Origin of the sequence: Bradyrhizobium agreste (genome assembly GCF_016031625.1) — a bacterium.
Lineage (GTDB): Bacteria > Pseudomonadota > Alphaproteobacteria > Rhizobiales > Xanthobacteraceae > Bradyrhizobium > Bradyrhizobium agreste.
The window spans coordinates 1-56,824 of the sequence record NZ_JACCHP010000030.1 but is presented as its reverse complement, the minus strand read 5'-3'; the positions used below and the strand labels follow the sequence as shown (position 1 = coordinate 56,824).

The window sequence follows — 56,824 nt, the reverse complement described above, 5'->3', positions numbered from 1 at the left end:
CGGAAATTGGCTTACTCCTGCAGCACTGGGCGCAGGCCAAGGCTGGCGAGGGCCAAGTGGTTCTTCTCTCAGGCGAGCCGGGCATCGGCAAATCTCGCCTTTCGAAGGCCTTGCAAGACCGCATCGACAACGAGCCACACGTCCGCCTGCGCTATTTCTGTTCGCCCAATTATCAGGCCAGCGCGCTGCACCCGCACGTCGCCCAGCTGGAACGCGCGGCCGGCTTTGAGCGTGAGGATTCACCTGAGGCGAAGCTCGACAAAATTGAGGCCCTGCTCGCCCCGACGGCAACGCCGAACAATGACGTGGCACTGTTCGCCGAACTGCTGTCCGTGCCTACCGCTGATCGCTACCCTTCGCTGAACTTCAGCCCACAGCGAAAGAGGGAAGAAACTTTGGGGGCGTTGCTCCGGCAGCTCGAATTGCTGTCGCGGCACCAGCCGATACTGATGGTATACGAGGACGTGCATTGGATTGATCCGACCTCCCGCGAACTGCTCGACGCTGCAGTAGAGCGGGTGAAACGCCTACCGGTGCTGCTTCTCGTTACGTGCCGTCCCGAACTTACGCCGTCATGGGTTCAAGAAGTTACTGTGATTTCCCTCAGTCGCCTCAATCGAGAGGAGGGCGCCGCACTAGTGACCGGAATCGCCGGTAACAATCCGCTGCCGAGCGACATTCTGGCAGAGATCGTCGACCGCACGGATGGTGTGCCGCTCTTTGTAGAGGAACTGACGAAGGCGGTGCTGGAGGCAGGTGTTGGCGAAGGTGACCCTCGCTCGTTGCTCGCGAGAACCCAATCAAGCGCTATCGCTGTTCCTTCGACGCTTCATGCCTCTTTGATGGCACGTCTCGACCATGTCGGCACCGCGGCCAAGGAGATCGCACAGTTCGGCGCCGTTATCGGCCGAGAGTTTTCCCACAGGGTCCTGAGCGCGGCGGCGCGGTGGAATGCAACCGAGCTGCACCGAGCGTTGAGCGGGCTTTTGGAAGCGGGGTTGATACTTCGGCGGGGTACATCGCTAGATACCATTTACGCTTTCAAACACGCGCTGGTCCAGGACACGGCCTACGGCACGCTGTTGCGGGCAAAGCGCCGGGAGCTCCACGCGCGCATCGCCACCGTGCTCGAGGCGGAGTTCGCGGAGATTGCACAGACCCAGCCCGAGCTGCTGGCGCACCATTCCACGGAAGCGGGGCTCGTGGAGCAGGCGGTCAAATATTGGCTAGGGGCGGGGCAGCTCGCCCTAATGCGCTCGGCAACCGCGGAGGCCGTCACGCATGTGACGAGGGGATTGGAACTGGTACCCTCGCTGTCGGACCCGGTTCAACGAAACGTCCAGGAATTGGGACTTCAAGCAGTCCTCGGTCAGGCCCTGATGGCGGCCAGGGGTTTCTCCGACCCTGACACCGGACGCGCTTATGCCCGAGCGCACGAGCTGTGCCGAGAGATCGGTGAGGCCCCGCAGCTGTTTCCGGTGATGTTTGGGCTTTTCCTTTTTTATTACGTCACCGCCGAATTGAGCGCGGCGCTTGAGATCGCCACGGAAATGCTTGAGGTTGCCGAACGGCAAGACGATGCCACTCTCCGGCTCATCGGGCACCACGTGGTCGCGATTGTTCTGCAGCACCAAGGTCACCTGTCGTTAGCTTCTGAGCATTGGAGCCGAGCGCTCGGCCTTTATGATCCCGAGCGACACCAGGAGCTGGCCTTTACCTACGGGATTGATTTCCACGCCTCAATTCTGACTTACCTGTCATGGGTCTGGCTCGCCCTCGGGTTCCCCGATAGAGCGGCAACTTCGCACAGGGAAATGCTGGCGCGGGTTAAGCAATTGCCTCATGTGTTCGCGGCAGCAAGCAACCTTGGAATGGGTTGCGGATACTTGCTCCTGCGTCGCGACGTCGAGGAACTGAGGCCACAGGCGGAAGCCACCTTCAATGTGTGCACTGAACAACGCTTTCCATTCTGGTTGGCGGCGGCGATCGTATGTCGGGGATGGATCATGACCCAAGAGGGTCGGCTGCCCGATGGGATCGCCATGGTCCGCCAAGGTGTACACCTGTATCAATCTACGGGAGCGGAGATCGAACTTCCTCTGATTCGTGGTGCGTTGCTTGAGCCCCTTGTCGCGACCGGCCAGACGACGGAAGCATTGAATATCGTGGATGACACTCTGGCCGTTCTGGGGCGCAACGGAGATTGCTGGCTCGAAGCCGAAATGCTGCGGATCAAAAGCGCGGCGCTGTTGTCGATCCATGACGTTCAACAAGCGGAGGCCTGTTTGCAACACGCAATCACGGTCGCCCGAAATCAGGGCGCCAAATTATGGGAGCTTCGCGCCGCCGTAGCTTTGGGCCGGCTCTGGCGCGACCAGAACAAGTGTGTCCAGGCCCACGACCTACTGGCGCCGGTCTACGGCTGGTTCACCGAGGGCTTCGAGACGCCGGACCTGCAAAAAGCAAAGGATCTGCTCGACGAACTTGCCCGGACCGCGCCTTCGAGCCCAGGGGCCTGCTAACCGCGCGTTTGATATTTGCTTCCATCACTTCCGCAACGGGTCAAAACAGACAATACTCTGATTGAGCAGAAAATATCTGCTTAGACTCCAAAAGCAGACGTCTGCGCCTTTATGAGTACACGCCCTGGATCCATCAGAGTCTTCGCCTTCTAGGTCAGGTCTTGCGCCGGAAATGACGCGCTTCCATTCGCCCGTGCCACGACCGGCGCCGGAGGTCGCGCCGCAATCTACTTCAGCTCATTCAGAAGCTTCCAAGCGTCCTCCAGCAAAGTCTTCACCTGGTGTCGCTCGGCGCGACCATCCGGTGTGCACATTCCATGTCGATATGCATTCCGGTTGCCCCTCGGGGCGCCCGATCTCGGCGCGCCGCCATGCATGCGGCAGCGGCGCTTGCCGTGGATCGCCGGCGCGCGGCAGGCGGTGCTGTCGCGGGTCCGCGCCCCGCAGCGCGGGCTCGCCGCCATCGCGTGGGTGTTTCGGACGTGACCGCCGCTCATGCGCTGGCGCCTTGCGTTGCGCCGGCCCATTCGCGTTCGCCGGCTGCGCCGGAAGTGGCATCCAGATCGGCACCGATCAGATGCGCATGCTGCGTGACGTTGCCCACGATCGCCCGGCCGCCGTCCTGCACCGACAAATTCTGCACCGTGATCGCGCGCGCGTCGCTGTTGCGGTGGCGATTGAGCGTCTCGACCTGGGCGGCGAAGGTGCGGGAGAGGCGGGTCAACGCGCGGGCGATGCCCTCCTGCTGCGCGAGATCGTCGGTGCAGGCGAGCCGACAGGCACAGCGCATCGCCGCCATGTGCACCGACACCATCTGCGATACCAGCATGGCCTCGACGGAATCCTTCGGCGCGATGCTCCTGATCGTTGAGATCATGAAAGCGAGGTTGGCTTCGTCGGGCTTCTGCCCGACCACACTGGCCTTGACCAATTGCCTCAATATGCCGTGCATCGCGTCACGGTCGGCGGCGCCGAGCGCCTCGACCAGCAGCTGCTCGCCGGCGTGCGGGTCGGGATGACGGATCGCAATCCGCCGTTTGTAGAGTTTGACGCGCGGGTTCGCGGCGGGGGCGCTGCGATCGGATGCCGCGAGCGGCGAAGTGATCGGATGTGAGAGAGCTGTCGTCATGTGCTGTGTCCTTTTCGGCGGCGCAGGCGCGAACGGCCGTTCGCTGCTGCGCGCGAATGCGAATTTAGAAATGTCGATGAAGGGTTTAGGCGCAACCGCCGGGACGGCTTCGGCCTGGCAGACCGTGACGCTCGCGGCTGTTGCGATGATGCCAGTATGCCACTGTTTTGCCCGACGCCTCAGAATTTATTTGTGAATCCGAAAAAATCGTCCGCCGCCCGCAAGTCCTTGTTCTGACAGGGGCGGTCTACTGTGCATGGGGTTGTTTTCGTACTTTTGCGTTGGAAGCGGCGCGCACGTGCCGTGCGGCGGAATGCCGGCAGCCAAACGCGATTGCGAAATCCGGCACGGCCGCTCATCATGATCGTCGAAGGCGTCGCACCAACAAGCATGCACAAGCGGCGCCAAGAGGTCTGGGAGAGAACGAATGCAACGAACGGCGCGCCTGCTGGCAGTCATCGCGGGACTATGCGCCTCGGCGCTGGCGACAGAGGCCCTCGCGCAGAAATACCCGACGCGGCCGGTCAAGATCATGGTCGGCTTCAGCGCGGGCGGCCCGGTCGATGTTGTCGCGCGCATCGTCGGCGACCGGCTCGGCAACAAGCTCGGCCAGCCCTTCGTGGTCGAGAACCGCGCCGGCGCCAACGGCATGATCGCCGCCGAAGGCGTCGCGCGCGCGGATGCGGACGGCTACACCATGCTCGCCTGCAACTCGTCGACGATCACGCTGAACAGGACGCTGTTCAAGGAGATCCGCTACGATCCCGAGAAGGATTTTGCGCCGCTCACCACGGTCGTGGCGGCGCCGCTCGTCCTCGTCGTCAACCCCGAGAATCCCAAGACGGCGAACATCAAGTCGGTGGCCGATCTCGTCGCTGCGGCCAAGGCCGCGCCCGGCGCGCTCGCCTACGGCTCCGGCGGCAACGGCAATCTCGCCCATCTCGCCATGGAGCTGCTCAGCCAGAAAGCCGGCATCAAGCTGATCCACGTGCCCTATCGCGGCGGTTCGGCCGCGGAGGTCGGCATTCTCGCGCAGGAGGTGCTGGCGGTGTTCGATCCGCTCTCCGCCGTGCCGCTGGTGAAGGCCGGCAAGCTGCGCGCGCTTGCGGTGTCCTCGGCCGAGCGGCTGCCGGCGCTGCCCGACGTGCCGACCGTCGCGGAAGCCGGCTATCCCGGCTTCGACATCTCATTCTGGGTCGGCTTCTTCATGCCCAAGGCAACGCCGGCACCGATCCTTCAAGCCCTGCACCGGGAGATCGTCGCCGCCGCCAAGGATCCCTCGGCCGAGGAGAAGCTCGGCTCGCAAGGCGTCGTCAGCGTGCTCAGCCCGGCCGACTACGCTGCGAAGATCGCCAAGGAGACCAAGGAGCTCGCCGAGGTGGTCGCGGCCGCGAACATCAAGGCGGAGTGAGGCGGCGCGCTATCTGCCGATCAGCTGTTCGAGCCGGTCAAGCAGCGGACGCTGTCCTGCGTTGATCTTTTCCCGCGCCGCGTCGAGCGTGAACCATTCGGCGCGGTCGACTTCCGGAAAGGCCTGCCGCTTGCCGCTGCGCGGCGGCCATTCCATCTCGAAGGTGTTGCTGCGAATGTTGCGCACGTCGAAATCGAGCTCGACCGCGAACGCGGTGACGAGCTTGCCGCCGCGCTGCCTGACCTCGCCAAGCGGCGTCAGCGGCACGGACAGCTCGAGTCCCAGCTCCTCGGCGAACTCCCGCCGCGCGGCGATCTCTGCGTCGTCTCCATCCGCGTATTCGCCCTTCGGAATCGACCATGCGCCGAGATCCTTGTTGCGCCAGAACGGCCCCCCGGGATGGACGAGGAGCACCTCGATGCTGCGTCGCTTTCGGTAGGCGATGATCCCGGCACTTTTCGATGGCATTGCGGGTTCCGGCGCGGGAAAAACTGGAACTGAGCGTCTTAGCGCAGGTTGGTAGCCAACATTCATTTTGATCAGAAGGGAGTGAACCATGATCCGCCTGTTGGCAACCACCGCCTTGGGGCTGGTGCTGGCGAATGCCGCCCTTGCGCAGTCGCCGAACCCGAGCACGAAGCCCGAGCAGACGCCGCAATCCCAGTCGAACGCCACTGCGCCACCCACCACCTCGCCGTCTGCGGCGGACAAGCAGCAGACCACATCGCAACCGCAGCAATCCCCGACGTCGGGAACGTCGGCCCAGACCACGCAGGCCAACCCACCCTCGTCCGGCTCCGGCACCGCCAATACGGGGTCGACGGCACAGTCGCAGAGCGGAACGGCAAATCCCAATGCAGCCGGCAACCAGCCCGCAACGCAGCAGAGCGCCAACCCGCCTCCTGCGAACACCAACCAGGCGCAGGATCGGTCCAATCCGCCGCCGGCCAGCAATCAGGCCCAGCAGGCGCCCGCTGCATCCGGAACCAACCAGGCCCAGCAGGCACCGGCAAGCAATCAGGCACAGGGTGAGCGTTCCGGCACCGGCTCGCAGGCGGCCGCCCAGACCAATGTCAACCTCAACAAGCAGCAGGAGGCCAGGATCAGCGCGTCAATCTCGCACCTGAACGTGCGGCCGCTGACCAACGTCAATTTCTCGCTGAACGTCGGCACGGTGGTGCCGCGCGACGTGCACCTTTCGACGCTGCCGCCCGACGTCGTCGAGATCGTGCCGCAATATCGCGGCTACAGCTTTGCGCTGGTGAAAGATCAGATCGTCGTGGTCGATCCGGCGACCTACAAGATCGTGACGGTGCTGCCGTACTCAGGCCAGTCCACGGCGACAACGACGACGACCACGCGCGAGCGCAGCGCCAGCAAGTTCTCGGACCGGGATCGCGAGGTGATCCGCAAGCATGCGAAGACCCGCACCGAAGGACGCAGCGAGGCGCGGACCACCGGCAGCACGGCACGCACGGAGATTCGCGTCGGTGATCGCGTCCCTGATACCGTCGAGGTCGAGGAGTTCCCGACGACGGTCTATCGCGATGCGCCGGGCTTGCGCGAATATCGCTATATTCACCGCGACAACCGGACCTACGTCATCGAGCCGCGCGAGCGGCTGGTGATCGAGGAAATCGACTAGCTCGATCGAGATCGGAGCCGCGCAAGCGAGCGGCTCCGTTTCCTAACCGGACGTCCGTTCACGCGATGCGAGGCGGACGGCGCGCGCCTTCGCGCTCTTACCGGCCGCGCGTGCCGCGATCATGCGGCTTGCCTTGCCGGGGCCCGTGGCATTCTTCCGCAGCAGGGTTGCGAACCGCTTGCGCGCGCGGTTCGTCGTCAGGCGCGCCGCGAGTTGCTCGGCCTTGCGAATGATGCCCGCGACCGAAGGCGTCAGGTTCACCGGAACCCAGGCGACGTCCTTGGCCTTCGAAAGACTGCCGATGCCTTCGCATGGCGCTTCGCGCGGCAGATCGATGCGGATCGCGAGCGCCTCCGACCGTTCAATCCAGTCTTCGGCTTTGGTGCCGGTGATGATCCGGACATAGTCGCGCGTTTCGCGCGGCAGCTCGCTCTCCCTGGCAAGCCATTTCTGGATGCGGCCGGGACCGGCATTGTAGGCGGCGGCAGCAAGGCCGAGATTGCCGAAATCGTCGCGCAGCTTGCGCAGGAATTTCGCCGATGCCGGCAGTGCCTTCATCGGATCGAAGGGATCGTCGAGCCCGACCTCGGCGGCCGTCTCCGGCATGAACTGCGCAACGCCCTGCGCGCCAGCATGGCTGACCTCGTTGGATTTGAAGCGGCTCTCCTGCCAGATCAGGCGTGCGAAGAACGGCACCGGAATGCCGCTGGATTCGGCGGCCTGGCGCAGCGCGTGACAGAACCGTTCGGTCGGCGAGGGCTCCGCCTGCACCCCCGGCTCGACTGCGCGCGGTGGCTCGATCACCTGCTCGTAAGCCGCGTGCGCGTTGGCAAGCTCGATCGCCTGCACGCTGGCGACGAACAGCTCGACCACCGGAACAAGTGGCGAGGCATGATTGTTCTTGAGAACGGTGGTGTCGAAACGTGATGCTTGCCGGGACGCCGACGGATCGAAGTCGCACATCAGAAGCAGAAACGCGGCGCAAGCCGCGACGACAAATCGCATTTGCTGGGACAACCTCGAACTGTGGGATGAACGGCCAGCGATGCGCCGGCGCTAGGAAGTTCTTAACCGTCTGATTGCGGCAAAGCTGCGATCCCGTCGGTTCCTTCGGTGTTACTACGGTGTTCCCGAACAGAAACCTTCCGCGGTCTTGCGGGCCGTTTGCGAGTGGGATGCGCGATGACGATGCGATGGATGCTTGGCGCGGTGATTTCGCTGTGGCTCGCCGGCCCGGCGCTCGCAGGCAATCTCGATCCGGCTGCGGTCAACGAGGCTGCGCGTCCTGCAAAGCCGCCGACCACCGACAAGCTGAATGCAGCCGTGGTGAAGCTTCAGGTGCTGCTCGATCGTGCGCAATTCTCGCCCGGCGAGATCGACGGCAAGTTCGGCGAGAACGCACAGAAGGCGCTCAAGGCCTTCGCGGAGCAGAATGGCATCGCATCCGACAAGGTTCTGGCGCCGGAGCTCTGGGACAAGCTGAGCGCAGCGAGCGAGGGCCCGATTCTCGTCGACTACAAGATCACGGACGCCGATGTGAAAGGGCCTTTCCTGAAGCGATTGCCGAGCAAGCTCGACGACATGAAATCGCTGAAGGCGCTGAGCTACACCAGCCCTCTCGAAGGACTTGCCGAGAAATTCCACATGAGCGCGGACCTGCTCAGGGCGCTCAATCCGGGCAAGGCGTTCGACAAGGCCGGAGAGACGATCGTCGTCAGCAACGTTCCGGCACGGCGCGAGCTGCCGCGTATCGCCAGGCTCGAAATCGACAAGACGAACGGGACCTTGAAAGCCTTCGACGCCAGCGGCGCTCTGCTGGCGTTCTATCCGGCGACAGTCGGCAGTCCGGATCGCCCGACGCCGACCGGAACGCTGAAGGTGACCGGCACCAACGAGCAGCCGACCTACCATTACAATCCCGAGTACAAGTTCAGAAGCGTCAAATCGAACAGGCCGTTCGACATCCAGCCGGGGCCCAACAATCCGGTGGGAGCATACTGGATCGGCCTGTCGGCGCAGGGCTATGGCATCCACGGAACGGCAGAGCCCGACAAGGTCAGCAAGTCAGCGTCGCACGGCTGCATACGCCTCACCAATTGGGACGCGCGTGTGCTCGGCGAAAACGTGAAGCGCGGCACGCCGGTCGTCTTCCTCGATGCGCCGACGGAATCCTCCTCGAGACGCCAGGGTACACCTGCTGCGAAGCGTGCCGCGAACTAGTCCTTGGGAAAATCCTTGCGCATCGCGATCTCCGCCGCGTCGCCCGGCGACAGCACGGTCTGGTCGAAGGCGGCCTGCGGCTTCGTCATGATGTCGTAGAGCGAGATACCCTTGATCGGCTTGCCCATGAGCTCGCGAACGCATTCGGCGAGCGTGCCGTTGTAGACCAGATAGGGCGGACCGCGATCCTTCTGCCGCTCGCCCTTCAGCGACGGCCACTTCTTCAGCTCGGCCGGCGCGTCATAGGCGATCGGCGATCCCTCTTTGAACATGCGTTTGGCCCCGGTGGCTTGGATGGCCGGGAAGCCTACAGCCACCGGGTAAACACCCGTTAAAGAATTGGTTCAAATCAGCCGGCAACGAAGGCGAGCAGGGTGCCGTTGGCCTTGGCCGGCGGCACGCAGATCCCAGCTCCGCTCCGTACGGCGGCCGACCCCAGCGCCCTTTCGGTGGCCGCGAGATCGCCGCTGATCAGCACCAGGGCGGCGCCGCCGCGCTCTGAGAGGCCATTCAGCGGCACGCCCGGATAGCGCTTGGCGAGCTGGTCCAGCGTCAGATAGACGAAGTCGGCGCGATCGCCGCCGGAGGGCACGGTCGCGGCGCCGTCGGCGTCGGTCTTCGCCTCGCGGTCGATCAGGCGGGCGAGATGCGCGGCCTCCTTGGCGGGCTCCGGCGTTGCGATCAGCGTCTGTTTGATCCGCCTGGCTGCGTTGGCGTGCCTCATCAATTCCGGAATCCACACGGTCTCGCGGGTCTTGTGCTGGCAGGCGAAGATGCGCACGCCGCCCGGAGCTTCCGCCGTCGGCCACATGAAGGTGCGGAATTTCGCCGCCGAGATCGTGCCGTCCGGCAGCGTGACGGGGCGTTCGAAATCAGTGGGGCCGATCGGCGTCAGGCCTCGCGCGCGGATCTCCTCGGCGCCGGCGGCGCTATCGATCGCGGTGAAAGCGATGCGCTCGATGCCCTCTCCATGGCGCTCGACGAAGGCGCGGGCCGGCGCGTTGTGCTCGGTCGCCACCAGCACGCCGAGCAGCTCCATGTAATCGGGGTCGAACATGATTGTGTAATTGCCGGTGCCCATATGCGCGCTGTGGGTGCCGCGCGGCGAGACCGTGAAGCCGAGCTGCCTGTAGTTCTCGGCTGCCTTGTCGAGGTCCTTCACCATGACGACGGCGTGGTCGATACCGATGACGTTCTTGAGGGCCACTGTTCTTATCCCCGATTGCAAGCTGACTTTGCGGCGGCCGGCGGCCGCCGGCCATGTCTACGCCGGATAGGCGACGGAGTCATTTTCAATTCGACGGAATTTCATTCCGCGCAATGCATTCTCGTCCGACCCGCCTCAGCGCGCCTGATCAATATAGGCTGCGAGGACGGCGCGCTCCTCGCCGGTCATTTCCGTGACGTTGCCCGGCGGCATCGCATTCGACCAGGCCGCGACCCGCCCGATCAGGCGGATGTTGCGATGGATGTGCTCGGGCGTGTCGAGCAAAATGCCCTTCGGCGCGGCGACGATGCCGGCCCAGACCGGCTCGGCTGCATGGCACATGCTGCAGCGGGACATCACGATCTCCTCGACACTGGCGGCCGTGACCGGCGCCGACAAGGCGCCCGTCTTCACCTCGCGCGGGCCGGCGGCGGAGAGGAGGAGGATCGCAATCACGCCGGCTGCGGCCACGCCCCACACCCACCACGGCGATTGGCGCCCGGCATGACGCTCGTTGAAGAAGTGGCGGATCACCGGCCCCAGCGCCAGGACGATCGCGACGATGACCCAGTTGAAGCGCGTGGCGTAGAGCAGGGGATAGTGGTTGCTGATCATCAGCACGACCACGGGAAGCGTCAGGTAATTGTTGTGGACCGAGCGCTCCTTGCTGGCCTTTCCAAGCTTGGGGTCGGGCGCCTGTCCGGCGATCAGGCTGGCCACGATCTTCTTCTGGTTCGGGATGATCAGCGTGAAGACATTGGCCACCATGATGGTGCCGATGATCGCGCCGATCTGGTTGAAGGCGCCGCGTCCGCTCAGCACATGGGTGAAGGCGTAAGTGAGTGCGACCAGGAACAGATAGCCGCCAATGGCGAAGGGCAGCTCGCGCTGGGCGAGCCCGGTCCGACAGACGGCCTCATAGAGCAGCCACGCCAGCGCGAGGCTGCAGAAGCTGAACAGTCCGGCCTGGAATGGCGTGAGGTCGAGGATCGACTTGTCGACCAGGAACAGGTCGGCCTCGAGATAATACACCACCACCATCAGCGCGAAGCCGGACAGCCAGGTGGTGTAGGCTTCCCATTTGAACCAGGTCAGCTCGTCCGGCATCTGGCTGGGCGCGACCAGGTATTTCATGATCCGGTAGAAGCCGCCGCCATGGACCTGCCAGGCCTCGCCCTGCACGCCGTCCGGCAGGCCGGCTTTCGGTTTCAGGCTGAGGTCGAGGGCGATGAAATAGAAGGAACTGCCGATCCAGGCGATCGCAGCCACCACGTGCAGCCAGCGCAGCAGCAGGCTCGCCCATTCCGATATGACGGATCCCCACATGATCTCCCCATCCGGCGCGACCTGGATGCCGCAGCCTCCATCACCGTAGCCGGCGGTCGCTGCCCTCACAATGTGTCGCACCGTTCAACCGCATTTTCCAGTATGATGGGCTGCGGCTGATGCACATCGTGCGGGCATGAACTGACGTGGGATTCGGCACGTCGCAAACTCGCCGCAGACCTTTTGCGGGTGATCGGCGTTGACACGCGACCCGAGCAAGGCGGAGGGTGACGAATTGAGCGACAGGATAATCTTCGTGGCCATGCTCGCAGCGCTTCTGGCTGCGGCCGGCGCACACGCCGAGCCGATGTTGCAAGGCAAGGACGCCTATGGCGATTGGCGCGCCGACAAGCCCGGCACGGTCAGGCTGATCCGCCCGCAGGATCTGGTCAGGCCCGGCGCCACGCGATCGGTTGCGAGCTCGTCGCGCGTGGTGCCGCGTCCGCCGGAAGCCGAGCTGCAGGTGCCGGCCGGCTTCAAGATCGAGCTGTTCGCCGAAGGCCTGCGCGCGCCGCGCATCATCCGCGTGGCGCCGAATGGCGATGTGTTCGTCGCGGAAACACGCGCCGGCACCGTCCGCGTGTTGCGCGCGGGCGAGGGCGGCAAAGTCGCGGCCAACGAGGTGTTCGCCAGCGGCTTGCGGCAGCCATTCGGCATCGCCTTCTTTCCGAATGGCGACAATCCGCAATGGGTCTACATTGCCAACACCGACAGCGTCGTCCGCTTTCCCTACCAGGGCGGCGATCTCAAGGCACGCGGCAAGGCGGAGACGATTGTCGCGAGCCTGCCGCATGACGGCGGCCATTCCACCCGCGATATCGTCTTCACGCCAGACAACAAGCGTATGCTGGTGTCGGTGGGTTCGCTCAGCAACGTCGCCGAAGGCATGGGCACGCCGCCGGGCGGGATGGAGACGTGGTCGAAGACGCAGCCGCTCGGCGCCACATGGGCCAGCGAGCTCGAGCGCGCCGCGGTGCTGGCCTTCAATCCCGATGGCAAGGAGCGAAAGATCTATGCCACCGGTCTCCGCAACTGCGTCGGCCTCGCGATCCAGCCGCAGACCGGTCTGCCCTGGTGCTCGACCAACGAGCGCGACGGCCTCGGCGACGATCTCGTGCCCGATTACGTCACCAGCGTGAAGGAGGGCGCGTTCTACGGCTGGCCGTGGTTCTATATCGGTGGCAATCAAGACCCGCGCCATGCCGGCGCGCGGCCCGACCTCAAGGACAAGGTGTCGGTGCCTGATGTGCTGATCCAGCCGCACTCGGCCTCCCTCGGCATGACCTTCTACCAGGGCGCGCAGTTTCCGCCCGAATACCAGGGCGACGCCTTCGCCGCCGAGCACGGCTCCTGGAACAGGTCGAAGCGCACCGGCTACAAGGTGATCCGCATCCGGATGAAGGACGGCAAGCCGACGGGCGAGTACGAGGATTTCGTCACGGGGTTCGTCGTGAACGACACGGAGGTGTGGGGACGCCCCGTGGGCGTCGCCGTCGCGAAGGACGGATCGCTGCTGATCTCGGAAGATGGCAACGGCACGATCTGGCGGGTGACGCACTGACTTCATCCTCCCCCTCCAGGGGAGGGGCAGAGCAGCACGCTCGCCGCGACTTACCCCCGTCGCACGCTGGCACCACCATCCACCGGCAGTGTCACACCCGTAATGAAATTCGCTTCATCGCTTGCCAGGAACAGCGCGGCGTTGGCGACGTCCCAGCCGGTGCCCATCTTCCTGCGCAGCGGCACCTTGCTGTCGCGTTCGGCTTCGACCTCGGCGCGGGTCTTGTGCCATTCGCGGGCGCGGGTGTCGACGGCCATCGGCGTGTTCATCAGGCCGGGCAGGATGACGTTGGCGCGGATGCCGTATTCGGCGTTCTGGTAGGCGAGCTGTTCGGTGAAGGCGATCATCGCCGACTTCGTCGCCTTGTACGCGACGTAAGGATAGGTGGTAATCGCCGCCATCGACGAGATGTTGATGATGGCACCGCTTCTCTGCGCGCGCATGATCGGGATCACCTCTTTCGCCGCCAGGATGCAGCTCTTCAGGTTGATGGCGACGACGCGATCGAACGCCTCCTCGGTCAATTGCAGCAGCTCGGCATCGCCACCGGCGAGGCTGACGCCGACATTGTTGTGCAGCACGTCGATACGTCCCCAGCGCGATTGTGCATCCTTAACCATCGCCTTGATGTCGGCCGACTTCGTCACGTCGGCCTTGAAGGCCGCGGCGGTGCCCTGCGCCGCCGTGATCATGGTGACGGTTTCCTGCGCCGACTCCAGATGATGGTCGACGCACAAGACCTTCGCACCTTCGCGCGCAAAGGTCAGCGCGGTGGCGCGGCCGTTGCCCATGCCTTCGCCGGGGCTTTGCCCGGCCCCGACGACGATCGCGACCTTGTCCTTCAAGCGCATCTCAGTTTCACTCCCTGGATCGGATGCTTCTCATTATTTTCGTGCAGATTAGCAATCGGCCCGGCCGGAGAGAAGGCGCGCCTTCTGCGTTCATGTCATTGACATCACATGGAATTGCATGTCGCGCCCGACGCCTTGCCGACGGCTGAGCCTGCGGTTCAGGAACCGATGTCACGCGATCGCGTTTGTTGCGGAGCCTTTCCCGCGCTAGGCTCAGTCCCGGGGCTTCCCAACCGCCAGTGGCTTGCCGATGAATCTGCTCGATCCGCAAGGGCCCGTGGCTGCGGCCAACAGGACCATTTTGGTCGATTCCGTCTTCATCATGCTCGTGATCGTGGTACCGACGATTTTCGCGATTCTGGCTTTTGCGTTCTGGTTTCGCGCTTCGAACCCCAAGGCGCGTTACCAGCCTGAGTTCGTTTATTCCGGCCGCGTCGAAATGGTGGTGTGGTCGATCCCGGCACTTACCGTGATCCTGCTCGGTGGCGTCGCCTGGATCGGCTCGCACCAGCTCGATCCGGCTGCGCCGGTGCCCGGCACCGGCAGCCCGGTGCGGATCCAGGCCGTCTCGCTCGACTGGAAATGGCTCTTCATCTATCCGGACCAGCGCATCGCCACGGTCAACACGCTGACCGTGCCGGCCGGCGCCGAGCTGAATTTCCAGCTGACCTCGTCGAGCGTGATGAACACGTTCTTCATCCCGCAGCTCGGCAGCATGATCTACACCATGAATGGCATGGTGACGAAGCTGAACCTGCGCGCCGACAACGAAGGCAAGCTTCAGGGCCTGTCCGCACACTTTTCCGGTGACGGTTTCCCGGACATGATGTTCGACGTCAACGTGATCTCGCCGCTCGCCTTTCCGGACTGGGTGACGAATACGGCAAAGACGGACGCGGTGCTGAACGAGGACAGCTACAGGAAGCTGATGCAGCAGGGCATCGAGAAGGGCCGGCCTGTTTACCGCCTGGACGATCCCCGGCTGTTCGACCTGATCGCGACCCAGCACATTCCGCCCGGGCCGGGGCCGGAGCTCGCGTCCGAAGCAGGCCGGTCGCACAGTGGAGGCCATGATGCTCGGTAAGCTCGATTGGTCGGCCATCCCGTTCGACCAGCCGATTCCGCTCGTCGCCGGCGCGGTGGTGCTGGTCGCGATCCTCGGCGTGCTGGGCTGGGTCGTCGTGAAGGGACATCTGCCCTATCTCTGGCACGAATGGATCACCAGCGTCGATCACAAGCGGATCGGCGTCATGTACATCCTGCTCGCCTCGGTCATGCTGCTGCGCGGCGGCAGCGACGCCATCATGATGCGGATCCAGCAGGCGGTGGCTTATCAGTCGCAGGGCTATCTGCCGCCGGAGCACTACAATCAGATCTTCTCCGCGCACGGCACCATCATGATCTTCTTCGTGGCGATGCCGTTCGTGATCGGGCTGATGAACCTCGTCGTACCGCTCCAGCTCGGTGTGCGCGACGTCGCCTTCCCGACGCTGAATTCGGTCGGCTTCTGGCTGACCGCGACCGGCGCACTGCTGGTCAACGTCTCGCTTGTGGTCGGCGAGTTCGCGCGTACTGGCTGGCTCGCCTTTCCGCCGCTGTCGGAATTGTCCTACTCGCCAGGTGTCGGCGTCGACTATTACGCCTGGTCGCTGCAGATCTCCGGCGTCGGCACGCTGGTGGCCGGCATCAACCTCGTCACCACCGTGCTGAAGCTGCGCACCAAGGGCATGAATTACCTGCGCATGCCGATGTTCTGCTGGACCACACTGGCCTCGAACCTCCTCATCGTCGCGGCATTCCCGATCCTCACCGCGACGCTCGCGATGCTGCTGCTCGACCGCTATCTCGGCTTCCACTTCTTCACCAACGAGGCCGGCGGCAACGTCATGATGTTCATGAACCTGATCTGGGCCTGGGGCCATCCCGAGGTCTACATCCTCGTGCTGCCGGCCTTCGGCATTTTCTCGGAGGTGGTCTCGACCTTCTCCGGCAAGGCGCTGTTTGGCTACCGCTCCATGGTGCTCGCGACCATGGCGATCTGCGTCATCTCCTTCATGGTCTGGCTGCACCATTTCTTCACGATGGGGGCGGGGCCCGACGTCAACGCCATCTTCGGCATCGCCAGCATGATCATCGCGATACCGACCGGCGTGAAGATCTACAACTGGCTGTTCACGATGTATGGCGGCCGCATCCGCTTTGCGACGCCGATGCTGTGGTCGGTCGGCTTCATGGTCACCTTCATCATCGGCGGACTGACCGGCGTCCTTGTCGCAGTGCCGCCGGCCGACTTCATGCTCCACAACAGCATGTTCCTGGTCGCGCACTTCCACAACGTCATCATCGGCGGCGTGCTGTTCGGTGCCTTCGCCGGCTTCGAATATTGGTTTCCGAAGGCGTTCGGTTTCCGCCTCGACGAGCGCTGGGGCAAGGCTGCGTTCTGGTTCACCTTCACAGGCTTCTACGTCACCTTCATGCCGCTCTATATCGCCGGCATGCTAGGCATGACCAGGCGCATGCAGCACTATGACGTCGCGGCCTGGCGGCCTTGGATGATCATCGCCGCGTTCGGCATGGCCGTGCTGACCATCGGCGTGATCTGCCAGATCATGCAGCTCGTGGTCAGCATCCGTAATCGCGAGGCGCTGCGCGACCGCACCGGCGATCCCTGGGACGGGCGCACGCTGGAATGGGCGACTTCCTCGCCGCCGCCGGTGTTCAATTTCGCCTTCAATCCCGATGTGCGCGGCGAGGACGCCTATTGGGACATGAAGGTCCATGCCAGGCAGCAAGCGTTCGCGCATGAAGAGCCCGAATATCAGGACATCGAGATGCCCCGGAACTCGCCGACCGGCTTCGTCTGCGCGTTCTTTGCCACGATCATGGGCTTCGCGCTGATCTGGCACATCTGGTGGATGGTGATCCTGGGCGGTCTCGGCGCCTTCGCGACCTTCGTCGTGTTCGCCTGGCGCGATCATGACGAATACGTCATTCCAGCCGCGGAGGTCGCCCGCATCGATCGCGTTAATCTCGAGGAGCGACGCAGCCTCGTCAGCATGGCGGGAGCAGTCTGATGGCGATGACCGCGACCGCCGACCACGCCCGTGCCGATCCGCATCACATCGGCGTCGTCATCGAGCATCCCGGCCCCGCGCCGAAGCGGATCGTGACCGCCTACGGCTTCTGGATCTTCCTGCTCTCCGACATCGTGATGTTCTCCTGCTTCTTCGCGGCCTATGCGGTGCTATCAGGCCAGACCGCCGGTGGCCCGAAGGGCGCGGAGATCTTCGAGCAGAGGAACGTGGCGATCGAGACGGTCTGCCTGCTGCTCTCGAGCTTCACCTGCGGCATGGCCAGCATCGCCGCCGACGTGCGCAACCGGTTCTGGTTCTATCTCGGCATGACCGTGACATGCGTGCTCGGGCTCATATTCCTGGCCATCGAGTTCCGCGAATTCGCCGACCTTGTCGCCCGCGGCTACGGCCCGTCGCGCAGCGCGTTCCTGACCGCGTTCTTCTCGCTGGTCGGCTGCCACGGCCTGCATGTTTCTGCCGGCATCCTTTGGCTCCTCACCATGATGGCCCAGGTGTTGGCAAAAGGTTTTCGCGCCGACATCTTGCGCCGGATGATGTGCTTTGCGCTGTTCTGGCATGCGCTCGACATCATCTGGGTCGCAGTATTCTCCGTCGTTTACCTGCTCGGGAGTGCGCCATGAGTGACGAGACGCATCTGACCGCCCACCACGATCTGGCTCCGGGCGAGGAAGAGCAACTCAGCGTCGGCGCAAGGATCCTCGGTTATGTCGTCGGGCTTGCGCTTGCGCTGCTGCTGACGGCGACGTCGTTCTTCATCGCCGGCACGGACCTGGTCTGGCAGCCTTCGATTCCCGTCGCGCTGATCGTGCTCGCGATCGCGCAGATGGGTGTGCACCTGGTGTTCTTCCTGCACATCACCACCGGCCCCGACAACACCAACAACGTGCTGGCGCTTGCCTTCGGACTGCTGATCGTCTTCCTCGTGGTGGGCGGCACGGTCTGGATCATGGCGCACCTGAACGCCAACATGCCGCCGATGGATCAGATCATGATGCGGCAGTAGCGCGCATCGCAGAGAGTGATTCGTGAGCTTGATGCGTTGATCTCGCCACATCGTCATGGCCGGGCTTGACCCGGCCATCCACGCCTTGCTCCACGCACGAAGCACGTGGATGCCCGGGACAAGCCCGGGCATGACGGCCAAATTGGCTTCAACAGGTAGACAAAAAGAAAGAGCCGCTTGTTTGTGACAAGCGGCCCAAGTCTAGGGAGGAAACGCCCGAGCAAGACAATCGGGCCGAAGCCGGATTGCTGCCAAGGAAACGCTCGCGCAAGGCGCTTGCGTACGTTCATAAGTGCAGCAACTCCGGAAAGAGTTCAATTCCGGATCAATACGGTTTCGGAGTACCACTCACGGCTGTGTGAAGGCCCTAGTTCACTTTGGCCGGCGGCAATTGTAGGCCTTGCGGAAACCGGCCGCCTGGGCGTCGTCCTCTGAGCAGAACCAGCGATCCGGTTTCGTGGTGGCGGGATAGCTCGGGCATCCGCGCAGATGGTAGATGCCGATATTGCCGGTGACGCGGGCGCGCACGGCGAGCTTGCCCTTGATGCTGCAGCTGGGGGGCATGGTCAGCTCCTCCGGAAACAGCACGGCGCGGATCTCCTTGTCGCGGTCGGGCCGGCAGGCGGCGCCCAGCAGTGCACCGTCCTTCTTGCCGCTACGGAAATCCTGCGGCGCAACAAAGCAGCCCTTCCAGATCCCGGCCGCCGCCGTTTTGGCCTCGTTGGCGGCGGGCTTGACGTTGGCCTTGATCGGCTCGCGCGCGAGGGCAAAGCCGAGCTTGATCAGCTGCTCGTTCAAGCTGGCCTTGTCGCCTTCGGCCGTGCAGATGGCGCGGTGCCGCTTGCCAAAGCTCTTCTCGGGTCCGACATCGTCGCAGCGCACCGTCCGCTTGTTGATCAGCTTCGCCAGCTGGTCGCGGGCCTCGATCCCGCAGGTCCAGGCATCGGCGTGATCGTCGATGCAGACCTGGTCGAGCTCCGGCGCGTCGACGCCGTCGAGCCGGTAGGTGACGTCGCCGAGCTGGACCGAGTTGCCGTCACGGGCCGTCGCGGCGCCGGTCAGCGCGGAAACAGGTCCGGACGAGGACAAAAGTCCGGACAAGGCGAGAAACGAAACGAGCGCAAAAGCGCGGGCGGCGGCAAAGAATTTCTGGAAGGACATACGGTCTCGCTATCGATGGCTCGTGCGCCCCGTTCCTAGCATCCGGACGTGGCGAGACCAATGGTCTGCGCCTCGCGAAGTGCGACATTCCGGCCCCGCGGCTTTACTCCGCCGTCGCTCTGCCCGTATCGTTCGCCGGCCTTGCGAAGCGCGAAAGGCCGAATCGCCCTTAAGCGGCGAGGGGGGGAGGACAAGGTTGCGATGAAAGAGCCCGTGGATGTCCTGATCATCGGCGCCGGCGCTTCGGGCGCGGCGGTGGCGTGGTCGCTGGCCGAGACCAAGATGCACATCCTCTGCCTGGAGCAGGGCGGCTGGATGAACCCGGCGGAATATCCCAGCACGGGCCGCGACTGGGAGGCCAAGTTCTACGGCGAATGGTCGTCGAGCCCGAACGTCCGTGGCCGGCCCGAGGACTACCCGATCAACGACGACAACTCTCCCATCAAGGTCGTGAACTACAACGCGGTCGGCGGCTCGACGGTGATGTACACCGCGCACTGGCCGCGGCTGCATCCCTCCGATTTCAAGGTGAAGACGCTGGACGGCGTCGCCGACGACTGGCCGATCGATTACGACGCGCTGACCCCGTTCTTCGAAGAGAACGACCGCATGATGGGCACGTCGGGCCTGTCGGGCGATCCGCTCTCGCCGCTGACGCATCCGCCGATGCCGCAGCAGCCGCTCGGGTTGTCCGGCGCCATCATCGCCAAGGCCATGAACCAGCTCGGCTGGCACTGGTGGCCGTCGGACACTACGGTCGCGACGATGGATTACGAGGGCCGGGCGCGCTGCATCAATCTCGGCCATTGCACGCCGGCCTGCGCGCAAGGCGCAAAAGCCTCCACCGACATCACCTATTGGCCGCAGGCGATCCGCGCCGGCGTCGAGCTGCGCACGCATTGCCGGGTGCGCGAGATCACCACCGACGAGAACGGCATGGCCTCGGGCGTGGTCTATTACGACAAGGACGGCATCGAGCAGTTTCAGCCTGCGCATGTCGTCGTCATCGCCTGCAACGGCGTCGGCACGCCGCGGCTGCTGCTCAACTCGGCGTCCGGCCGCTTCCCCAACGGTCTTGCCAACTCGTCCGGCCTCGTCGGCAAGAACCTGATGTTCCATCCCTATGCGCAGATCTACGGCTATGTGAAGGAGCCGACTGACTCTAACCGCGCGCCGCCGACCTGCCTGTGGAGCAAGCAATGGTACGACACCGACCTGTCGCGCGGTTTTGTGCGCGGTTACGGCGTGCAGTTCGTGCGCGGGGCCGGGCCGGTGTTCGAAGCGGTCGTGAGCGAGCAGAAGGGCACTTTGCCCTGGGGCGAGGATCACCACCGCGTCTTCCGCAAGCTCAACGGTCACCGGCTCGGTTTCTCCGCGATCTGCGAGGATCTGCCGGAGGAGCACAATCGCGTCACGCTCGATCCGGAGCTGAAGGACAGTCACGGCATTCCCGCGCCGAAGGTCGACTACACCATCAGCGAGAACAGCCGGAAGATGATGGAACATGCGCTGGCGCGCGGCCGCGAGTTTCTCGAGACGGCCGGCGCGAGCGATATCTGCGTCAACTCTCCGATCCCCTGGGGCGGCTGGCACCTGCTCGGCACCGCGCGCATGGGCACCGACCGCGAGCGCTCCGTCGTCAACGAATGGGGCCGCTCGCACGACGTGAAGAACCTTTTCATCGTCGACGGCAGCATCTTCGTCACCTCGGGCGGCGTGAACCCGACCTCCACCATCCAGGCCCTCGCGCTCTACATCGCCGACCAGATGAAGCAGCGCCTCGCTAATTTGTTCGATTGAGAATGATGCGGATCCAAGAGAGCGGCGATCTCGGTGCACCTCTCCCGCTTGCGGGAGAGGTCGGCGCGTCCGGGCGATGCGAAGCATCGTCCCGCGCGCCGGGTGAGGGCTGCCTCCTCTGGGGGAATCCCTCCGTGGAGACACCCTCTCCCCAACCCTCCCCCGCAGGCGGGGGAGGGAGCGCACTGTCATCGCCGCACGAGCTTTGGAAGTGAACAAAATGTCTGATCAACTCACCCTCACGCCGCGGCAGCGCGATGACCTGCGCACCATCGCGGCGATGATCATTCCTCCGAGCGAGGAATATCGCGTTCCGGGCGCCGACGACGACATCATCCAGGCCGACATCCTCGCAACGCTCGGCCGCGACACCAAACAGGTCGCGGCGGCGCTGGATCATCTGGCCCGGCTGGCCGGCATGCCCTTGGCCGATCTCGAGCCCGCCGCGCGTGACGGCGTTGCGCAGCAGTTCCGCACCTCCGGCGGCGTTGCCGCCGCAACCCTCGTCCGTGTCGTGCTGCAATGCTACTACCGCGACGACCGCGTGCTGGGCTCGCTGGGGCTCGAGTTGCGCGCGCCATTTCCCAAGGGCCATGTGCTTCCGGACGGGGACTGGTCGCTGCTCGATCCGGTCAAGGCAAGAGGCGGCGGGCTGCGGCGGGCGCCCTAGCCATTTGGGCAGTCCGGCCCTGCGCCCCAGGCGGGCCACTTGCGTCGGCGGGCGCAGGCCACCATCTGTGTGAGCCTCAAGGACTCTTGCCATGTTGGACTTCACCTCAGATATCGCCGATGACGCACCGTCATCGCGAACGACTGCGGCTGCCCCGGTCGATGACCGGGCGCTGCTGGACGCCTATTCCAATGCCGTAATCGACGTCACCGACCGGGTCGGGCCCGCGGTCGTGCGGGTCGAGACCGGGCCGAAAGTACCTGATAGACGCGAGCGCGGCGGGCTCGGCTCTGGCATCGTGATCTCGCCGGATGGACTCGTGCTCACCAACAGCCATGTGGTCGGCACATCGAAGGAGATCCGGCTGCGCGACGTCGAAGGCCATGTCGGCGACGCCCAGGTGCTCGGTGTCGATCCCGACACCGACCTTGCGCTCTTGCGCGCCAACGGCGTGCGCGACTTGCCCTATGCCGCGCTCGGCAACTCCAAGAGCCTGCGGCGTGGCCAGCTCGTGATCGCGATCGGCAATCCGCTCGGCTTCGAATCGACCGTGACGGCCGGCGTGGTGTCGGCGCTCGGCCGCTCGATCCGTTCGGTGAGCGGGCGCACCATCGAGGACGTGATCCAGACCGACGCCGCGCTCAATCCCGGCAATTCGGGCGGGCCGCTGGTGTCGTCGCATGCGGAGGTGATCGGCATCAACACCGCCATCATCAATGGCGCGCAAGGAATCTGTTTTGCGGTCGCCAGCAACACCGCGCAATTCGTGCTGTCGGAGATCATCCGCCACGGCTACGTCCGCCGCGCCTATATCGGTGTCGCCGGGCAGACCGCGCCGGTCCCGCGGCGGCACGCGCTGCTGGCCGGCGTCGAGAACAAGATGGGCGCGCTTCTGATGCAGATCGAGCCCGACGGCCCGGCGGCGAAGGCGGGGCTGTTGCCCGGCGACGTCGTGATCCGGCTCGATGGCGTCGAGATCAACGGCGTCGACGATCTGATCCGCGTGCTCGACCGCGACCGGATCGGCCGCCGGCTCGCCATGGACGTGCTGCGGCTCGGCCGCTTGCGGGCGATCGATATCGATCCGATCGAACGCAAGCCTGCGCGTTGAACCGGCATGACAGCGAGTGTGTGGCTGACGGGGAGAGAGGCTGGCGCCTATCGGCTACTCCGCCGCGGCGGCAAAGCGGCTGTTCTCCAGCTCCGCTTCCAGCCGCGCCGTCTCGGCCGCCGCCAGCTTGATGTTGGCCTCCTTGACGTGGCCGAAGCCGCGGATGGTCTCCGGCACGCGCGCGAGGCGTGTCAGCAGCGGGATCTGCTCCGCCGTTAGCCCGGCGATCCGCTGATCTACCATGACCAGATAATCCCCGATCAGCTTGCGCTCGGTCCGGCGCTCCTCGGTGCGGCCGAACGGATCGAATGCGCTGCCGCGCAGGAACTTGAGCCCGGCGAGCAGGCGGAAGGCGTGGATCATCCAGCTGCCGAACTCCTGCTTCTGCAGATGTCCGGTCGCCTTGTCGCGCTTGGCGAAGATCGGCGGCGCCAGGTGATATTTCAGCGTGAAGTCACCATCGAATTTTTCGGACACCTTTTTTGCAAAACTGCCGTCGGTGTAGAGCCGGGCGACCTCATACTCGTCCTTGTAGGACATCAGCTTGAACAGGTTCTTCGCGACCGCTTCGGTGAGCTCGGTTGATCCGGGCGAGGCCGCGCTCTCAGCCTTGCGCACCTTGGTGACGGTTGCGAGGTAGCGGTCGGCGTAGGCCTTATCCTGATAGCCGGTCAAGAACTGCGCGCGCGTCGCGATGATGTCGTCGAGCGATTTCGCCGGCGCGGACGCTCTTGCCTTGAACTGAAGCACGCTGCGCACGCGCGACATGTCGTGGGCAGCAAGGCGGCCCCAGGTGAAGGCGAGCTTGTTCATCTCGATCGCAGCGCCGTTGATCTCGATGGCGCGGAGCAGGGCCTCCAGCGACAACGGGATCGCGCCCTTCTGAAAGGCGAAGCCCAGCATGAAGGGATTGGTCGCGATGGAATCGCCCATCAGCGCCGCAGCAATGCCGGTGGCATCGATGATGTCGAGGTTGTTGTCGCCGATGGCGTCGCGCAGCACGGTCTGCATCGCGCCCATCTCGAAGTCGAGGTCGGGGTTTTGCACGAAGCTCGCGGTCGGCTGCAGATCGGCGTTGATATAGGCCTTGGTCACGCCGCGCTCGGCGCGGCTCAGCGCCGTCGGGCCGGCCGAGACGATCATGTCGCAGCCGAGGATGACGTCGGCGCCGCCCGTGGTGATGCGGACCGCGGAGATGTCCTCCGGCCTCCGTGCGATGCGGACATGGCTCATCACCGCGCCGTTCTTCTGCGACAGGCCGGTGAAGTCGAGCGCCGAGCAGCCGCGGCCATCGACGTGGGCAGCCATGCCGAGCAGGGCACCGATCGTGATGACGCCGGTGCCGCCGATGCCGGTGACCAGGATGTTGTAAGGACCGTCCAGCTCGCGTGCCGGCGGCAGCGGCAAATCGGCAAACAATTGCGCGGAATCCACCGCCGAGGTCTTCATCCGCTTCAGCGAGCCGCCATGGACGGTGACGAAGCTCGGGCAGAAGCCCTCGACGCAGGAAAAGTCCTTGTTGCAGTTCGACTGGTCGATCTGGCGCTTGCGGCCGAACTCGGTCTCCAGCGGCTGCACCGAGACACAGTTGGAGGCCTGCGAGCAATCGCCGCAGCCTTCGCAGACGAGCTCGTTGATGAAGGCGCGCTTGGCAGGATCGGGATAGAGCCCGCGCTTGCGGCGGCGGCGCTTCTCGGCGGCGCAGGTCTGGTCGTAGATGATGACCGTGAGGCCCTTGATGTCGCGCAGCTCGCGCTGCACGGCGTCGAGCTCGCGGCGGTGGTGAATGGTCACGCCTTGCGGAAGGTAATTGCCTTCGGGGTACTTGGCCGGATCGTCGGAGACGATCGCGAGCCGCTTGACGCCCTCGGCCCAGACCTGATGCGCGATCTGGGCGACGTTGAAGGCCCCTTCGGCCGGCTGGCCGCCGGTCATGGCGACCGCGTCGTTGTAGAGGATCTTGTAGGTGATGTTGATGCCGGCGGCGGAGGCGGCGCGTAGCGCCAGCAGGCCGGAATGCGTGTAGGTGCCGTCGCCGAGATTCTGGAAGATGTGATTCTCGGTGGTGAAAGGCGACTGGCCGATCCAGTTCACGCCCTCGCCGCCCATATGCGAGATCAAATCGGTGCGGCGGGTCGGCATGCTCAGCGCCATGCCGTGGCAGCCGATGCCGGCCATGGCGCGGCTGCCCTCGGGCACGCGGGTCGAGGTGTTGTGCGGGCAGCCCGAGCAGAAGAACGGCGTGCGCGCGAGCTTGATCGGCGTGCTGGTCGTGACCGGGTTGTCGAAGGCCTCGAGCCGTGCGAGGCGCTGTTCCAGCACGGGACTGTGATGGCCGAGCTTGCGCAAGCGCGCCACCAGCGCGCCAGCGACGATGGTCGGCGTCAGCTCGCCCTCGCTCGGCAACAGCGGCGCGCCGCGCTCGTCGCGCTTGCCGGTGACTGTCGGGCGCTTGGAGGCCTCGACGTTGTAGAGGATGCGCATCAGCTGGTCTTCGATAAAGCCGCGCTTCTCCTCGACCACCAGCACGTCCTGAAGGCCTTCCGCGAAACGTTTGGCGCCGCTTTCCTCCAGCGGCCAGGTCAGCGCGACCTTGTAGATGCGCAAGCCCAGATCCTGCGCATCTTTGTCGGTGATGCCGAGATCGGCGAGTGCCTGACGCAGATCGAGATAGGCCTTGCCGGTGGCGACGATGCCGAGCCGCGCGGGCTTGGAATCCAGCACGATGCGGTCGAGCTGGTTGGCGCGGGCGAACGCCTGCACGGCCGCCATCTTCGGTCCGAACAGGCGCTTCTCCGCCTCCAGCGGCGGATCGGGCCAGCGGATGTTGAGGCCACCGGGCGGCATCTCGAAATCATCGGGCAGTTTGATCTGGATGCGCTCGGGATCGCTGTAGATGGACGCCGAGCTCTCGACGGTTTCGCTGATCGCCTTGAAGCCGACCCAGCAGCCGGAGAAGCGCGACAGCCCAAAGCCGTAGAGGCCGAGGTCGAGATAGTCCTGAAGCGTGGCAGGATTGATCACGGGAATCAGTGCTGCCGCGAACACCTGCTCGCTTTGATGCGCCAAGGTCGAGGACTGGCAGCCATGGTCGTCGCCGGCGAGCGCCAGCACGCCGCCGTTGCGCGAGGTGCCGGCGGCATTGGCATGCTTGAGTGCGTCGACCGAGCGATCGACGCCCGGGCCCTTGCCGTACCAGATACCGAACACGCCATCGACCTTGGCGCCGGGAAACAGGCCGACCTGCTGGCTGCCCCAGACGGCGGTTGCCGCCAGATCCTCGTTCAGTCCGGGGACGAAAGCGATGTCGTGCTGCTGAAGGTGCGACTTCGCGCGCCACAACGCGTGGTCGTACATGCCGAGCGGGGAACCGCGATAGCCCGAGATGAAGCCGCCGGTTTTGAGGCCCTGGAGCCGGTCGCGTTCGCGCTGCAACATGGGCAGGCGGACCAGGGCCTGCGTGCCGGACAGGAAGATCCGCTTCGATTCGAGCCGGTATTTGTCGTCCAGCTCGACCTGCAACAGCGTCATTTCGGAAGTCCTCGTCTCTTGGTCGGCGTTGAGGTTTGCGCTGCGGGAGGGAGTGCGGCTGCGCGAAGCGGATTGTGACAGTCAAAAGTATGCGTTGGCGAAGTCAATATCGCTGGCCGCATCCGTGGCGCTCCTGCTAGTCATGGCTTGCACGCGGAGGAAAACATGAGGGCGTTCGAGACCGAGATCACTCAGACCGGAGGCGCCTTGGTCGGGCCGTGGCGCCAGCCACGTCAGATGCTGCAGGCGCAGACCTACGACGCGCACGCCTCGATCCATGACGATGCCACCGCGCAGAAGCTCGGCTTCAAGGGCGGGACGATCGAGGGCCCGACGCATTTCAGCCAGTTCGCTCCGCTCGGCGAACGGCTGTGGGGGCGCGCCTGGTTCGAGACAGGCTGTCTTTCCGCACATTACCGCAGCGTTTGCTACGAGGGCGAGGAGGTGCAGGCGATCCTGTCGAAACCCTTGCCCGCTACGCGCCAGTGCCAGATCCAGATGGTCAAGCGCGACGGCACCGAGGTGCTGCGCGGCACGGCATCGGTCGGGGATTCGCCGGTTGCGACGGCGCTCGAGGCGCGCCTCGGCGAGCTCAAGCCGCTCACGGATCCCGTGATCTTGCGCGATGTGAAGGTGGCGCAGACCGGCAAGCGCCAATTGGTGCGCATGGCGTTCGACCAGAATATGGGCGACCTCTATCCGTTCTCGCTGCGGCAGAAGCTTGCGGTCATCACCGAGAGCTCGCCGTACTATTCGGGCGCGGACAATCCGTGGGGCAAGCCCATCATTCCGATGGAGATGCTGAGCGTGCTGTTCCAGTACCGCTCCAAGGACGATCCGCTGCCGGTCAAGGGGCCGGCCGTCGGCCTGTTCGCCGACCAGGAGATCCGCCTGCTGAAGGGGCCGCTCTTCGAGGGCGAGGAGTATGAGGTCGAGCGTGAAGTGGTCGCGCTCTCGGGCAGCCGCCGCACCGAAAGCGCCTGGGTCAAGACGCGCGTGTTCGACAAGTCGGGCACGATGGTCGCAACCATGCTGCTCAACGCGGCAACGCTGAAGGAGTCCTACGCGCCCTACGAGGAGGAGTATCGGCGGCTGTATGAGGCAGGGCGGTAGCCTCTTCTCGTCATTCCGGGGCGCGCGTAGCGCGAACCCGGAATCCATTTCACCGCACGGACTGCTGCCCGATGGATTCCGGGCTCGACGCTTACGCGTCGCCCCGGAATGACGGCGGAGGCCGCTCATCCCTTGGGCAGATGCACGTCGCGAAGCCGTCGCACAGGGAATGAGCAGACGCCAATCGCCGGCGTAACCTTCTGACCAGACGAAGAATTCCCTCGCCTCCCGCGCGCCATCGCAATTGTACACAATGGCACGGCGCTTGCAGAACTCCCGGCCAGGAGAGTTCTCGCGGGGCCGTCATGTTGAACTCAGCCAAGCCGAGCGTCGTTAGCGCCGAGCCCGAGCCGATCACGCTCGACTGGCCCGCCACCGCGCTCCTGATCATCGACATGCAGCGGGATTTCATGGAGCCCGGCGGTTTCGGCGAGACGCTGGGCAATGACGTCAGCCAGCTCGCGCGGGCGGTGAAGCCGATCGGCGCGGTGCTGACGGCCGCGCGCGACAGCGGCATGCTGGTCATTCACACGCGCGAGGGGCATTTGCCCGATCTCTCGGACGCGCCGCCGGCGAAGATCGAGCGCGGTACGCCGAGCCTTCGCATCGGCGATCCCGGTCCGATGGGGCGCATCCTCATTCGCGGCGAGGCCGGCCACGACATCGTCCCCGAGCTCTATCCGCTCGACAGTGAAATCGTGATCGACAAGCCCGGCAAGGGCGCGTTCTACGCCACCGAGCTCGGCGAGGTCCTTGAGAAATACGGCATCGAGAATTTGCTCGTGTGCGGCGTCACCACCGAGGTGTGCGTCAACACCACCGTGCGCGAAGCCAATGACCGCGGCTATCGCTGCGTGGTCATCTCCGACGGCTGCGCGTCCTACTTCCCCGAGTTTCACGAGATGGGCCTGAAGATGATCAAGGCCCAGGGCGGCATCTTCGGCTGGGTCGCGGATTCAGCCGCAGTTCTGGAGGCAATGAGGGTTTCGACCACATAGGGGTATTATCATGAGCACATTGACGGGGTCGGCCGGCAGTTCTGATCTGAACAAGTCCGGGTTCAAGCCGGCGCTATGGACATCGGGCGACTGGAACGCGCTTTTCGGCTTCGGCACCAACATCCTCGTCAACATGCTGGTGCTCACGGGCCTGTTGCGCTTCGTGCTGAAGATGCCCGACAGCCTCGTGTTCGGCCGCATCCTGCCCGCGCTGGGGCTGATGATGTGCCTGTCCACCTTCTATTACGCCTATCTGGCCTATCGCCTCGCCCAAAAGACCGGCCGCAACGACGTCTGCGCGCTGCCGTCGGGCGTCAGCGTGCCGCACATGTTCATCGTCACCTTCGTGATCATGCTGCCGATCACGCTCAAGACCGGCGATCCGCTCAAGGGCTGGTCGGCGGGTCTCGTCTGGGTGTTCTTCCAGAGCTTCATCCTGATGATCGGCGGCTTCATTGCCCCATTCATTCGAAAAATCACGCCGCGCGCGGCGCTGCTCGGCACGCTCGCCGGTGTCTCCGTTACCTTCATCTCGATGCGGCCGGCGCTGGAAATGTACATGACGCCGCAGATTGGCTTGATCTGCTTCGCCATCATCCTGGTGAGCTGGTTCGGCGGCGTGAAATACTGGCGCGGCATTCCCGCGGGGCTCGTCGCCATCGCGGCCGGCATGATCATCGCCTGGGGCTCGAACCTGTTCGGGCTCGGGCTCGGCGGCTTGAGCCTCAAAGGCGTCGGCGCGGCCTTCGCGAACTTCGGCTTCTCGGTGCCGATCCCGGCGTTTGGCTACGTCTTCTCCGGTTTCGAGTTCCTCGGCATCATTCTCGTCACCGCTATTCCGTTCGGCATCTACGATCTCGTCGAGGCCATGGACAATGTCGAGAGCGCGGAAGCGGCCGGCGACGACTATCCGACCACGCGCGTGCTCACCGCCGACGGCGTCGTCAGCCTGATCGGCTGCCTGATGGGCAATCCCTTCATCAACGCCGTCTATATCGGCCATCCCGGATGGAAGTCGATGGGGGGCCGGATCGGTTATTCGGCGGCGACCGGCATCATGGTGATCGTGCTGTCCTGGTTCGGCATCATCTCGGTGCTGCTGGCGCTGGTGCCCGTGGTCGCGATCTCGCCGATCCTGCTCTATATCGGCATGCTGATCGGCGCGCAGGCGTTCCAGACCACGCCGGTCAAGCATGCGCCCGCGATCGTGCTGGCGCTGACCCCGCATCTGGCCGCGTGGGCCAAGCTCCAGATCGACACCATGCTGGCCTCGACCATGACGGCGGCGGCGACCGTCGGCGGCATGGCGACCGACAAGGCCGACGCGGTCAAGACAGCTGCGGTTGCGGCACTGCCGCAGCAAGGCGTGTTCTATCACGGCCTCGAGGTGATGGGCGGCGGCTCCATCCTCGGCGGCCTCATCCTCGGCGCCATGGGCGTCTTCATCATCGAGCGCGACTTCGAGAAAGCATCGAGCTTTGCGCTGGTCGGAGCAGTGCTGACCTATTTCGGCTTCATGCATGGCGAAGCCGTCGGCATCGGCGGCGGCTTCGGCGTCACGCCGGCGGTCGCGCTCGCCTACGCCGCGATGGCCGCCGGCCTGTTCGCGGCCAGCAAGCTCGGCACCGCCGAACACTACGCCGCGCATCCGGAGATGCACGCCGCGCCGGCGGAGTAGGCCAAATAGCAAATAGAAGCGGCCGGGGCGGCGAGGAGTTGCCCGGCCGTTTCCTTTTGGTCCTGCACGCTTCGGCGACTCGGCCGAGCCGGCCAATCCACGCACGGGACAGCCTGCGCCGGCACGAGTCCGGGCATTTCCGGCATAGCCGCATCTTTGGAACCTAACGCGGCACCAGACGTTCTTTTCCGCGAATGAGCAGCGCCGTCGCCCGGCGCAGCAAGCGCTGAGGCGAGGCGCGAAGCTGTGCTGGCGGGAGGGATGTTCATGAGACTCACTCTTTCGGTCATTAAGGCTGACGTTGGCTCTGTCGGCGGGCATACGAAACCGTCTGCACCCATGATGGCGACTGTCATGGGCGAAGCCGCGAAGGCGGTCGACAAGGGGCTTCTGATCGACAGTTTCGTCTGCCACACCGGCGACGACATTGCGATCATCATGACGCATACAAGGGGCGAAGGGAGCTCCGAGGTCCATCAATTTGCATGGAAGGCGTTTCTCGCGGCGACGTCGGTCGCGAAAACTTCCGGGCTCTATGGCGCCGGCCAGGATCTTCTCGTCGACGCGCCTTCCGGTAACGTTCGCGGCGCCGGACCGGCCGTCGCGGAACTCAGCTTCGACCACAGCCTCTCGGGCTCGAGGCCCGCGGAGTCCTTCATGGTGTTCGCCGCCGACAAATGTGGCCCCGGCGCGTACAACCTGCCGCTCTACCTCGCCTTCGCCGATCCCATGTATTGCGCCGGGCTGATGCTGCCCCCGATGATCAAGGGGTTCCGTTTCCATGTCATCGACATGGACCACACGGCTGGCGACAGCGTCATCGAACTCGACGCACCGGCGGACGGCTACCATATTGCGGCGCTCCTTCGCGACAATGAGCGCTTTGGGATCGATCGCATCGTTTCTCGAACATATGGCGAGGTTGTCGTCGCTGTTTCGGCGCAGCGTCTTCACTCGATCGCAGGCAAGTACACCGGCAAGGACGATCCGGTCGCGATCGTCAGGAACCAGGGGATTTTCCCGGCGCCCGAAGAAATCGTCTCGCCGTTCGCCAAGGCGCACTTCGTGGGCGGCGATGCGCGGGGCTCGCACGTGATGCCGCTCATGCCGGTGCCACTTAACACACCGGTGACAGGCATGTACTGCCTGCCGATCGTCTCCTGTGCCGGCTTTTCGATCGACAAGGACGGCCGCTTTTCCGATGCCTTCACCGATTTCTTCGACAACCCAGCGTGGGACGAAGTCCGCCGGCGAGCCCAGAGCAAGGCAATCGAGATGCGCAGCCAAGGTTGGTCCGGCGCTGCGATGCTGCCTTATTCCGAGCTGGAGTATGGTGGCTTCCGCGACACCGTGTCTGCACTGCAGAAGCGTTTTCGGCTGCGCGAGGAACAAAAGCCGGAAGCGGCGGAGTAAGGAACGCCACGCTGTGCAATGAGTGCGACATGCTAACGCTGGGAGGTCGGCTTGGCGAGAAAACGTATCGGCATTCTCACGGGCGGCGGCGACGTCTCGGGCCTCAACGCGGTCATTAAGAGCGTGACTTATCGCGGGAGTGAGAACGACATCGAGGTTGTCGGTCTCCGCCGAGGTTGGGAGGCTCTCACGCACCTGAACCTCGAGGATACCGCCAGCAGGTCCCACTATCTCGTGCCGCTGAATCGTGAAAACACTCGCACCATCGATCGACGCGGCGGCACAGTGCTGCACACGAGCCGCACCAATCCGTCCAAAATACAAAAGCTGCCCGATCATCTCGTCGGCAGCGACCTTCCGGCTGCCACGAGTACCAAGGGCGCCGTTGCGACCAAGACGTGGGACCTCACCAGCCAGGTGCTGGCAAACCTCTCGGGGCTCGGCATCGAACACCTGATCGCCATCGGCGGCGATGACACGCTCAGTTATGCGGCCAAGCTCAATGAGCTCGGCGTCAAGATCATCGCCATTCCAAAGACCATGGACAACGACGTCCGCAACACCGAGTATTGCGTCGGCTTCTCGACCGCGATTACCCGCGCCAGCGATGCCATCCAGCGGCAGCGCACCACCGTCGGGTCGCACGAGCGAATTGGCATTTTTCGCGTCTTTGGCCGCGATGCGGGATTTACCGCGCTCTACACCGCGTACGCGACCTCGATACGTTGCGTCATCCCGGAGTACAAGATCAATCTCGACAAACTGATCGAGTTGCTGATCGAGGAGAAGCGTGCCAACCCAAGCAATTACGCGCTTGTCTTGCTCAGCGAGGGCGCCGAGTGGGAGGGCTACAAGCCGCAGGAATATGGCGAGCCTGACCCCTACGGTCATCGCAAGAAGGCCAACGTGGCTGATGTGCTTGCCGATGAGATCAAGCAGCGAGCCGGCGAGCAGACGATGACCTCTGACCTCACCTACGACCTGCGGTCGGGCGATCCGGACTTCATCGATAAGCTTGTTGCCCTGACTTTCGGTAACATGGCGTTCGATGCCATCCTGGAAGGCAAGACCGGCCTCATGTCGGCGCTGGTGGAAGGCCGCTACGACCTCGTGCCCATCCCTGACGTCAGCCTCGGGCCGCGCAAATTGGACGTCGCCAGCACGTACAACACTGAGCGCTACCGTCCCATCTACGCCAACAAGCGGGGGCTGCCGATCTTTCTCAACCGCGCGTCGTAGGGTTCAGGATGAGAGGCTGAGGGCGGGCGTTCATCCGCCCTTCACCGCCCCCGCCGTCAGCCCGGCCACGATCTGCCGCTGCGCCAGCACCGTCAGCAGCAGCACCGGGAAGGTCACGATCAGCGCGGCGGCGGCCAGCGGTCCCCAGCTCAGCTGGTCGAACGAGATCATGTTGTAGACCGCAACCGGCAGCGTGCGAGTCTCGCGTCCGGCCAACACGATGCCGAACACAAAATTGTTCCAGGAGAAGATCACGGCGAGAATGAAGGCGACCGCGATGCCGGGCTTTGCAATCGGCAGCGCGACGTGGCGGAACACCTGCCAGCGGCCGGCACCATCGATCAGGGCGGCTTCCTCCAGTTCCATCGGAGTCGTCTCGAAATAGCCGATCATGATCCAGATCACGATCGGCACTGTGACGACGAGATGGATGATGATCTGCGGCACCAGCGTGCCGAGCAGGCCGAGCCACTGGAACAGCAGGAACAGCGGGATCAAATAGGACAGGCCGGGTGTGATGCGGGCAATCAGGATCACGATCGCGGATTTATGCGCGGCCATGCGTGCGATGCCGTAGCCGGCGGGCACGCCGACCATGAGCGCCAGCACCGTCGCGCTGCCGGTGACGACCAGACTGTTGATAAAATAGGTCAGGAAGCGATTGGAGGCGAGCACGTCCGCATAGTTCTTCCAGGCGATGTGATCCGGAAAGAACACCGGCGGGTAGGCCGCATTGTCGACCTCGAACTTGAGTGACAGCGAGAGCATCCAGAGGAAGAACAGGATCGCCGGCGAGACGATGACGAGCACGGACAGCCACAAGCCGATTTTGCCGATGATCTGACGGGGTGTCATGCGCCGCTCGCGATCTCGGTCCACAGCATGCGCTGGCGGGCGTAGAGCATCACCGCCGCAAGCAGGACGATCAGCAGGAAGAACACGACCGCAATCGCCGAACCGTAGCCGAGGTCGTAATAGGTGAAGGCGACGCTGTAGAGATAAATGTTGATGGTCTCCGATGCCGAGCCCGGTCCACCTTGGGTGATCGCGAAGATGATGTCGAAGCTCTTCACCGCGTCGATCATGCGGATCATGCCGGCGATGAACAGGAACGGCATGATCAGCGGCAGCGTGATGAAGCGGAAGACCTGCCAGAAGCTGGCACCGTCGATCTGCGCGCTCTCATAGGGCTCGGTCGGGATCGCGGCGAGGCCGCCGAGCACGATCAGCATCACCAGCGGCGTCCACTGCCAGGTCTCGACCAGCACCAGCGAGGGAATGACGGTCGCGGGATGAAAGACCCAGAGCTGAGCGGGAATCCCGACCAGCGACAGCAGGTAATTGAGCACACCGAGCTGCGGGTGGAACATCATGGTCCAGACCAGCGCAATCGCAACGGGCGTCGCCATCATCGGCATGATGAAGACGCCGCGCAGAAATCCGCGGCCGGCGAAGTTCTGGTGAAACACCACGGCAGAGAGTGTGCCGAGGATCAGCGGCAGCACCACCGACAGCACGGTGTAGACCAGCGTGTGGCCGACCGCCTCGAGAAAGCGCGGATCGCTCGTGAGCCGCAGATAGTTTGAGAACCCGACGAAGGTGGTGGGCGAGCCGACCTTCCACTCGTTCAGGCTCATCCAGATCGTGAAGACCCACGGGAAGATGATGATGGCGAGCACGACGACCAGCGCCGGCACCACGAACGGCCAGTAGGATGGCGGCCGCAATTCCTTCTCCGGCGCGGCCTCGGTCGAAGCCGCGGCCGGAGTCGATTGTGTCAACGCACTCACGCCTTTTCGCTACGCTCCAGGATCGGCCGATACTGTTCGTGCGCCTTCTTCAGCTCGGTCGCGGGATCGGCGCCTGACAGTGTCGAGGTGAGCGCCGCGCCGACGAGATCGCGGAATTCGGCGACCGGGATCACGACCGGCAAGCCGAGCTTGCTGATCTTGGCGGAATCGATCACCGATTGCAGCCACTCCTTGGGCATCTTCACGCCGCTCTGGATTTCGGGATCGTTCAGGATCGAGTTGCGGAACGGCACGCCGCCCCCGGCCTGCAGCAGCCGCGCGCCCTGCTTCTTCGACACCACCCATTGGCAAAGCAGATAGGCGGCTTCCTTGTTCTTGCTGGCCGCAGCAATGCCGATGCCGTCGCCATAGGTGGCCGAATATTGCCCCTTCGGTCCGGCCGGCACGACGGTGTAGCCGACCTTGCCGACCACGCGCGAGGCGGCCGGATCCTCCAGCGGCGGCGCCCAGCCGACGCCGTCGATCCACATTGCGGAGCGGCCTTGGGTGAACGAGGCCATCGACTCCATCCAGTTGAAGCCGGCGACGCCGGGCGGGGCGAACTTGGTCAGCAGCGTCTGATAGAGCTTCGTCGCCGCGACAGCTTCCGGGCCGTCGGTCTGGATGTTGCCCTTGGCGTCCAGGAATTCGCCGCCATAGTTGAGGAAGAAATTGGTCCACAACGTCATGTTGGCGTTGCGCAGGCCGCGCCCGACGAAGCCGTAGGTGCCGTCCTTGGCGTCGGTGAGCTTTTCGGCGGCCGCGACCATCTCGTCGAAGGTCTTGGGGACCGCGACGCCCTTCTTCTCGAACAGCTCCTTGTTGTAGTAGAGTATGAAATAATCGACCGACCAGGGCAGCGACAGCATCTGGCCCTTGTCGTTCTTGGCGTATTGCAGGCCCGCGGCGGAGAAATCGCTTTCGACGAGATCCGGCGCGGTCAACGTCGGGTCCTTCATGAACGGCGTGATGTCGGCGAGCCAGCCGGCTTTCTCGAACTGCCGCTTCTGAACGTGATAGCTGAGATGCACGACGTCGAAGCTCGGCCGTCCCGAGGTGAGCTCGATCACGACCTTCTGGCGCTGTTGCTGCTCAGGGATCTGCTCGGACTCGACCTGGATGCCGGTGAGCTCGGTGAACTCCTTGATGTTCTTTTGCAGGTTGTCGCCGCGCGGACCCTTAGCGAGGATAACCTCCAGCTTGGTCCCGGCGTATTTCTTCCAGTTGACCTCGGCGCGTGCCGGCAGTCCGGTCAGGCTGAGCGCGCCGGCCGCGGCGGTGCCCTTGAGCAACGTACGGCGCGAGATGTTGTAGTTGGCCAATTTAGGTCCCTCCCTCTGATTCATAGTCTTTGGGAGGGATACTAGCGGCCTTACCACGCCTGCCTAGCCCTAATCTGCCATCAGGGCCGCACGGCCGGCGTTTCCATCGGCAGGCCGCGCGCCCGCGACATCAGGTACAGTTCGAGCGCGACCAGCTCGGGTGAGCCGTAATCATAGGCCTGGGCGCGGACACCGCTCATGCAGCTGCGCAGCCGTCGCTCCAGCGAGCCAAGCGTCTGCCATTCCAGTCGATACAGCGGATAGCCGGCCGGCTGTCCCTGCGTGATCGGGGCGCCCGCAAGGCGCTTGTCGAAATTGTCGTCATGGCAGTTGGTGCAGGCAAGGTTGAGCTGGCCTTCGCGCTGCATGAAGAGCTTGCGCCCTTGCTCGACGAATGGCTCGAGCTGCGGATCCTCGCCCGCGGTGATCGGAACGCCGCGTGACTGGCGGCCGACGAAGGCTGACAAAGCGAGCAGGTCGCGGCTCTCGTAGGGCAGCGGCGTCGCCTGCTGGTGATTGGCGCGGCAGAGATTGATCCGCTGATCGAGCGTGATGGGGCGGCCCAGCGCCTTGTCGAAGGCGGGGTAGCGCGCCGCGACGCCCTTCATGCTGCCGCGCGCATCGCCATGGCAGTCCGCGCAGGCCTTCTCGGCGGTGCCGGTCGTCTTCTTCCACAGCTGCTCGCCGTCGAGCACGAACAGCATGCCGGGATTGGCGGTGTCGTCATCCTGCATCGCGCGGGTGTCCGGACCCATGAAGGCATAGCCGGACCGGCGCGCATCGGACGGGATCTCTCCGGCGAGCAGGGCGGGGCCCGTGACGAGCAATATCGCCGCCGCTATCGCGCGCCAAGCAATCATTCGACCGTGATCGATGCGGTGGCGGTGGATGAATAGCCGTTGTCGCCGATCCACTCGAACTCGAACTTGCCGCTCTCCTTGGCCACCGTGAAGAACGACAAATATGGGTTCGCCGCGATCGCTGGAAACAGGTCGGCACGAAAGATCTCGTCGCCGTTGTAGCGGCAGATGAAGCTCGTGATGATGTCGCGCGGCACGAGCTTGCCGTCCGCGGTGTGGCGGAATCCCGTTTCCATGATGTGCGAGGTCAGCGTGCGGATCTCGATGATCTCGCCGCGTTTGGCTCGCGAGGGAACGTTGATGAGGGCGGCCATCAGTTGAGCTCCTCGGTGCATGCCGCCAGCGTCACGACGATTTCGGCGGCAACCTGCCAGAATGTGCCGTCTGACAGGCGCGCGATCGCGACCACCTTCTGGGTGTCGGCGAGCCGGATCCGGGTCGAGACTTGGGCGCGGCCGGAGGAGGGATTAAAATAGAAGTTGCCGATGTTCGGCTGCGGGTTCTTCTCGTTGAAGACGTGGATGCTTTTGACGTAGTCGTCCGCCGTCATCGGGCTCGCGACGCTGACCGTCATCGGCACCGTGTTGCCGTTCTCGACCAGCGGCGGAATGTCGAGCTTGACCCTGCCGGTGCGAAGCTGGGCTTCGCCGACAATGTTACGGATCGCTGCATTGAGCATCGCCGGCGTCGCTTGAAGCGGCCGCAGCGTCACGACTGGAATCGTCCCGGCCACTGTCACGCCGCCGGCGAGGTTCAGGAATTGTCGTCGCGTGGTGGGCATGAACCTAGTCCCGAAGCGTTACAAGAAAAGCCACGATGTCCTCGATCTCCGCAGCCGACAGGATCGGCTTGCCAGCGAAGTTGCGTCCGACTCGCACGAAGCCGTCGTTGCGATAATAGGACGGCATGATGGTGTCCGGATTGAAGCGCGAGGCATCGACCAGTCGAAGCCGCAACTGGCTCTCGGACCACCGGTTCCCGGCACCGGCGAGATCAGGCGCGAGGTCGCCCTGGAACCGCGTCTCCGGAAATGGGCCGGAATGGCAGAGGATGCAGGTCGTCGTGCGTGCGAGCACCAGCGCGCGCCCCCGTGCGGCATCGCCGGAGGAGCCTGTGAGCGAGACTGGAATGCCGTCGCCGACGATTGTGTAGGGCACGAGCTCGTCGGCTTGGGCCGGCAAGGTGATAGCGAGGCTCGCCATGAGGAGCGCCGCAATCATAGCTATCGGATGGGATGGCTGAGGTCGCCGCGAACTCCACCTACCTCTCCCGCTTGCGGGAGAGGTCGGCGCGCAGCGCCGGGTGAGGGCTCTTTCCTCTGGGGGAGTCTTCGTTGTTGAGACACCCTCTCCCCAACCCTCCCCCGCAGGCGGGGGAGGGGGCGCACTGTGGTCGTGACGGCAAGCTCGCTCCATCATTGCCCTAGCCGAATATGTCCGCCGTGATGGTTTGAAACCAGCGTTCAGCCTCAGCCGCCTCGTGGGCGCGCAATTCGCGCGGGGCATCGACCGGGCTGGTGGCGCCGCCCTCGACCTCAGCAAAGATGTCGCCGCGCGGCTCGTAGTTGCCAGCCAGCGAAAAGCCGTAACCGGGCGCGACGATGTTGTAGCAGACGCCTGTGAGCCGCGGCGTCTCCGGCGCGCGGCCCGCGAGCAGATTGACGATCGCGCCAGCGCAGGCCTTGCCTTGCGCGTTCGCAGCGGATGCCGATTTGGGAATGCCGCCGCCGAGGCAGGCATCGCCAATGACGTGGACGTTCGGCGCAAGTTTCGACTCGAACGTGACGGGATCGATCGGGCACCAGCCGGTCGCGTCCGCAACGCCTGCGATGCCGGCGATGCGTCCCGCGCGCTGCGGCGGGATGACGTTGGCGACATCAGGGGTGTAGTTGCCGAACTCCGTGACGATGGTTCGCGTCGTCGGATCGATCGAGGTGACGCGGCCGCCTTGCGACAGTGCGACGCGCTCGATCATGTCGCCATAGAGCTCCTTCCACGCCTTCTCGAACAGCCGCTGCTGCGAGAACGCGTCCTTGGCATCGAGGATCAGAACCTTGGAGCGCGGCTTTCTCGACTTCAGGTAATGCGCGATCAGGCTCGCGCGCTCGTAGGGCGCTGGCGGGCAGCGGGAAGGATTGGCCGGGATTGCAATGGCGACCGTGCCGCCGTCCGCCATCGCTTCCAATTGACGACGCAGCAAAAGCGTTTGCGCGCCGGCCTTCCAGCCGTGCGGCATCGACTCCAACGCCGCATCGTCGTAGCCGGGCATGGCCTCCAGATGGAAGTCGACGCCGGGCGAGAGCACGAGGCGGTCGTAGCCAAACGTCGTGCCATCGCCCGTCGTCACCCTACGCGTTTGCGCGTCGATCCCCGTCGCGGCCTGGGCGACGATGCTGATGCCGCCGGCGGCAAGCTTGTCATAACCGAACTGCTGCGCCTCGATCTCGCGCAGGCCTGCGATCACCTCGTTGCTGAAGGGACAGCAGATGTAAGTCTTGCTCGGCTCGATCAGGGTGACCTGTAATTTTGCATCGGCGCGCTTGAGCGCGCGGGCGCAAGCCGCACCGCCAAAGCCCCCGCCGACCACGACGACGCGGCCCGCCGATTGCGCGCGCAGGATCGAAGGTGCGGCGAGCGATGTGGCCGCGACGGCGATGCCGAGGACGGCATTCCGCCGCGTCACCGGCGCATTCATGAGACCTGTCCGGAAAATACTGCGACGGCCGATACGGCCGCCGCGATTTGTCGTTTGAGCATGATCATCTCGGAAAACCGGTCCACACTTTTCGGGATCATGCTTTACGCGAAGGTGATGTTCTGGTCGCGCAGCGGCACCTGGCGGATGCGCTTGCCGGTCGCCGCGAAGTATGCATTCAGCACGGCCGGCGCCGCGACGCCGATGGTCGGCTCGCCGACGCCGCCCCAGAACCCGCCGCTCGGCACCATCACCGTCTCCACCTTCGGCATCTCGTTGATGCGCATCGAGTTGTAGGTGTCGAAGTTGGTCTGCTCGATCTTGCCGTCCTTCACCGTGCAGCCGCCGTAGAACAGTGCGGAGAGACCATAGACGAAGGAGCCGGCGACCTGCCGCTCCACCTGCGCCGGATTGACGACATAGCCGGGATCGGTGGAGGCGACGATGCGATGCACCTTGATCTTGATGCCGTCGGTCACCGAGATCTCGGCGGCGCCGGCGACATAGCTGCCGTAGCCCATCACCTGCGCGATGCCGCGATAGACGCCTTGCGGCGCCGGACTGGTCCAGCCGATCTTCTCGGCCACCGCATTGAGCACCGCGAGGTGCTTGGGGTGGTTGCCCATCAGCTTGCGGCGGAATTCGAGGGGGTCCTGGCCTGCGGCATGGGCGAGCTCGTCCATGAAGCATTCCATGTAGATCGCGTTGTGATTGACGTTGACGCCGCGCCAGAAGCCGGGCGGGACGTGCGGGTTGCGCATCGCATGCTCGACCAGAAGGTTCGGCACCGAATAGCCGAATGCGGCTTCGCCGGATTGGGCGACGCCCTGGAATGCCGCGGGATCCATCCCGTTCTGCAACGCTTCGGGGCGGAGCGAGAACAGGATCGATTGCCCGGAGAGGCGGTAGTGCAGCGCGATCAGGTTGTTGTTGGCATCGAACGCGCCGGTCATCTTGCACTGGGTGATCGGGTGGTACCGACCGTGCGCCATGTCCTCTTCACGCGACCACAGCAGCTTGATCGGCGTGCCCGGCATCTGCTTGGCGATCATGACCGCCTGGCGGACATAGTCGGTCTGGCCACGCCGGCCGAAGCCGCCGCCAAGCATCACCTTGTGCACGTCGCACTTCTCGGCGGGCAGGCCGGAGGCTTCCAGCACCGCCGCGAAGGCGGCCTCGCCGTTCTGCGTCCCGCACCAGACCTCGCATCCGTCGGCCGTGTAGAGCGCGGTGGCGTTCATCGGCTCCATCGTGGCGTGGTTCTGGTAGGGATAGGAGTAGACGGCCTCGACCTTCTTGGCGGCACCGGCAATCGCGGCCTTCGCGTCGCCGTTCTTGTTGCCGACATAGGCCGGCTGCGAATTGTCGAGACCTTCGGCCAGCCACTTCGCAATCGACTCGCTGGAGACTTTTGCGTTGTCGCCCTCATCCCAGACGATCGGCAGTGATTCCAGCGCGGTCTTGGCGTGCCACCAGGTGTCGGCGACGACGGCGACGGCGGTGTCGCCGACCTTGACGACCTTCTTGACGCCTTTCATGTCGGCGATCTTGGCTTCGTCAAAGCTCTTCAGCTTGCCGCCGAACACCGGGCAGTCCTTGATCGCGGCGTTCAGCATGCCCGGCAGCTTGACGTCGATACCGTAGACCATCGCGCCGGTGGTCTTGTCGGCGGTGTCGAGCCGATTCACACCCTTGCCGATCAGCTTCCAATCCTTCGGATCCTTCAGTTTGACGTCCGCCGGCGGCGTCAGTTTCGCCGCGGCCTCGGCGACCTTGCCGTAGGTCGTGGTCCGGCCCGACGGCGTATGGGTGATGACGCTGTTCTCGGCCCTGCATTCGGAGGCCGGCACTTTCCAAGCGTCGGCTGCGGCTTGGATCAGCATCACGCGCGCGGTGGCGCCGCCCTTGCGAACGTAGTCCTGCGAGGAGCGGATGCCGCGGCTGCCGCCGGTGGAGAAATCACCCCAGACGCGCTTGCGGGCGACGCTCTGGCCGGGGGTCGGATATTCGGTCGTGACCTTGGTCCAGTCGCATTCGAGCTCCTCGGCAACCAGCTGGGCGAGGCCGGTCAGCGAGCCCTGGCCCATCTCCGAGCGGGCGATGCGGATCACCACGGTGTCGTCGGGCCTGACCACGACCCAGGCGCCGATCTCGGGCGAGCCGTCGGCGGCGCGGACCACGGCGGGGCCGCCGAGGGGGAGGTCGAGGCCGATGGCGAGGCCGGCACCGACCGCAGCCGTGCCAATGACGAAGGCGCGGCGGTTGAGCCGCGGCGAGATATGCTTGTTCATGTGGGGATTTCCTTACGCGCTCGCGATCGTGTGGATCGCCTCGCGCACCTGCTGGAAGGTGCCGCAGCGGCAGATATTGGTGATGGCCTCGTCGATGTCGGCGTCGGTCGGCTTCGGCTTCTCGTTCAGGAGCGCGGCCACCGCCATGATCATGCCGCTCTGGCAATAGCCGCATTGCGGCACGTCCTGGGCGATCCAGGCCTCCTGCACCCTGTGCAGCGTGTTGCCCGAGGCGAGCCCCTCGATCGTGGTGATCTTCTTGCCCTCGGCCTCGCCGACCGAGATCCCGCAGGAGCGCATCGCGACGCCGTCGAGGTGAACCGTGCAGGCACCGCATTGTGCAATGCCGCAGCCGTATTTGGTGCCGGTCAGGCCGGCATTCTCGCGGATCGCCCAGAGCAGCGGCGTGTCCGGCTCGACGTCGAGCGTGAAGGTTTTTCCGTTGATTGTTAGGTTTGCCATCGCAAGTCCCCTGATTGGCCCAATCCACCGATTGAACTCAGGGGCGCAATGTGTCCGGCAAACTGGAACGGTTCAAATCAACAGTCCGAGGGGTGGCGGGGACGCATGGCCGTGCCGCTCTGGGGTATGGACCGAGACGCGCTTTTGCCTCATCCCTTCACAATCGATTCGGGTCGACGCCTTTTTTCCGAGGGCGCCAATCCGCGGCTTGAGGCGACGTCCGGCCGTGAAACGCCGGTTCCTGGGCCCGCGTGGCTTGCGCAGCGGCGACAGTTTGTCCTTATTGCCGGGGTGCAAGTCGCGGGCGCTTTGGTACACTGCGCCGCCGCAAAAGGAGTTCCATGAACGTGCCGAGTCCCTGCAACGTACTGATGCTCTATCCGCTGTTCTCGGCAGAGTCCTTCTGGACCTTCGGCGAATCCTGCAAAGTGTTGGGCGTCAAGCGTCCGGCCGCCCCCCTGGGCCTGATCACCGTTGCCGCGATGTTGCCCGAGAGCTGGACCGTCCGGCTGATCGATTGCAACACGGCGTCCTTCGGGGAGGAGGATCTCGCCTGGGCCGACGTCGTGTTCACCGGCGGAATGTTGCCCCAGCAGGCCGACACGTTGCGCCTGATCGAGCTCTGCCGCGCCGCCGGCAAGCCGGTCGTGGTCGGCGGACCCGACCCCACCTCGAGCCCCCACATCTATGAGCGGGCCGATTTCCGGGTGCTGGGCGAGGCCGAGAGCGTCATCAACGAATTCATCGCGGCCTGGGAGGGTGGCGCGCGATCCGGCGTCTTCACCGCACCGAAGTTCCAGGCCGACGTCACCAAGACGCCGGTGCCGCGCTTCGACCTGCTCAAGTTCGAGGACTATCTCTATCTCGGTGTGCAATATTCGCGCGGCTGTCCCTTCACCTGCGAATTCTGCGATATCATCGAGCTCTACGGGCGCGTGCCGCGGACCAAGACGATCGAGCAGATGTTCGTCGAGCTCGAGACGCTCTACAAGATGGGCTATCGCGGCCATCTCGACTTCGTCGACGACAATTTCATCGGCAACAAGAAGTCGCTGCGGCAATTCCTGCCGAAGCTCGCCGAATGGCAGCGCACGCACGGCTATCCGTTCGAATTCTCCACGGAAGCCTCGGTCAACCTCGCCGACGATCCGGAGCTCCTGGAGCTGATGGGTGCGGCGAATTTCTTCGGCATCTTCGTCGGCATCGAAAGTCCGGATCCGGAGACGCTGGTCGCGATGCGCAAGAAGCAGAACACGCGGCGCAACATTGCCGAGAGCATCCACAAGATCTACGCCGCCGGCATGCTCGTCACCGCGGGCTTCATCGTCGGCTTCGACAACGAGAAGGTCTCGATGGCGGAATCGATGATCGAGTTCATCGAGGAGGCGGCAATTCCCGTGGCCATGGTCGGCCTGCTCTATGCCTTGCCCAATACGCAGCTCACGCGCCGGCTGGAGCGCGAAGGCCGGCTGCATTCGGGCCACGACGTGGCGCCGACCATCGGTGCCGATCAGTGCACGGCCGGCATCAACTTCGATCCGGTCCGCCCGCTGCGCGATATCCTGATGGACTACAAGCGGGTGCTGGAGCACATCTATAGCCCGGCCGCCTACGCAGCACGCGTCGACCGCCTGATGACGCTGCTCGACCGATCCAGGCAGCGCTCCGAGCTTGCCGAAGGCGATATCCGCTCCAAGCTCGGGGCCATGGAGACCGTGCACAAGGTGGTGTCCGCCCTTCCCGAGGCGCGGGGGCCGCTCTGGCAGACCTTCATGAACTGCGCCAAGCGCGACACGTCATCGGCGCGCATCGCCGTGCAGATGATCGCGGCCTATGCACATCTCGGGCCGTACTCGCGCAAGGTCATCGCGGCGATCGACCAGCGCCTGGCCGCGCTGGACAACGAGACCGGCGCTCCAGTGGCTGTCGGCGTGACGGCGGCCTGACGGCTCACTTCACTGCGAGCCGTAAGAAGCTCACCACGCTGCCGAGCACGGCAAAGCCCGCGCCGAGCGCCAGCATCGTGCTGCGGACTCGCTGTCGCAAGAATGAGCTCACGGTCCCCGTTACGGTCCAAAAACTCGAAAAACAACCCCATGCACAGTAGGAGGCCCTTTGATCGAAAAGGGATTTTTCCGCCGTGTCGCAGCGGCCTTGGCGGCTGCGATCACGTTGACCCGTCGGGCAAAACACTGGCAGGATGCCAAGGTGCCAGCGATCGGGCCGGGAGCAGCCCGCATTTGCGTCCTCCGCGCGCCGTCTCCAGTTTGCGACTAATAGTTCGCGGGAGACTCGAAGTTCACGTGCTCCTTCGCGTGGCGCCGACAGGCCACCGACCGCGCGAGATCATGCCAGTCCCAGGCCGCCATCGACGGCGATCACCTGACCGGTTACCCACGCCGAGGCGGGACCGGCGAGTTGGACGACCCATTCAGCGACATCCTCGGGCACGCCGCGGCGGCCGAGCGGTATGCTGGCGCGCTCCTGTTCCTCGACCGCTGCGGCCTGCTCCGCCGACAATCCCATCATGCCCGTCAGCGCGCCCGTCTCCGTTGGGCCCGGTGCAACGGCGTTCACCCTGATTCCGAACGGGGCCAGCTCCAGGGCCCAGCACCGCGTCAAATGCTCCACGGCGGCTTTGCTGGCTGCGTAGTGAGATAGTCCTGCCGCCGCTTTGTGTCCGAAGGTGCTGGAGACGTTGACGATCGCGCCGCGCCTGGCCTTGAGATGGGGAAGCGCTGCCGATGCGAGCAGACTTGGGCCGAGCACGTTGACGGCGAAGATGTCTGTGATGCGATCGGCGGTCACATCGGCGAGCGGCAGGATTGCGCCGGCGCCGGCATTGTTGACCAGCGCATCGAGACGGCCCCATTTGTCGAGCGCCTTCGCAATGGTACGCTTGGCGTCCTCGGCGGACGCCGCGTCCGCGGTCATTCCCGCAATGTTCTCGTGTTGCAGCATGGTCTCGTTGATCAGGCTCGCCCGTCGGCCGGTGATGAGCACCTGATAGCCCTGTTTCGCGAAGCGGAGCGCCGCTGCGCGGCCGATGCCTGAAGTACCGCCGGTGACGACAACGACCTTTTGATCTTGCATGTTCTGTCTCTCGTGCGGTCAGCCGCACCAATTGGCTAGAGTTTGCAGGTCGCGGCGGCCGATTCCCTGGTGTACCGGCCGCCGTGAGGGGTGTGATCCGGAGGGAGCGCTCGATCATCCCGGGCGCGCGCTCCAGTTGAGCCTGTTCTTGCCCGTCAGTAGTCCCAGAACACCGGGACCCAGCGGAAGACATCGCCGGCGGCCGCGACATGGCCAACCGATGGGAACGGCATGTGCGTGGCCACCAGCAGCTCGCCGCTCTGCGCGAGCTCCCGCAACAGCTGGATACGAACGCGCGCCGCATCCTCGGGGTCGTGCTCGAAGCCGTTGTGCCATTCGGGTTGGTCGAACCCGACCGCAAACACGGCATCGCCGGCAAAGGTCAGCGCTTCGCCGCCGGACGCCACGCGGACCACGCTATGTCCGGGCGTGTGACCGCCAGTGCGGCGGACCACGACACCGGGCGCAACCTCGCGCTGCTCCTCGAACGGCCGGATCTGGCTGCCGTACATCTTCACGAACTGCTTGGCGGCGGCCCGAAGCGCATCGGGGAATCCCTGCGGCATGTTGGTATGGGTGAAATCGGGCGCCTCCCAGAACTTGACCTCGGCGGCGGCGACGTGGATCCGCAGGTCCTTGCGCAGCCGCTCCTTCACGCCGTCGACCAGCAAGCCACCGACGTGATCCATGTGCATGTGGGTCAACACGAGATCGGTGACGGACGAGAGGTCGATTCCGGCGGCCTCCAGGCGCTTGATCAACTGTCCGGCGCGCGGCAGATGCAGGTCAGGATCGGACCCCAGCCCGGCGTCGATGAGGATGGTCTTGTCGCCACTTCGCACCATCACCGCATTCAGTGCCCAGTCGAACGCATCCTGAGGCAGGAACATCTCGTTCAGCCAGTTGGCCCTTACGGCCGGGTCGGCGTTGTGTGCCAGCATGGTGCTCGGGAGCGGCAGCACCCCGTCGCTGACCACCAGCACGTCAATGTCGCCGATGCGCACCGCGTAGCGCGACGGCACGAGCTCTTCGGGTTTCGCGGCAATGGAAGCGTTGTGCAGATTCATCCTGGTCTCCTTTTCAAGGTTAAGTGTTAGTTGCTAGAGCGCGGTGACGCGCTCGGGATCGGCGGAGGCGAGCGCTGCGGCACGCTCGGCCTTGGGCGGATAGATCCAGACCGTGTTGATCTCCTGCTTGGTCTTCTTGGCGACGTCGCCGACCATCTCGACCGTGCGCTCCCAGCCGCGGGTGAACAGCGCACCGGCTTCGCCGAGGTCGAGGCAGGTGACGTAGGCTTTCTGGTGATAGGGTCTGGTCGGAACGCCCAGCAGCTCGGCGGCGGCGTTGTTGCCGGCGAAGGCGCCCATCCGGGTCGCGTGCTGACACGACATCAGCGCGTAATTGCCGACATCGTCACACGCGGCCCGTGCGGCATCGCCGGTGGCGAAGACGCCGCTCACCGATGGGACCCGTAATTCGCGGTCGACGAGCAGCCGGCCAAACCGGTCGCGCTCGGCAGGGATCTCTGCCGTCAACGGCGCCGCGCGCATGCCGGCGGCCCAGATCACCGTCTCGCATTCGATCTGCTCGCCGTTGGAGAGCGTGACGCCGGACTTGTCGAGCGAGGCCACGCCGACACCGAGCCTGGTCTCGATGCCGAGCTTGCTCAGCGCCTCCTCGATGATGGGGCGGGGGCCTGCGCCCATGTCCGGGGCGATCGCCTCGTTGCGGTCGACGACGACCACGCGCAACTGGGCGTTCTTGCCGAGAATCTTGCGCAAGCGCGACGGCATCTCTGTCGCTGCCTCGATGCCGGTGAATCCGCCGCCCGCGACGACGACGGTGTTGCGTGCCTTCGAGGCTGGGCGGCTCAAAAGCCCATGAAGGTGACGATCGAGCGCGATGGCGTCATCGAGCTGGTCGACGCTGAAGCCGTGCTCGGCAAGGCCGGGAACGTTCGGCCGAAATAATCGGCTGCCGGTGGCGACCACCAGCCGGTCGTAGGACAGCTTCTTCCGCGTGCCTTGCGTGCCAGCGACCTCGACGACCTTGGACTTGGTATCGATCGCCTCGGCATGGCCCCTGATATAGACGACGTCGATCGCCTTGAGGACGTCCTGCAGCGGTGCTGTCAGGGTCTCGGGGTTCGGTTCGTAGAGTCGCGGGCGAACCACGAGTGTCGGTTCGGGCGCGACGAGCGCGATCTCGAGCTTGTCGGGCGAAACGCCCTGGATATCGCGCAGGCGGGCGGCTGAAAGGGCGGCATACATGCCGGCAAAGCCGGCGCCGATGATGACGATGCGCATGTCTGATGTTCCTTGGTCGAGATGATTGCGATGAAGCGAGGGCTAGGCCGTCACGAACCTGAGCAAGTCGGCATTGACGAGGTCGGGATGCGTCGTGCAGAGGCCATGCGGCAGCAGGTCATAGACTTTCAGTGTGCTGTGCTTCAGGAGTCGGGCCGACAGCTGCGCCGAGTCGGCAACGGGGACGATCTGGTCGTCGCCGCCGTGCAGCACGAGCGTCGGCACCGCAATGCTCTTCAGGTCTTCGCTGAAGTCGGTCTCGGAGAAGGCCTTGATGCCGTCGTGATGGGCCTTGCTGCTGCCCGTCATGCCTTGACGCCACCAGTTCCAGATCACGGCCTGGGAAGGCTCGGCGCCCGGGCGATTGTAGCCGTAGAAGGGACCGCTCGCGAATTCGAAGTAGAACTGCGACCTGTTGGTGGCGAGCCGCCGGCGCAAGCCGTCGAACACGTCAAGCGGCAATCCGCCGGGATTGGACTCGGTCTTCAGCATCAGGGGCGGCACTGCGCCGATGAGCACGAGCTTGGCGACGCGCTCCCGGCCATGGCGCGCCACGTATCGCGTCGCCTCGCCGCCACCGGTGGAGTGGCCGACGTGAATGGCGTTGCGAAGATCGAGGTGCTGGGCTAGCGCGGCGACGTCGGCGGCATAATGATCCATGTCGTGACCGTCGCTGACCTGGCTGGAGCGGCCATGGCCGCGGCGATCATGCGCGATCACGCGAAAACCCTTGCCGAGGAAGAACAGCATCTGGGCGTCCCAGTCGTCGGCGCTGAGCGGCCAGCCGTGATGGAAGACAATCGGCTGCGCGGACTTCGGTCCCCAGTCCTTGTAGAAGATCTGGACGCCGTCGCTGGTGGTGACGAAGGCTGCACCGTCGTCCTTGCCGATCGAGAGCGCGGCGCTCTTGGCATCGCGGCCCACCGCCGAGGTGGAGCGGACGGTCAAGGACGCCGTGTACAGAAGCGTCGTTGCCAGGATGTTTCGGCGCGAGGTGCTCGCGAGCCGGCTGACGGATGTTATCAAGGGCATTTGCTGCTCCATTGCAGGTGGGGGGCACCATGGATGTCTACCGAACCGGACTTGCTCGTGCCCCAGCGCGATTGCCGCGATTGCAGCACGATTGCTGCTATCGCGCGCGCCGCCGCCAATCGCTCGGCGATTCCCCGGTCAGCTTTCGAAATGCGGCAGCAAAGGCGGTCTGCGAGGAGTAGCCGAGCGTGACGGCGATCGAGACGACGGAGGCGTCGGTGTCGCGCAGCATGTTCATGGCTTGCTCGAGCCGGTGCTGCCGCAGCCAGGCATGCGGAGAAAGCCCGGTACTGTCCTTGAAGGCGCGGCAGAAGTGAAAGCGCGACAAGCCGGCCTCGGCTGCAAGCGCTGCAAGAGATACGTCGGCATCACTGTCGGAGCGCAACCGCTCGATCGCCCGAAGCAATGTTTTTGGCGCCAACCCGCCCCTGGCCGGCGCGATCGTGCTTGGTGAGCCCGTGTGCGCTGCCAGGAGACGTGTCGCCAGCAAATCCATGAGTTGCTGCCGGAACAACGTATCCAGCGGCTCGTTTCCGTCCAGCACGTCCGCCGCGCTCAGGAGCAGGCGGGACGTGACGGGATCGGGATGCGCGGTTCGCTCCAGGAGCTCGGACGGTGCCCCGGCTTCGGCTTCGTCCGCCACGCGCTTCAGCGTTGTCTGCGGAAGGTAGAGTTGAACGACGTCGACGGCTTTTGGAATGTCCCACCGGGAGCTCGACCCTTCCGGAATAATGTTCACGACTCCCGGACGAAACGTCCCGATTGCGACGGATTGCCCGGATCGCCGCTCCATGCGTTGCACCACGCCGTTGTAAGCCATGATGACATGGTGGCTCATGGGCGCGACGACGTCGTGCAACGGCTCGTGCTTCCAGTGAGCAATGCCGGCGCCGGAGGAATCCAACGCCATGCGGAAAGGCACCGTGCCGAGCACGCGGGCCATCTCCACATCAGCGGTGGGCCGATCGCCTGCCTGGTCGCGCTGCACTCCAGACGTGGCGGTCTCGTTCTGAGATTCGCGCAAGACGACTTTGCTCATGGCTTCGCTCGTGTGGTGGCGCGTCGCTGATGCGCGACAAATTGATCATGGTTTCAGCGGCCGCAGAGCGGGGGCCGAACGGCCGGTCTGGTGGTCTTTGCTCAAGGGGTGGATCGGGTCCGAAGGCGATTCGTCGAGGTTCCGATGCCGTTGATTTACGGGTTCTAGGCAGCGCCAAGACCTGTGTCTTTCCTGATACTGCCGTGCATTGCCTGATCATGCTGCGCGCACGCCAGACGCGCGTCACTCGCGTGCGTTTGTGAAAAGTCGTGATGTCGGCGTCGCGGTCCGGTGGCCCCTCACGTCAGAGCACAAACCGATCATTTTGAAATGTTTGATAAATTCGGATGGGACTCGATCGGGACGGGGTGCGACTTCGTCGGTCGTGGACAGCGGTGGGTGCTTACCGCTATAGGACCCTGGAAATGGCAGGTTGCTGTGGCCTGCTCCACGACGGCACAGACGAGACATCCGATGGGCAGGACAGGCGCGTACGGCGAACGGCTCGGAGCATTCCTACGCCTCGATGAAGTGCCGCCCACGCTGATGACCCGGTCGCTGCGCAGCGCCGAGATCGCAGTCACGGAAACGCGAAGCGACAATCCCGTGCTGGGTCTGTCCGGTTCGTTTGCTGCGGAAGATGCCTATCTCGTCAGCCTGAAATTGCGCGATTATCCGGAGTGCGAGATCTGGGAGCAGGGTCGTCGCCTCACGAAGGCAGACGTCCATGCCGGGACGACTTATCTATACGATCTCAAGGCTGACCCCCGGTACGTGATCGACAAACCGTTTCACTCTCTGCACTTCTACGTGCCGCGTTCGGCGCTCGATGGACTCGCCGATCAGTCGGGGGCGCGGCGCATCGATGCGCTCGACTGCAGTCCCGTCGGGCACGATGATGCCATCGTCCGTCATATCGGCGCCTCCTTGCGCGAGGGACTGCGCCGACCGGACGAGGCCAACCAATTGTTCGTCGATCACATGATGCTGGCGCTCGCAGCTCATGTCGCCGAGACCTATGGAGGCTTTCGGCACAAGGCCGAGAGCGGCCGCGGTGCGCTTGCGCCATGGCAGCTCGCGCGCGCATGCGACAAACTCGAAGCGGATCTCGGCGGCAAGCTGCCGTTGCAGGCGATCGCTGCGGAGCTCGGCCTCTCCGTCAGCCATTTTTCTCGTGCGTTTCGCGCTGCGACCGGCCTGCCGCCCTATCGCTGGCTCCTGCATCATCGCGTGAGAACCGCCAAGCGTCTGATGCGTGAGCACGGTCCATCACTGTCCGAGGTTGCTATTTCGGCCGGCTTTGCCAACCAGAGCCACTTCACGCGTGTGTTCTCCGCGATCGTCGGCGTCAGCCCGGGTGCATGGCGGCGCGATGCGATGGGAGCAGCAAGCCGCGAAGGTTAGGCCTGCTTTGTCGAACCCACCTTACGGGACACGCGTGATCAACTCGTAGGCCTGCCGCCATGGGGCCGTGCCATCTTCCGCAAGACCAATATCGTAGCCGTTAGTCGCCAGCATAGCTGCCTGATAGCCACCGGCAGCGGGCTTGCGGCTGTCGACTCGCCCCTACTGCCAAGATCGGCGCCGTTTCGCCAAGGTATCCGTGACTTTTGAACGTCTGCGGATTCGCCTTTCCTCAGCTTTTTCCAGGCGGGTACGAAGGTTCTGAAGCTCTGCCAGTTGGGAGCAGAGAGACGAAACGCGTTGATGCAGAACCGCAATACGGTCGCACTGAACACGAGTACTCATGACGCGCCCTAAATTGTAATTGTCAAGAAATGACCGGCTTGGGCGAGAAAACAGAATGGCCTTCCGATAGGTCCCAATCACCGTAGCACAGGTTCATTCACAAGATGTGAAATTCAATCGAAGCGCGCGGGAGGAGCGTGGCCGGCGCGGTCGGACAGGCCAACCATCCAACCGCCGTTGGATCGGGTGATATGGAGCGGACCGCCCCAAGTCGGTTTCCGAACCCGTTTGCGGAAAACCGCCGCTAGAGCACGAGCCCCAGCGCCAACCAGGTTGCAACAGACAAACAGACGCCAATTCCCAAATACGGCAATGCAATGCGCATGGTCACTCCTCGATGCCGAGACGCGACGAGAACATGGTCAGATACGCAGATTCGGGGCGCTAGCCCTATATTCCATGCGATGTATGAGCCCCGTAACGGCATGCGGCGAGCATATTTAATTTGACTTTCGAATATAGTCAAAATTATATGTATTTGAGTTAATTGTTCTATTTAATTTGGGGTGGTGTCGCCGCGCCGCAAACATCACGATCAACGCGTGTTCTGAAACCATGCGCACAGGCTGGGCAATCGCTCCATTGGAGTTGCTCTTGAGAGAGGCGTGATGCATGCGCCGATCAATCGATACTGCACCCAGGCATCGAGAAAACACCGGAATAGAAGATGCGGCGGGGGAGCTCGGTCGCGGGTCGCCCGAGACGGGCAGATGGGCCGCAAAGGACGGCTCGCCGATCTCCTCTTCACCGACCCATTGGCGTGGTGAGACCGAGGATGTCGATCCGGAGGCGGCAACATCGGGCAGTTCGCTCGTTGCGGCCGTCGTTCTGGTGCCCTTCATCTTCATTGGGGCGGCCCTGCTCGGTGCTTTCGACCCGTTCAAGGCACGACCGACTGTCGAAATGATGCGCATCGACGGCGGGAGCGCCGCCGGCCTCGACCAGCGGCCTGCCGTCGGGACCGGATCGCTGGCACTCCTTCAGAGCGAAACGTCCGAGGTCCTGATGCAGGCGGTCTCGGCAAACACGGCGGAACCTCGACAACAGCTCGACGCCGAGGCTCCGCGCAGTGACGCGCTCTCCGGTGAGCTGGCCGGCGCGCGCAGGGAGCTTGAAGAGGCGGTCCAGCGCACGCATGCAGCGGAAATTGCCGCGGAGGAGCTGCGGCGGTCTCTTCAAGATGAGCAAGCCCGCAGCGCCGCGCTCGCGGACGAACTTGCCGGAACCCGCCGCGAAGTCGAGGCCCGTATCGTGCAGGCGCGCGACGCGGACGAGGTGGCAGCGCAGCAGAGGGATGCGAGGGATGCGGCGGCGCGGGAGATCGCTGAGCTGGAGCGGTCCCTGCAGCAGGAGCGGGACAAGAGCGCCGTCCTGGCGAAGCGAATGGGCGCCGCGCAGGCGCTAGCGGCAAGCGCTGAGCAGGAACGCTACGAGGCGCAGCAACGCGCCGCGGCTCTCGCGAGCGAGCTTGCCGGCATGTCTCGCGGATCGGCCACGGCCGACGATGCGGCGGCGGAGCAAAGCGAGGCGGCGGGCAGGGAGGTCGCGGAATTGCGGCAGTCCTTGCAGCAGGAGCGCGAAAGCAACGCAGCCCTCGCGCAACAGGCGGACGCCGCGCGGTCGGCAATTGCGAACGCTGAGCAACAACGCCGTGCCGTCGAAGAGGCCCAGGCTCACGCTGCCGCGCTGGAGGGCAAACTTGCGCAAATGCGCGGGGACATTGAAATCCTGAACGGGCGTTTGCGCGAGGCGAACGATGCAGCCTCGCAGCACAGACAGGCAGCGAACCGAGAGATCGCCGAACTGAGGCACTCGCTGCAACGGGAGCGGAGCAGGACTGAAGCCAGGGAGAGTGACCTCGCCCCGGCATCGCGCCTCAGCGATCAGCGCGCTCCGGTGGAGCAAAGAAACGACGGCCCGATCCTGTCGACGGCGCAGAACGTGACCGCAGCGGAGCCGCCGACGAGTCCAGGCCAGGACGAGGTGGAGGCCCGATTGATCCCGCGTGCCAAAGCGTTGCTCGATCAAGGCAATATCGGTGCAGCGCGGATTGTACTCGAGCTCGCCGCCGAGAAGAACATTGCGCAGGCGACCTTCATGCTCGCGGAGACATACGATCCAGCGGTTCTGGCGGCTTGGGGTGCCTATGGAACGCGCGGCGAGGCGGCCAAGGCGCGAGAGCTGTACGCGAAGGCACAGAGGAGCGGCATTCGCGGAGCCAAGGAACGACTGGATGCATTGCATCACTGAGAGTGGGCTTTGCATTCAGGCTGGGACGAATGGTTGCACTGAGTAATCCGGAAAGGAACGACATGAACAAGGTGCCAAGGTCGCTCTCGTCGCTCCTGCTCGCCGCGCTGGTGCCGATGGCCGTGCTGCTTCAACCGGCTTGCCTGGAAGCACAAACCGCAAAATCCAAGGCGGATGCACAAATGGTGCGACGGCCGCTCTCTCAGGAGAGCGAAAAGGACCGGATGAACGCCTGGACCGTCGGGCTCGCCGGCGGTCTGCTCGAGGGCGCGCCGATTCGCCTCGCGGCAGAAATGGCCCGTGTCGTCGACGACGGCGCAGAACTGCATCTCCTGCCGATCGTCACCCGGGGCGCCACCGACAATCTGAATGCGCTGCTCTATCTGCGTGGTGTCGATACCGCGATCATCAATTCCGACGCGCTCGACGAGTACAAGCTTCAGGTTCCGCAGATCCAAAGCCGCATCACCTACCTGCTCAATCTGTTCCCGTCCGAATTGCACATCTTCGTGCGGCCGGAGATCACGAGCCTGCAGGACCTTGCCGGCAAGAAAGTGAACTTCAATACCCAGGGCACCGCAGCCGCCTATTCCGGACCGCTGATCTTCAGCCGCCTCGGCATCGACGTCGACAAGACGTTCATTCCGCATCAGCTTGCCCTGGAACAGATGCGCAACGGTGAGATGTCCGCCGTGGTGTTCATCACGTCGAAGCCCGTCGACGCCTTCGTACGCGGTCGTTGGGAAGCGGGATTCAAGTTTCTCCCGGTCCACTACGACAGGAGATTCGAGGACTATTATCTGCCCGCGACATTGGACGCGATCGAGTATCCCAATCTGATCAAGCAGGGCGATCGGGTCTCGACCATCGCGGTGCCGACAGCGCTCGTTGCGTTCAACTGGCGGCCAGGCTCGAATCACTATCAACGCGTGGCGCGCCTCGTCGATTACCTGTTCTCGCGGATCGACCGCCTGCAGGCACCAGGCTTCGATCCGAAATGGCGGTCGATCAATCTCGCCGCAACCATCCCGGGGCTCACCCGCTTCCAGGCAGCGCAGGAATGGCTGGATCGCCAGGCGCGCAGCGCCCAGGCGAAGCCATGAACACTGCCGTTGCTCCGCTCGCCATCGCCTTCAACGTTGCCTGCGGAATTGCCTACGCGCAAAGCACGAGCGATGCCATCGAATCACTTCGTGCTTGTTCAACAATGGAAGGGCAGGGCCGGCAGGAATGTCTGCAAGATCTGTCACGTAAGATTCCGCCGCCCGGGCGGCGGGCGTCGGACCACGGCTGGCTGATCAGCGAGACCACCTCGCCGGTCGACTATTCACCCGTCGTCACCGCCACCACCTCTTCGGTTGGCGGCTCGGATGGAGCTGCGATGCAACTCGCAATCCACTGCCGCAAAGGCCGCACGGAAGTCAGGGTCGCGGGACCTGCGCTGTCACGGAGCGCCAACGAATACGTCATCTCCTTTCGGCTGAATGCGGACACGCCAATGCAACTCGCGGCCGCGTCGCCGTCGTTCGGCTCCGGCGTCGCTTTCGGGGGCGACGTCGTAAAGTTGCTGAACGCGCTACCCGACGAAGGTCACATCGTTGTGCGCCTTTTCACCCGCACTGGTCAGGTGCAAGACGGACAATTCCTGCTCAGCGGATTCGAGAACGTGCGCAAGAGAATGGCGGCTGCATGCAAATGGCCACATAGCGTCGCCAGACCAGGAAGGTGATGGTCAGGGAAACGGGAGACACGAGATGATCAATCCGAAGTTGACGATGGCAATCATCGGCGGCCTGGCGATGGTGCTTCTGGTCGAACCAGGCGCGCAGGCGCAACAGGACAACCAGCTGAATCCGCACTCGAACGCGAAGAGCCAAGTGTATCCCAAGCATTCGGTCAGACAGAAGCAGGCGACCAGGCCGAGGCAGGATCACGCGACCAAGCAGAACGCTGCGCAGGACACGAGGGTGGCCGAGGCGACAAGAACCGAGAGTGCGAAGCAGTCGCACCGACTGATATTGCAGGTCAATTCCAATGAACCCGCGATGATGAACCTCACGCTCAACAATGCCACCAATGTCGCGCAATATTACCGCGATCACGGTGAACCAGTGTCAATCGAGATTGTCACCTTTGGTCCGGGTCTTCATATGCTGCGCGATGATACCTCGCCGGTAAAGCCACGCATCGAGGTGCTCGCGATGAGCAATCCCGAAATCTCCTTCAAAGCCTGCGGCAACACCCAGGAAAATATGCGGAAGGCGGAGAACAAGGACATCAATCTGATTCCGCAGGCGGCGGTGGTCAAATCGGGTGTCGTCCGCGTCATGGAGCTGCAGGAGCAGGGCTGGAGCTACGTCAAACCGTGAGGTCCGGCGGCAAAGCGAATACCGCATGAGTTCGCAGGGCTATCGCATTGAGAGCTTTTCTCCGCGGCCATCCTTCGAGACGCCAGCTTTAGGCGAGCTCCTCAGATCCTATGGGGCGGCGGGTGGTCAAGAGAGGTTAGGATTGGATTGCAAACCACCCAGCCTCGGAGGACCAAGATGATCAAGCTCGATCGCATTGACGCACCCGCCACGGCGGAGCATGCCACGGTTTACCTGGCTTTTGAACTGAGCAAAGCGAAATGGAAGCTCGGCGTGTTGCTGCCGGGCTCACAGAAGCTGAGCCGGTACACGATTGGTGGCGGTGATCTGGTGGCCTTGGCAGCGCGGCTTGCGGACGTGCGCAAGAAGGCTGCCGCGGATGGACGGCCGATACGCATATTGTCGTGCTACGAGGCAGGTCTCGACGGCCACTGGCTGCATCGCTGGCTGGCGCAGCAAGGCGTGATCAATCACGAGATCGATCCCTCCAGCATCGAGGTGAACCGTCGCGCACGGCGCGCCAAGACCGACCAGATCGATCTGGAGAAGCTGATGCGGACCTTCCTGGCCTATTTGCGCGGCGAGCCGCGGGTGTGCAGCATCGTCCACGTGCCGACGGTTGAGGACGAGGATCGCAAGCGCCGCACCCGCGAACGCGAGCGTCTGATCAAGGAGCGCACGGCTCACATCAACCGCATCAGGGGACTATTGCACGGACAGGGCATCCGCGACGTCCAGCCGCTCGCACGATCGTTCATCGCATGGCTTTCCAAGCTGCGCGCCGGCGACGGTCGCCCGCTTCCCGAGCGGCTGAAGGAGGAGCTTGCGCGCGAGCACGAGCGGCTGCAATTGGTCGCCCAGCAAATCGCCGAGATCGAGGCCA

General features: G+C 64.3%; 50 protein-coding genes (1 of these 50 cut by a window edge). 24 read left to right on the top strand and 26 right to left on the bottom strand.

Going from position 1 to position 56,824, the window contains the following annotated elements; all coding sequences use genetic code 11:
* Window positions 1-2,522 carry the 3' portion of an adenylate/guanylate cyclase domain-containing protein gene (locus tag HZZ13_RS32995; protein WP_197963616.1) on the top strand. 841 nt of this gene lie to the left of the window's left edge, so the window shows 2,522 of its 3,363 coding nt (coding positions 842-3,363); its start codon lies beyond the left edge, outside the window; its stop codon occupies window positions 2,520-2,522.
* 227 nt (window positions 2,523-2,749) lie between these two features.
* On the opposite strand, the gene HZZ13_RS37280 is transcribed toward HZZ13_RS32995, so the two are convergent.
* Entirely contained in the window at window positions 2,750-2,986 is a 237-nt protein-coding gene (locus HZZ13_RS37280) for an HGGxSTG domain-containing protein (RefSeq protein WP_283815754.1), read from the bottom strand.
* A 29-nt stretch (window positions 2,987-3,015) separates the two neighbouring features.
* On the bottom strand, window positions 3,016-3,651 hold the full coding sequence (locus HZZ13_RS32990) for a hypothetical protein (protein WP_197963615.1): 636 nt from the start codon (window positions 3,649-3,651) through the stop codon (window positions 3,016-3,018).
* A 427-nt stretch (window positions 3,652-4,078) separates the two neighbouring features.
* Here HZZ13_RS32990 and HZZ13_RS32985 point away from each other — a divergent pair, with 427 nt between their 5' ends.
* Window positions 4,079-5,062: a Bug family tripartite tricarboxylate transporter substrate binding protein gene (locus HZZ13_RS32985; protein ID WP_197963614.1), complete on the top strand. Its 984-nt coding sequence runs from the start codon at window positions 4,079-4,081 to the stop codon at window positions 5,060-5,062.
* Window positions 5,063-5,071: 9 nt separating this feature from the next.
* Here HZZ13_RS32985 and HZZ13_RS32980 read toward each other — a convergent pair whose 3' ends face one another.
* Window positions 5,072-5,530 carry an NUDIX hydrolase gene (locus HZZ13_RS32980; RefSeq protein ID WP_197963613.1) on the bottom strand — a complete coding sequence of 153 codons (459 nt, stop codon included), beginning with the start codon at window positions 5,528-5,530 and terminating at the stop codon, window positions 5,072-5,074.
* Window positions 5,531-5,618: 88 nt separating this feature from the next.
* Between HZZ13_RS32980 and HZZ13_RS32975 the strand changes: the two genes are divergently transcribed.
* Window positions 5,619-6,707 (top strand): DUF1236 domain-containing protein, encoded by a 1,089-nt coding sequence (locus HZZ13_RS32975; protein WP_197963612.1) that lies wholly within the window; start codon window positions 5,619-5,621, stop codon window positions 6,705-6,707.
* A gap of 42 nt (window positions 6,708-6,749) precedes the next feature.
* On the opposite strand, the gene HZZ13_RS32970 is transcribed toward HZZ13_RS32975, so the two are convergent.
* Window positions 6,750-7,712 carry a lytic transglycosylase domain-containing protein gene (locus tag HZZ13_RS32970; protein ID WP_197963611.1) on the bottom strand — a complete coding sequence of 321 codons (963 nt, stop codon included), beginning with the start codon at window positions 7,710-7,712 and terminating at the stop codon, window positions 6,750-6,752.
* A 177-nt stretch (window positions 7,713-7,889) separates the two neighbouring features.
* Here HZZ13_RS32970 and HZZ13_RS32965 point away from each other — a divergent pair, with 177 nt between their 5' ends.
* Complete coding sequence (locus tag HZZ13_RS32965; protein ID WP_376707090.1) at window positions 7,890-8,927, top strand: L,D-transpeptidase family protein; 1,038 nt, start codon at window positions 7,890-7,892, stop codon at window positions 8,925-8,927.
* Here HZZ13_RS32965 and HZZ13_RS32960 read toward each other — a convergent pair.
* The 3 genes from HZZ13_RS32960 to HZZ13_RS32950 form a co-directional block, all read right to left on the bottom strand.
* A complete protein-coding gene (locus HZZ13_RS32960; protein ID WP_197963610.1) occupies window positions 8,924-9,199 on the bottom strand; it encodes a hypothetical protein in 276 nt (91 codons plus the stop codon). The two genes, HZZ13_RS32965 and HZZ13_RS32960, sit on opposite strands and share 4 nt — an antisense overlap.
* Window positions 9,200-9,276: 77 nt before the next feature.
* A complete protein-coding gene (locus tag HZZ13_RS32955; protein WP_197963609.1) occupies window positions 9,277-10,134 on the bottom strand; it encodes a VOC family protein in 858 nt (285 codons plus the stop codon).
* 135 nt (window positions 10,135-10,269) lie between these two features.
* Window positions 10,270-11,460, bottom strand: a complete 1,191-nt coding sequence (locus HZZ13_RS32950) for a urate hydroxylase PuuD (protein ID WP_197963627.1) — start codon at window positions 11,458-11,460, stop codon at window positions 10,270-10,272.
* Between the two features lie 262 nt (window positions 11,461-11,722).
* Here HZZ13_RS32950 and HZZ13_RS32945 point away from each other — a divergent pair, with 262 nt between their 5' ends.
* A complete protein-coding gene (locus tag HZZ13_RS32945) occupies window positions 11,723-13,021 on the top strand; it encodes a PQQ-dependent sugar dehydrogenase (protein ID WP_197963626.1) in 1,299 nt (432 codons plus the stop codon).
* A 50-nt stretch (window positions 13,022-13,071) separates the two neighbouring features.
* On the opposite strand, the gene HZZ13_RS32940 is transcribed toward HZZ13_RS32945, so the two are convergent.
* A complete protein-coding gene (locus tag HZZ13_RS32940) occupies window positions 13,072-13,872 on the bottom strand; it encodes an SDR family NAD(P)-dependent oxidoreductase (RefSeq protein WP_197963608.1) in 801 nt (266 codons plus the stop codon).
* A 250-nt stretch (window positions 13,873-14,122) separates the two neighbouring features.
* On the opposite strand from HZZ13_RS32940, the gene HZZ13_RS32935 reads away from it, so the two are divergent.
* The 4 genes from HZZ13_RS32935 to cyoD are packed head-to-tail and all read left to right on the top strand — an operon-like array spanning window position 14,123 to window position 17,970.
* Complete coding sequence (locus HZZ13_RS32935) at window positions 14,123-14,956, top strand: cytochrome ubiquinol oxidase subunit II family protein (RefSeq protein ID WP_197963607.1); 834 nt, start codon at window positions 14,123-14,125, stop codon at window positions 14,954-14,956.
* Complete coding sequence (cyoB, locus tag HZZ13_RS32930; protein ID WP_197963625.1) at window positions 14,946-16,946, top strand: cytochrome o ubiquinol oxidase subunit I; 2,001 nt, start codon at window positions 14,946-14,948, stop codon at window positions 16,944-16,946. Before HZZ13_RS32935 ends, cyoB begins: the two co-directional genes overlap by 11 nt.
* Window positions 16,946-17,587, top strand: a complete 642-nt coding sequence (locus tag HZZ13_RS32925; protein WP_197963606.1) for a cytochrome (ubi)quinol oxidase subunit III — start codon at window positions 16,946-16,948, stop codon at window positions 17,585-17,587. The genes cyoB and HZZ13_RS32925 overlap by 1 nt, the downstream gene beginning before the upstream one ends.
* Complete coding sequence (cyoD, locus tag HZZ13_RS32920; RefSeq protein WP_197963605.1) at window positions 17,584-17,970, top strand: cytochrome o ubiquinol oxidase subunit IV; 387 nt, start codon at window positions 17,584-17,586, stop codon at window positions 17,968-17,970. Before HZZ13_RS32925 ends, cyoD begins: the two co-directional genes overlap by 4 nt.
* A 372-nt stretch (window positions 17,971-18,342) precedes the next feature.
* Here the strand turns inward: cyoD and HZZ13_RS32915 are convergent, their stop codons facing one another.
* A complete protein-coding gene (locus HZZ13_RS32915; RefSeq protein ID WP_197963604.1) occupies window positions 18,343-19,131 on the bottom strand; it encodes a thermonuclease family protein in 789 nt (262 codons plus the stop codon).
* Between the two features lie 201 nt (window positions 19,132-19,332).
* Between HZZ13_RS32915 and HZZ13_RS32910 the strand changes: the two genes are divergently transcribed.
* The 3 genes from HZZ13_RS32910 to HZZ13_RS32900 all read left to right on the top strand — a co-directional run bounded on the left by HZZ13_RS32910 (window position 19,333) and on the right by HZZ13_RS32900 (window position 22,712).
* Window positions 19,333-20,931 (top strand): GMC family oxidoreductase, encoded by a 1,599-nt coding sequence (locus HZZ13_RS32910; RefSeq protein WP_197963603.1) that lies wholly within the window; start codon window positions 19,333-19,335, stop codon window positions 20,929-20,931.
* Window positions 20,932-21,151: 220 nt separating this feature from the next.
* The gene (locus HZZ13_RS32905) at window positions 21,152-21,601 is read left to right on the top strand and encodes a hypothetical protein (RefSeq protein ID WP_197963602.1); all 450 of its coding nucleotides are present in this window, start codon (window positions 21,152-21,154) and stop codon (window positions 21,599-21,601) included.
* A 91-nt stretch (window positions 21,602-21,692) separates the two neighbouring features.
* Window positions 21,693-22,712, top strand: a complete 1,020-nt coding sequence (locus HZZ13_RS32900) for a S1C family serine protease (protein ID WP_197963601.1) — start codon at window positions 21,693-21,695, stop codon at window positions 22,710-22,712.
* A 54-nt stretch (window positions 22,713-22,766) separates the two neighbouring features.
* On the opposite strand, the gene HZZ13_RS32895 is transcribed toward HZZ13_RS32900, so the two are convergent.
* Entirely contained in the window at window positions 22,767-26,324 is a 3,558-nt protein-coding gene (locus HZZ13_RS32895) for an indolepyruvate ferredoxin oxidoreductase family protein (RefSeq protein ID WP_283817198.1), read from the bottom strand.
* Between the two features lie 84 nt (window positions 26,325-26,408).
* On the opposite strand from HZZ13_RS32895, the gene HZZ13_RS32890 reads away from it, so the two are divergent.
* The 5 genes from HZZ13_RS32890 to HZZ13_RS32870 all read left to right on the top strand — a co-directional run bounded on the left by HZZ13_RS32890 (window position 26,409) and on the right by HZZ13_RS32870 (window position 32,684).
* Window positions 26,409-27,356 carry a hypothetical protein gene (locus HZZ13_RS32890; RefSeq protein ID WP_197963599.1) on the top strand — a complete coding sequence of 316 codons (948 nt, stop codon included), beginning with the start codon at window positions 26,409-26,411 and terminating at the stop codon, window positions 27,354-27,356.
* A gap of 305 nt (window positions 27,357-27,661) precedes the next feature.
* Window positions 27,662-28,354 (top strand): cysteine hydrolase family protein, encoded by a 693-nt coding sequence (locus HZZ13_RS32885; RefSeq protein WP_197963598.1) that lies wholly within the window; start codon window positions 27,662-27,664, stop codon window positions 28,352-28,354.
* 10 nt (window positions 28,355-28,364) lie between these two features.
* Window positions 28,365-30,032 (top strand): regulator, encoded by a 1,668-nt coding sequence (locus tag HZZ13_RS32880; protein ID WP_197963597.1) that lies wholly within the window; start codon window positions 28,365-28,367, stop codon window positions 30,030-30,032.
* 261 nt (window positions 30,033-30,293) lie between these two features.
* Window positions 30,294-31,445: a fructose-1,6-bisphosphatase gene (locus HZZ13_RS32875; protein ID WP_311972829.1), complete on the top strand. Its 1,152-nt coding sequence runs from the start codon at window positions 30,294-30,296 to the stop codon at window positions 31,443-31,445.
* 51 nt (window positions 31,446-31,496) lie between these two features.
* A complete protein-coding gene (locus tag HZZ13_RS32870) occupies window positions 31,497-32,684 on the top strand; it encodes a 6-phosphofructokinase (protein ID WP_197963595.1) in 1,188 nt (395 codons plus the stop codon).
* Between the two features lie 30 nt (window positions 32,685-32,714).
* Here the strand turns inward: HZZ13_RS32870 and HZZ13_RS32865 are convergent, their stop codons facing one another.
* From HZZ13_RS32865 to HZZ13_RS32820, 10 genes are all read right to left on the bottom strand, one after another.
* Window positions 32,715-33,539 (bottom strand): carbohydrate ABC transporter permease, encoded by an 825-nt coding sequence (locus HZZ13_RS32865; protein WP_197963594.1) that lies wholly within the window; start codon window positions 33,537-33,539, stop codon window positions 32,715-32,717.
* Window positions 33,536-34,474, bottom strand: a complete 939-nt coding sequence (locus tag HZZ13_RS32860; RefSeq protein ID WP_197963593.1) for a carbohydrate ABC transporter permease — start codon at window positions 34,472-34,474, stop codon at window positions 33,536-33,538. The genes HZZ13_RS32865 and HZZ13_RS32860 overlap by 4 nt, the downstream gene beginning before the upstream one ends.
* Window positions 34,471-35,820, bottom strand: a complete 1,350-nt coding sequence (locus HZZ13_RS32855) for an ABC transporter substrate-binding protein (protein WP_197963592.1) — start codon at window positions 35,818-35,820, stop codon at window positions 34,471-34,473. The genes HZZ13_RS32860 and HZZ13_RS32855 overlap by 4 nt, the downstream gene beginning before the upstream one ends.
* Window positions 35,821-35,876: 56 nt before the next feature.
* Window positions 35,877-36,656, bottom strand: coding sequence for a sulfur oxidation c-type cytochrome SoxA (gene soxA / locus HZZ13_RS32850; RefSeq protein WP_197963591.1), 780 nt, complete (start codon window positions 36,654-36,656; stop codon window positions 35,877-35,879).
* Complete coding sequence (gene soxZ / locus HZZ13_RS32845; RefSeq protein WP_197963590.1) at window positions 36,653-36,970, bottom strand: thiosulfate oxidation carrier complex protein SoxZ; 318 nt, start codon at window positions 36,968-36,970, stop codon at window positions 36,653-36,655. Before soxZ ends, soxA begins: the two co-directional genes overlap by 4 nt.
* Entirely contained in the window at window positions 36,970-37,437 is a 468-nt protein-coding gene (locus tag HZZ13_RS32840; protein ID WP_197963589.1) for a SoxY-related AACIE arm protein, read from the bottom strand. The genes soxZ and HZZ13_RS32840 overlap by 1 nt, the downstream gene beginning before the upstream one ends.
* A 4-nt stretch (window positions 37,438-37,441) precedes the next feature.
* The gene (gene soxX, locus HZZ13_RS32835; protein ID WP_246504660.1) at window positions 37,442-37,858 is read right to left on the bottom strand and encodes a sulfur oxidation c-type cytochrome SoxX; all 417 of its coding nucleotides are present in this window, start codon (window positions 37,856-37,858) and stop codon (window positions 37,442-37,444) included.
* Between the two features lie 220 nt (window positions 37,859-38,078).
* Window positions 38,079-39,350, bottom strand: a complete 1,272-nt coding sequence (locus tag HZZ13_RS32830) for an NAD(P)/FAD-dependent oxidoreductase (protein WP_197963587.1) — start codon at window positions 39,348-39,350, stop codon at window positions 38,079-38,081.
* A gap of 104 nt (window positions 39,351-39,454) precedes the next feature.
* On the bottom strand, window positions 39,455-41,641 hold the full coding sequence (locus tag HZZ13_RS32825) for a xanthine dehydrogenase family protein molybdopterin-binding subunit (RefSeq protein WP_197963586.1): 2,187 nt from the start codon (window positions 41,639-41,641) through the stop codon (window positions 39,455-39,457).
* 12 nt (window positions 41,642-41,653) lie between these two features.
* Window positions 41,654-42,103, bottom strand: coding sequence for a (2Fe-2S)-binding protein (locus HZZ13_RS32820; RefSeq protein ID WP_197963585.1), 450 nt, complete (start codon window positions 42,101-42,103; stop codon window positions 41,654-41,656).
* 341 nt (window positions 42,104-42,444) lie between these two features.
* Here HZZ13_RS32820 and HZZ13_RS32815 point away from each other — a divergent pair, with 341 nt between their 5' ends.
* Window positions 42,445-44,049 carry a B12-binding domain-containing radical SAM protein gene (locus HZZ13_RS32815; RefSeq protein WP_197963584.1) on the top strand — a complete coding sequence of 535 codons (1,605 nt, stop codon included), beginning with the start codon at window positions 42,445-42,447 and terminating at the stop codon, window positions 44,047-44,049.
* Between the two features lie 400 nt (window positions 44,050-44,449).
* Here the strand turns inward: HZZ13_RS32815 and HZZ13_RS32810 are convergent, their stop codons facing one another.
* The 5 genes from HZZ13_RS32810 to HZZ13_RS32790 form a co-directional block, all read right to left on the bottom strand.
* Window positions 44,450-45,196, bottom strand: coding sequence for an SDR family NAD(P)-dependent oxidoreductase (locus HZZ13_RS32810; RefSeq protein ID WP_197963583.1), 747 nt, complete (start codon window positions 45,194-45,196; stop codon window positions 44,450-44,452).
* A gap of 155 nt (window positions 45,197-45,351) precedes the next feature.
* The gene (locus tag HZZ13_RS32805; protein WP_197963582.1) at window positions 45,352-46,263 is read right to left on the bottom strand and encodes an MBL fold metallo-hydrolase; all 912 of its coding nucleotides are present in this window, start codon (window positions 46,261-46,263) and stop codon (window positions 45,352-45,354) included.
* A 33-nt stretch (window positions 46,264-46,296) separates the two neighbouring features.
* Window positions 46,297-47,502, bottom strand: coding sequence for an NAD(P)/FAD-dependent oxidoreductase (locus tag HZZ13_RS32800; RefSeq protein WP_197963581.1), 1,206 nt, complete (start codon window positions 47,500-47,502; stop codon window positions 46,297-46,299).
* A gap of 42 nt (window positions 47,503-47,544) precedes the next feature.
* Complete coding sequence (locus tag HZZ13_RS32795) at window positions 47,545-48,534, bottom strand: alpha/beta fold hydrolase (protein WP_197963580.1); 990 nt, start codon at window positions 48,532-48,534, stop codon at window positions 47,545-47,547.
* Window positions 48,535-48,631: 97 nt separating this feature from the next.
* On the bottom strand, window positions 48,632-49,573 hold the full coding sequence (locus HZZ13_RS32790) for a helix-turn-helix domain-containing protein (RefSeq protein ID WP_197963579.1): 942 nt from the start codon (window positions 49,571-49,573) through the stop codon (window positions 48,632-48,634).
* 474 nt (window positions 49,574-50,047) lie between these two features.
* On the opposite strand from HZZ13_RS32790, the gene HZZ13_RS32785 reads away from it, so the two are divergent.
* Entirely contained in the window at window positions 50,048-50,977 is a 930-nt protein-coding gene (locus HZZ13_RS32785) for a helix-turn-helix domain-containing protein (RefSeq protein ID WP_197963578.1), read from the top strand.
* Between the two features lie 785 nt (window positions 50,978-51,762).
* On the opposite strand, the gene HZZ13_RS32780 is transcribed toward HZZ13_RS32785, so the two are convergent.
* Window positions 51,763-52,170 (bottom strand): hypothetical protein, encoded by a 408-nt coding sequence (locus HZZ13_RS32780; RefSeq protein WP_197963577.1) that lies wholly within the window; start codon window positions 52,168-52,170, stop codon window positions 51,763-51,765.
* On the opposite strand from HZZ13_RS32780, the gene HZZ13_RS32775 reads away from it, so the two are divergent.
* From HZZ13_RS32775 to HZZ13_RS32755, 5 genes are all read left to right on the top strand, one after another.
* Window positions 52,154-53,572, top strand: coding sequence for a coiled-coil domain-containing protein (locus tag HZZ13_RS32775; RefSeq protein WP_197963576.1), 1,419 nt, complete (start codon window positions 52,154-52,156; stop codon window positions 53,570-53,572). The two genes, HZZ13_RS32780 and HZZ13_RS32775, sit on opposite strands and share 17 nt — an antisense overlap.
* Before the next feature lie 62 nt (window positions 53,573-53,634).
* A complete protein-coding gene (locus tag HZZ13_RS32770; RefSeq protein ID WP_197963575.1) occupies window positions 53,635-54,675 on the top strand; it encodes a TAXI family TRAP transporter solute-binding subunit in 1,041 nt (346 codons plus the stop codon).
* On the top strand, window positions 54,672-55,301 hold the full coding sequence (locus tag HZZ13_RS32765) for a hypothetical protein (protein WP_246504659.1): 630 nt from the start codon (window positions 54,672-54,674) through the stop codon (window positions 55,299-55,301). Before HZZ13_RS32770 ends, HZZ13_RS32765 begins: the two co-directional genes overlap by 4 nt.
* A 25-nt stretch (window positions 55,302-55,326) precedes the next feature.
* Window positions 55,327-55,941, top strand: coding sequence for a DsrE family protein (locus HZZ13_RS32760; protein WP_246504658.1), 615 nt, complete (start codon window positions 55,327-55,329; stop codon window positions 55,939-55,941).
* Between the two features lie 177 nt (window positions 55,942-56,118).
* Window positions 56,119-56,824, top strand: a 706-nt coding sequence (locus tag HZZ13_RS32755) for a transposase (RefSeq protein ID WP_197963574.1), incomplete at its 3' end; no start/stop codon positions are given.

Excerpts from the sequence above, each read along its gene's own strand:
- HZZ13_RS32880 (WP_197963597.1), top strand. The coding sequence starts at position 28,365 with ATGAGCACATTGACGGGGTCGGCCGGCAGTTCTGATCTGAACAAGTCC.
- HZZ13_RS32935 (WP_197963607.1), top strand. The coding sequence starts at position 14,123 with ATGAATCTGCTCGATCCGCAAGGGCCCGTGGCTGCGGCCAACAGGACC.
- HZZ13_RS32820 (WP_197963585.1), bottom strand. The coding sequence starts at position 42,103 with ATGGCAAACCTAACAATCAACGGAAAAACCTTCACGCTCGACGTCGAG.
- cyoB (WP_197963625.1), top strand. The coding sequence starts at position 14,946 with ATGCTCGGTAAGCTCGATTGGTCGGCCATCCCGTTCGACCAGCCGATT.
- HZZ13_RS32810 (WP_197963583.1), bottom strand. The coding sequence starts at position 45,196 with ATGCAAGATCAAAAGGTCGTTGTCGTCACCGGCGGTACTTCAGGCATC.
- HZZ13_RS32790 (WP_197963579.1), bottom strand. The coding sequence starts at position 49,573 with ATGAGCAAAGTCGTCTTGCGCGAATCTCAGAACGAGACCGCCACGTCT.
- HZZ13_RS32805 (WP_197963582.1), bottom strand. The coding sequence starts at position 46,263 with ATGAATCTGCACAACGCTTCCATTGCCGCGAAACCCGAAGAGCTCGTG.
- HZZ13_RS32960 (WP_197963610.1), bottom strand. The coding sequence starts at position 9,199 with ATGTTCAAAGAGGGATCGCCGATCGCCTATGACGCGCCGGCCGAGCTG.
- HZZ13_RS32975 (WP_197963612.1), top strand. The coding sequence starts at position 5,619 with ATGATCCGCCTGTTGGCAACCACCGCCTTGGGGCTGGTGCTGGCGAAT.
- HZZ13_RS32890 (WP_197963599.1), top strand. The coding sequence starts at position 26,409 with ATGAGGGCGTTCGAGACCGAGATCACTCAGACCGGAGGCGCCTTGGTC.
- HZZ13_RS32965 (WP_376707090.1), top strand. The coding sequence starts at position 7,890 with ATGACGATGCGATGGATGCTTGGCGCGGTGATTTCGCTGTGGCTCGCC.
- HZZ13_RS32815 (WP_197963584.1), top strand. The coding sequence starts at position 42,445 with ATGAACGTGCCGAGTCCCTGCAACGTACTGATGCTCTATCCGCTGTTC.
- HZZ13_RS32760 (WP_246504658.1), top strand. The coding sequence starts at position 55,327 with ATGATCAATCCGAAGTTGACGATGGCAATCATCGGCGGCCTGGCGATG.
- HZZ13_RS32885 (WP_197963598.1), top strand. The coding sequence starts at position 27,662 with ATGTTGAACTCAGCCAAGCCGAGCGTCGTTAGCGCCGAGCCCGAGCCG.
- HZZ13_RS32910 (WP_197963603.1), top strand. The coding sequence starts at position 19,333 with ATGAAAGAGCCCGTGGATGTCCTGATCATCGGCGCCGGCGCTTCGGGC.
- HZZ13_RS32945 (WP_197963626.1), top strand. The coding sequence starts at position 11,723 with ATGCTCGCAGCGCTTCTGGCTGCGGCCGGCGCACACGCCGAGCCGATG.
- HZZ13_RS32780 (WP_197963577.1), bottom strand. The coding sequence starts at position 52,170 with ATGAAGATGAAGGGCACCAGAACGACGGCCGCAACGAGCGAACTGCCC.
- HZZ13_RS32900 (WP_197963601.1), top strand. The coding sequence starts at position 21,693 with ATGTTGGACTTCACCTCAGATATCGCCGATGACGCACCGTCATCGCGA.
- HZZ13_RS32985 (WP_197963614.1), top strand. The coding sequence starts at position 4,079 with ATGCAACGAACGGCGCGCCTGCTGGCAGTCATCGCGGGACTATGCGCC.
- HZZ13_RS32980 (WP_197963613.1), bottom strand. The coding sequence starts at position 5,530 with ATGCCATCGAAAAGTGCCGGGATCATCGCCTACCGAAAGCGACGCAGC.
- HZZ13_RS32905 (WP_197963602.1), top strand. The coding sequence starts at position 21,152 with ATGTCTGATCAACTCACCCTCACGCCGCGGCAGCGCGATGACCTGCGC.
- HZZ13_RS32990 (WP_197963615.1), bottom strand. The coding sequence starts at position 3,651 with ATGACGACAGCTCTCTCACATCCGATCACTTCGCCGCTCGCGGCATCC.
- HZZ13_RS32770 (WP_197963575.1), top strand. The coding sequence starts at position 53,635 with ATGAACAAGGTGCCAAGGTCGCTCTCGTCGCTCCTGCTCGCCGCGCTG.
- HZZ13_RS32855 (WP_197963592.1), bottom strand. The coding sequence starts at position 35,820 with ATGAATCAGAGGGAGGGACCTAAATTGGCCAACTACAACATCTCGCGC.
- HZZ13_RS32970 (WP_197963611.1), bottom strand. The coding sequence starts at position 7,712 with ATGCGATTTGTCGTCGCGGCTTGCGCCGCGTTTCTGCTTCTGATGTGC.
- HZZ13_RS32840 (WP_197963589.1), bottom strand. The coding sequence starts at position 37,437 with ATGCCCACCACGCGACGACAATTCCTGAACCTCGCCGGCGGCGTGACA.
- HZZ13_RS32925 (WP_197963606.1), top strand. The coding sequence starts at position 16,946 with ATGGCGATGACCGCGACCGCCGACCACGCCCGTGCCGATCCGCATCAC.
- HZZ13_RS32800 (WP_197963581.1), bottom strand. The coding sequence starts at position 47,502 with ATGCGCATCGTCATCATCGGCGCCGGCTTTGCCGGCATGTATGCCGCC.
- HZZ13_RS32785 (WP_197963578.1), top strand. The coding sequence starts at position 50,048 with ATGGGCAGGACAGGCGCGTACGGCGAACGGCTCGGAGCATTCCTACGC.
- cyoD (WP_197963605.1), top strand. The coding sequence starts at position 17,584 with ATGAGTGACGAGACGCATCTGACCGCCCACCACGATCTGGCTCCGGGC.
- HZZ13_RS32940 (WP_197963608.1), bottom strand. The coding sequence starts at position 13,872 with ATGCGCTTGAAGGACAAGGTCGCGATCGTCGTCGGGGCCGGGCAAAGC.
- HZZ13_RS32825 (WP_197963586.1), bottom strand. The coding sequence starts at position 41,641 with ATGAACAAGCATATCTCGCCGCGGCTCAACCGCCGCGCCTTCGTCATT.
- HZZ13_RS32950 (WP_197963627.1), bottom strand. The coding sequence starts at position 11,460 with ATGTGGGGATCCGTCATATCGGAATGGGCGAGCCTGCTGCTGCGCTGG.
- HZZ13_RS32915 (WP_197963604.1), bottom strand. The coding sequence starts at position 19,131 with ATGTCCTTCCAGAAATTCTTTGCCGCCGCCCGCGCTTTTGCGCTCGTT.
- HZZ13_RS32795 (WP_197963580.1), bottom strand. The coding sequence starts at position 48,534 with ATGCCCTTGATAACATCCGTCAGCCGGCTCGCGAGCACCTCGCGCCGA.
- soxA (WP_197963591.1), bottom strand. The coding sequence starts at position 36,656 with ATGATTGCTTGGCGCGCGATAGCGGCGGCGATATTGCTCGTCACGGGC.
- HZZ13_RS32830 (WP_197963587.1), bottom strand. The coding sequence starts at position 39,350 with ATGAATGCGCCGGTGACGCGGCGGAATGCCGTCCTCGGCATCGCCGTC.
- HZZ13_RS32765 (WP_246504659.1), top strand. The coding sequence starts at position 54,672 with ATGAACACTGCCGTTGCTCCGCTCGCCATCGCCTTCAACGTTGCCTGC.
- soxZ (WP_197963590.1), bottom strand. The coding sequence starts at position 36,970 with ATGGCCGCCCTCATCAACGTTCCCTCGCGAGCCAAACGCGGCGAGATC.
- HZZ13_RS37280 (WP_283815754.1), bottom strand. The coding sequence starts at position 2,986 with ATGGCGGCGAGCCCGCGCTGCGGGGCGCGGACCCGCGACAGCACCGCC.
- HZZ13_RS32865 (WP_197963594.1), bottom strand. The coding sequence starts at position 33,539 with ATGACACCCCGTCAGATCATCGGCAAAATCGGCTTGTGGCTGTCCGTG.
- soxX (WP_246504660.1), bottom strand. The coding sequence starts at position 37,858 with ATGGCGAGCCTCGCTATCACCTTGCCGGCCCAAGCCGACGAGCTCGTG.
- HZZ13_RS32875 (WP_311972829.1), top strand. The coding sequence starts at position 30,294 with ATGTTCATGAGACTCACTCTTTCGGTCATTAAGGCTGACGTTGGCTCT.